Annotated in this window: 43 protein-coding genes and 4 tRNA genes (2 of these 47 only partly in view); 18 read left to right on the top strand and 29 right to left on the bottom strand. The window is 35.1% G+C overall.

Annotated elements, in window-relative coordinates:
• From PI23P_RS07720 to PI23P_RS07690, 7 genes are all read left to right on the top strand, one after another.
• On the top strand, window positions 1-528 hold the final stretch of the coding sequence (locus PI23P_RS07720; protein WP_004570219.1) for a polyamine aminopropyltransferase. 1029 nt of this gene lie to the left of the window's left edge; 528 of the gene's 1557 nt are visible here — the last part of the coding sequence; the start codon falls outside the window, past its left edge; the stop codon is at window positions 526-528.
• Window positions 529-530: 2 nt separating this feature from the next.
• Window positions 531-848 carry an S-adenosylmethionine decarboxylase gene (locus PI23P_RS07715; protein WP_238299996.1) on the top strand — a complete coding sequence of 106 codons (318 nt, stop codon included), beginning with the start codon at window positions 531-533 and terminating at the stop codon, window positions 846-848.
• 10 nt (window positions 849-858) lie between these two features.
• On the top strand, window positions 859-1638 hold the full coding sequence (locus PI23P_RS07710) for an ion transporter (RefSeq protein WP_004570217.1): 780 nt from the start codon (window positions 859-861) through the stop codon (window positions 1636-1638).
• Window positions 1639-1641: 3 nt separating this feature from the next.
• Window positions 1642-2187: a rhomboid family intramembrane serine protease gene (locus PI23P_RS07705; RefSeq protein WP_004570216.1), complete on the top strand. Its 546-nt coding sequence runs from the start codon at window positions 1642-1644 to the stop codon at window positions 2185-2187.
• A gap of 332 nt (window positions 2188-2519) precedes the next feature.
• Entirely contained in the window at window positions 2520-2825 is a 306-nt protein-coding gene (locus PI23P_RS12900) for a DUF6660 family protein (protein ID WP_004570215.1), read from the top strand.
• 122 nt (window positions 2826-2947) lie between these two features.
• Window positions 2948-7363, top strand: a complete 4416-nt coding sequence (locus tag PI23P_RS07695) for a CusA/CzcA family heavy metal efflux RND transporter (RefSeq protein ID WP_004570214.1) — start codon at window positions 2948-2950, stop codon at window positions 7361-7363.
• Between the two features lie 17 nt (window positions 7364-7380).
• The gene (locus PI23P_RS07690) at window positions 7381-8601 is read left to right on the top strand and encodes an efflux RND transporter periplasmic adaptor subunit (protein ID WP_004570213.1); all 1221 of its coding nucleotides are present in this window, start codon (window positions 7381-7383) and stop codon (window positions 8599-8601) included.
• A 736-nt stretch (window positions 8602-9337) separates the two neighbouring features.
• On the opposite strand, the gene fbp is transcribed toward PI23P_RS07690, so the two are convergent.
• The 5 genes from fbp to PI23P_RS07665 all read right to left on the bottom strand — a co-directional run bounded on the left by fbp (window position 9338) and on the right by PI23P_RS07665 (window position 15243).
• Entirely contained in the window at window positions 9338-10324 is a 987-nt protein-coding gene (gene fbp / locus PI23P_RS07685; RefSeq protein ID WP_004570212.1) for a class 1 fructose-bisphosphatase, read from the bottom strand.
• Between the two features lie 274 nt (window positions 10325-10598).
• Window positions 10599-11363 carry a hypothetical protein gene (locus PI23P_RS07680; RefSeq protein WP_004570211.1) on the bottom strand — a complete coding sequence of 255 codons (765 nt, stop codon included), beginning with the start codon at window positions 11361-11363 and terminating at the stop codon, window positions 10599-10601.
• 28 nt (window positions 11364-11391) lie between these two features.
• Window positions 11392-12126 (bottom strand): MIP/aquaporin family protein, encoded by a 735-nt coding sequence (locus PI23P_RS07675; protein WP_004570210.1) that lies wholly within the window; start codon window positions 12124-12126, stop codon window positions 11392-11394.
• Between the two features lie 29 nt (window positions 12127-12155).
• Window positions 12156-13652: a glycerol kinase GlpK gene (gene glpK / locus PI23P_RS07670; RefSeq protein ID WP_004570209.1), complete on the bottom strand. Its 1497-nt coding sequence runs from the start codon at window positions 13650-13652 to the stop codon at window positions 12156-12158.
• A 31-nt stretch (window positions 13653-13683) separates the two neighbouring features.
• Window positions 13684-15243: a glycerol-3-phosphate dehydrogenase/oxidase gene (locus PI23P_RS07665; protein WP_004570208.1), complete on the bottom strand. Its 1560-nt coding sequence runs from the start codon at window positions 15241-15243 to the stop codon at window positions 13684-13686.
• Between the two features lie 308 nt (window positions 15244-15551).
• On the opposite strand from PI23P_RS07665, the gene PI23P_RS07660 reads away from it, so the two are divergent.
• Complete coding sequence (locus PI23P_RS07660) at window positions 15552-16319, top strand: DeoR/GlpR family DNA-binding transcription regulator (RefSeq protein ID WP_004570207.1); 768 nt, start codon at window positions 15552-15554, stop codon at window positions 16317-16319.
• A 184-nt stretch (window positions 16320-16503) separates the two neighbouring features.
• Here the strand turns inward: PI23P_RS07660 and PI23P_RS07655 are convergent, their stop codons facing one another.
• From PI23P_RS07655 to PI23P_RS07630, 6 genes are all read right to left on the bottom strand, one after another.
• Entirely contained in the window at window positions 16504-16830 is a 327-nt protein-coding gene (locus PI23P_RS07655) for a phage integrase SAM-like domain-containing protein (RefSeq protein ID WP_302846532.1), read from the bottom strand.
• Window positions 16831-17521: 691 nt separating this feature from the next.
• Complete coding sequence (locus PI23P_RS07650) at window positions 17522-17719, bottom strand: hypothetical protein (RefSeq protein ID WP_238299994.1); 198 nt, start codon at window positions 17717-17719, stop codon at window positions 17522-17524.
• Window positions 17720-17906: 187 nt separating this feature from the next.
• Window positions 17907-17980 (bottom strand) — tRNA-Arg (locus tag PI23P_RS07645).
• A gap of 30 nt (window positions 17981-18010) precedes the next feature.
• A tRNA-Pro gene (locus PI23P_RS07640) sits at window positions 18011-18085 on the bottom strand.
• A gap of 65 nt (window positions 18086-18150) precedes the next feature.
• A tRNA-Ser gene (locus PI23P_RS07635) sits at window positions 18151-18234 on the bottom strand.
• A gap of 91 nt (window positions 18235-18325) precedes the next feature.
• Window positions 18326-20389 carry an HD family phosphohydrolase gene (locus PI23P_RS07630; protein WP_004570202.1) on the bottom strand — a complete coding sequence of 688 codons (2064 nt, stop codon included), beginning with the start codon at window positions 20387-20389 and terminating at the stop codon, window positions 18326-18328.
• Between the two features lie 135 nt (window positions 20390-20524).
• Between PI23P_RS07630 and PI23P_RS07625 the strand changes: the two genes are divergently transcribed.
• Both PI23P_RS07625 and PI23P_RS07620 read left to right on the top strand, forming a co-directional pair.
• The gene (locus tag PI23P_RS07625) at window positions 20525-21700 is read left to right on the top strand and encodes an acetyl-CoA C-acyltransferase (RefSeq protein WP_004570201.1); all 1176 of its coding nucleotides are present in this window, start codon (window positions 20525-20527) and stop codon (window positions 21698-21700) included.
• A 23-nt stretch (window positions 21701-21723) separates the two neighbouring features.
• A complete protein-coding gene (locus tag PI23P_RS07620) occupies window positions 21724-22494 on the top strand; it encodes a C40 family peptidase (protein WP_004570200.1) in 771 nt (256 codons plus the stop codon).
• A gap of 56 nt (window positions 22495-22550) precedes the next feature.
• On the opposite strand, the gene PI23P_RS07615 is transcribed toward PI23P_RS07620, so the two are convergent.
• Together PI23P_RS07615 and gyrA are read right to left on the bottom strand one after the other, a co-directional pair.
• On the bottom strand, window positions 22551-23795 hold the full coding sequence (locus tag PI23P_RS07615; protein WP_004570199.1) for a tetratricopeptide repeat protein: 1245 nt from the start codon (window positions 23793-23795) through the stop codon (window positions 22551-22553).
• A 23-nt stretch (window positions 23796-23818) separates the two neighbouring features.
• Window positions 23819-26365 carry a DNA gyrase subunit A gene (gene gyrA, locus PI23P_RS07610; RefSeq protein WP_004570198.1) on the bottom strand — a complete coding sequence of 849 codons (2547 nt, stop codon included), beginning with the start codon at window positions 26363-26365 and terminating at the stop codon, window positions 23819-23821.
• 266 nt (window positions 26366-26631) lie between these two features.
• Here gyrA and PI23P_RS07605 point away from each other — a divergent pair, with 266 nt between their 5' ends.
• Together PI23P_RS07605 and PI23P_RS07600 are read left to right on the top strand one after the other, a co-directional pair.
• On the top strand, window positions 26632-29187 hold the full coding sequence (locus PI23P_RS07605) for an ATP-dependent Clp protease ATP-binding subunit (RefSeq protein ID WP_026288359.1): 2556 nt from the start codon (window positions 26632-26634) through the stop codon (window positions 29185-29187).
• 115 nt (window positions 29188-29302) lie between these two features.
• Entirely contained in the window at window positions 29303-30331 is a 1029-nt protein-coding gene (locus PI23P_RS07600) for a TlpA family protein disulfide reductase (protein WP_004570196.1), read from the top strand.
• Window positions 30332-30520: 189 nt separating this feature from the next.
• Here PI23P_RS07600 and PI23P_RS07595 read toward each other — a convergent pair whose 3' ends face one another.
• From PI23P_RS07595 to PI23P_RS07555, 9 genes are all read right to left on the bottom strand, one after another.
• A complete protein-coding gene (locus tag PI23P_RS07595) occupies window positions 30521-31474 on the bottom strand; it encodes an acetyl-CoA carboxylase carboxyltransferase subunit alpha (RefSeq protein ID WP_004570195.1) in 954 nt (317 codons plus the stop codon).
• A gap of 51 nt (window positions 31475-31525) precedes the next feature.
• On the bottom strand, window positions 31526-32440 hold the full coding sequence (locus PI23P_RS07590; protein ID WP_004570194.1) for a DMT family transporter: 915 nt from the start codon (window positions 32438-32440) through the stop codon (window positions 31526-31528).
• Window positions 32427-33518 (bottom strand): LptF/LptG family permease, encoded by a 1092-nt coding sequence (locus tag PI23P_RS07585; protein ID WP_026288358.1) that lies wholly within the window; start codon window positions 33516-33518, stop codon window positions 32427-32429. The genes PI23P_RS07590 and PI23P_RS07585 overlap by 14 nt, the downstream gene beginning before the upstream one ends.
• A 55-nt stretch (window positions 33519-33573) precedes the next feature.
• Window positions 33574-34704, bottom strand: coding sequence for a tRNA guanosine(34) transglycosylase Tgt (gene tgt, locus PI23P_RS07580; RefSeq protein ID WP_004570192.1), 1131 nt, complete (start codon window positions 34702-34704; stop codon window positions 33574-33576).
• Between the two features lie 164 nt (window positions 34705-34868).
• Window positions 34869-35759, bottom strand: coding sequence for a 23S rRNA pseudouridine(2604) synthase RluF (rluF, locus tag PI23P_RS07575; protein ID WP_004570191.1), 891 nt, complete (start codon window positions 35757-35759; stop codon window positions 34869-34871).
• Between the two features lie 33 nt (window positions 35760-35792).
• Window positions 35793-36395, bottom strand: coding sequence for an alpha-ketoglutarate-dependent dioxygenase AlkB family protein (locus PI23P_RS07570; protein ID WP_004570190.1), 603 nt, complete (start codon window positions 36393-36395; stop codon window positions 35793-35795).
• A gap of 116 nt (window positions 36396-36511) precedes the next feature.
• Window positions 36512-36925, bottom strand: a complete 414-nt coding sequence (locus PI23P_RS07565) for a DUF6691 family protein (RefSeq protein WP_004570189.1) — start codon at window positions 36923-36925, stop codon at window positions 36512-36514.
• Entirely contained in the window at window positions 36922-37485 is a 564-nt protein-coding gene (locus PI23P_RS07560) for a YeeE/YedE family protein (protein ID WP_004570188.1), read from the bottom strand. The genes PI23P_RS07565 and PI23P_RS07560 overlap by 4 nt, the downstream gene beginning before the upstream one ends.
• A gap of 116 nt (window positions 37486-37601) precedes the next feature.
• Window positions 37602-39011 carry an MBL fold metallo-hydrolase gene (locus tag PI23P_RS07555; protein WP_004570187.1) on the bottom strand — a complete coding sequence of 470 codons (1410 nt, stop codon included), beginning with the start codon at window positions 39009-39011 and terminating at the stop codon, window positions 37602-37604.
• A gap of 919 nt (window positions 39012-39930) precedes the next feature.
• On the opposite strand from PI23P_RS07555, the gene PI23P_RS07550 reads away from it, so the two are divergent.
• From PI23P_RS07550 to xseB, 4 genes are all read left to right on the top strand, one after another.
• Window positions 39931-40365, top strand: coding sequence for a hypothetical protein (locus PI23P_RS07550; protein WP_004570186.1), 435 nt, complete (start codon window positions 39931-39933; stop codon window positions 40363-40365).
• A gap of 120 nt (window positions 40366-40485) precedes the next feature.
• Complete coding sequence (locus PI23P_RS07545) at window positions 40486-41010, top strand: hypothetical protein (RefSeq protein WP_004570185.1); 525 nt, start codon at window positions 40486-40488, stop codon at window positions 41008-41010.
• Between the two features lie 140 nt (window positions 41011-41150).
• On the top strand, window positions 41151-42524 hold the full coding sequence (gene xseA, locus PI23P_RS07540; RefSeq protein WP_004570184.1) for an exodeoxyribonuclease VII large subunit: 1374 nt from the start codon (window positions 41151-41153) through the stop codon (window positions 42522-42524).
• Window positions 42524-42733 carry an exodeoxyribonuclease VII small subunit gene (gene xseB, locus PI23P_RS07535; protein ID WP_004570183.1) on the top strand — a complete coding sequence of 70 codons (210 nt, stop codon included), beginning with the start codon at window positions 42524-42526 and terminating at the stop codon, window positions 42731-42733. Before xseA ends, xseB begins: the two co-directional genes overlap by 1 nt.
• A 1237-nt stretch (window positions 42734-43970) precedes the next feature.
• On the opposite strand, the gene PI23P_RS07530 is transcribed toward xseB, so the two are convergent.
• The 4 genes from PI23P_RS07530 to PI23P_RS07510 form a co-directional block, all read right to left on the bottom strand.
• Window positions 43971-44354 (bottom strand): acyl-CoA thioesterase, encoded by a 384-nt coding sequence (locus PI23P_RS07530; protein WP_004570181.1) that lies wholly within the window; start codon window positions 44352-44354, stop codon window positions 43971-43973.
• A gap of 816 nt (window positions 44355-45170) precedes the next feature.
• Window positions 45171-48824 (bottom strand): AAA family ATPase, encoded by a 3654-nt coding sequence (locus PI23P_RS07520; RefSeq protein ID WP_004570179.1) that lies wholly within the window; start codon window positions 48822-48824, stop codon window positions 45171-45173.
• Window positions 48825-48836: 12 nt separating this feature from the next.
• Window positions 48837-50039 (bottom strand): exonuclease SbcCD subunit D C-terminal domain-containing protein, encoded by a 1203-nt coding sequence (locus PI23P_RS07515; RefSeq protein WP_004570178.1) that lies wholly within the window; start codon window positions 50037-50039, stop codon window positions 48837-48839.
• Between the two features lie 625 nt (window positions 50040-50664).
• Window positions 50665-50749, bottom strand: a tRNA-Ser gene (locus tag PI23P_RS07510).
• A gap of 244 nt (window positions 50750-50993) precedes the next feature.
• Between PI23P_RS07510 and aroC the strand changes: the two genes are divergently transcribed.
• Window positions 50994-52058 carry a chorismate synthase gene (gene aroC / locus PI23P_RS07505; protein WP_004570177.1) on the top strand — a complete coding sequence of 355 codons (1065 nt, stop codon included), beginning with the start codon at window positions 50994-50996 and terminating at the stop codon, window positions 52056-52058.
• Between the two features lie 46 nt (window positions 52059-52104).
• On the opposite strand, the gene PI23P_RS07500 is transcribed toward aroC, so the two are convergent.
• Together PI23P_RS07500 and PI23P_RS07495 are read right to left on the bottom strand one after the other, a co-directional pair.
• The gene (locus PI23P_RS07500; protein ID WP_004570176.1) at window positions 52105-53139 is read right to left on the bottom strand and encodes a phytase; all 1035 of its coding nucleotides are present in this window, start codon (window positions 53137-53139) and stop codon (window positions 52105-52107) included.
• A 6-nt stretch (window positions 53140-53145) separates the two neighbouring features.
• The gene (locus tag PI23P_RS07495) at window positions 53146-55932 is read right to left on the bottom strand and encodes a TonB-dependent receptor (protein ID WP_004570175.1); all 2787 of its coding nucleotides are present in this window, start codon (window positions 55930-55932) and stop codon (window positions 53146-53148) included.
• A 477-nt stretch (window positions 55933-56409) separates the two neighbouring features.
• On the opposite strand from PI23P_RS07495, the gene PI23P_RS07490 reads away from it, so the two are divergent.
• Window positions 56410-57501 carry a heparan-alpha-glucosaminide N-acetyltransferase domain-containing protein gene (locus tag PI23P_RS07490; RefSeq protein ID WP_081439188.1) on the top strand — a complete coding sequence of 364 codons (1092 nt, stop codon included), beginning with the start codon at window positions 56410-56412 and terminating at the stop codon, window positions 57499-57501.
• Window positions 57502-57541: 40 nt separating this feature from the next.
• Here PI23P_RS07490 and PI23P_RS07485 read toward each other — a convergent pair whose 3' ends face one another.
• Window positions 57542-57671, bottom strand: the end of a protein-coding gene (locus PI23P_RS07485; protein WP_004570173.1) for a DUF3467 domain-containing protein. Its footprint extends 182 nt past the window's final position; the window shows 130 of its 312 coding nt (coding positions 183-312); the start codon falls outside the window, past its right edge — the gene reads right to left on this strand; the stop codon is at window positions 57542-57544.

The following is a 57671-nucleotide window of genomic DNA, read 5'->3' as shown; positions in this document are numbered from 1 at the left end:
CTAGAAATTTTTAATAAAGACGCATACATTCACCTCGAACAAAATAACAGTGAATTTTATGATATTATAATTGCCGATTTACCAGACCCCAGAAGCATTGAGTTGGGGAGACTTTATTCCCACGAATTCTATTCTCTCTGCAAGCGTAAATTAAGACCTAATGGACTAATAATTACGCAAGCAGGAAGCCCGTACTTTGCAACTAAAGCCTATAATTGTATCAATAAAACCATGCAATCTGCCGGTTTCAAAACAGTAAAGCTTCACAACCAAGTATTATCTATGGGCGAGTGGGGATGGATTATTGGCACTAAAAGCCAGGGTGTAAATGCACAGAAATTAAAATACAAATTACAAAAGATCGACTTTAAAAATATTGAAACCAAATGGATCAATACAGAGGCCATGCAATTGATGACCTCCTTTGGAAAAGAGTTCTATAAACCAGCCGATAGCCTTGAAATAAACAAAATTCACAACCCTGTTCTTTACCAGTATTATTTAGACGGCAATTGGGATTTATATTAATTATGAGCACTATTTATAAACATACAGAAGCACACATATACAGCCATAAATTTTGGACTGACTGCACGGAGCCACAAGAACTACGGGAGACTTTTGAACGTTTTTTAACAGAAGTTGACTTTACCATTGTACTTTTTAATGAGCACCATTTTACGGAACAAGGATATACCTGTTTTTGGCTTTTAGGCGAAAGTCATTTAGCAATTCACACCTTTCCTGAAAGTAGTAAAAGCTATGTAGAGCTTAGTAGCTGTAATAAAGCAAAACGAGACTTGTTTGTGCTTAAAGTAAACGCACAAAAGAATATAAGTATCGCATAAAACATACAGCATGAAAAAAAAAGTAAGGGTTTTTATCAATGATAACAAATATTTTATAAAATTTATTTACGCCCTTATTGTTTTAAATGTACTGACTTTAATTCTTGAATCATATAAAGAATTAAACGACAATTATGGTCTCTTCTTTTATTCCTTCGAAATCTTTTCAGTAGCCATCTTTACGATAGAATATCTCCTTCGAATTTGGGTTTCAGACAAAACGAAAGAAGACAAAAAAGAACGGCTAAATTTTGCCTTTTCTACTTTAGGAATTATTGATTTAATTGCAATTATTCCATTTTATCTGCCTTTTATTTTTCCTTTCGATTTGAGAATTGTCCGAATTCTTCGTTTATTTAGGCTACTTCGAATTTTCAAACTTAGTCGGTATTCCAAATCATTAAAAACAATACAATACATTTTTAGAGAAACAAAAGCGGAACTGTCTATCACCGTATTTGTAACTTTTGTATTGATGATCTTATCCTCTACCCTTATGTATTATATAGAACATGATGCACAACCAGAAAAATTTGCAAGTATCGGAGATGCGGTCTGGTGGGCGGTTGCAACTTTAACTACAGTAGGGTACGGAGATGTATATCCTGTGACCGCTTTGGGTAAAATTTTAAGTGGTATTATTGCTTTGATAGGAATTGGCTTTGTTGCACTTCCAACGGGAATCATTAGTTCCGCTTTCATTGAAAAAATTCAGGCTGAAAAGAAATCAAAAAAAGGTAAAAAAGTGAAAAACAAAGAATGTTGTCCAACCTGTGGAAAAAATCTTTAAAATATGATTCAACATAAATACATCCTTCAACTAGTAGTGCTACTCTATGCTGTTTATTTTATTGGCCTTTTTATTCCCATTGCAAAATTTGGAATTGTTCCTCGGACCACACATGGACTTATCGGCATTTTTACTGCACCTTTTTTACATAGTGGAATTCGCCACTTACTATCCAACACAGTTCCTTTAATTACACTGCTAATAATACTAAATACCGTTTACCCCACAAAAACAGTCGCTGTCTTTTTATTCATTACCATCACAGGCGGACTACTTGTTTGGATTTTTGGGAGAAATGCAAATCATATTGGTGCTAGCGGACTTATATATGGGCTTGTCGCTTTTCTCGTTGTGAATGGAATACTAGAGAAAAAATACATTCCAATTTTTATATCAATAGCTGTGGGCGCAGTCTATGGTGGCTTACTTTGGGGAATATTCCCATCTGTAAGAAGTTATATCTCCTGGGAAGGACATCTTTTTGGTGCAGTTGCCGGGGTTCTTATTGCTTTTTTATTAAAAAATGGCAAGACCAATATTCCGTTATAAGCGCAACCCTTCTGCGATACAACCAAGCATATCAAAACAACATTTGCAGTCTAAAATAGGACACGCTCTTTTTTAACACAACAGCTTATAAATTTTTCGTCTTAATTGTACTGCAGCATTTTACAGCTGCAAAGAACAACTACTTTACCACAGCAACAAATACGGTCCCAAAACCTTCGCTGCACGTTAAACATAGATCCCAACTTTAAATAAAGACCATCAAAAAGCCAACCACATAAAAGCACTTTCATTTTTTCCAATCGCACAAACCCTCAAAACCAAGAACTGTTTTTACAACAACATTGCACAAATAAATTCTTACCTTTGCAACAATGAAATCGTTCGCATTTATATTATCAATCTACATTTTTGCACTTAATTTAGCACCTTGTGTGGATTATGATGCGCATGATATTAATGTTAAAACTGAATTTTCACAAGATATCGGAGGCCAACATCAATGGTTAGATTTGTGTTCACCTTTTTGTATTTGCCAATGTTGCCATATTAGTGCTACCTATTTCCAATTCGAGGACACACAGCTTGCTATGTCCTATATTTCTACTGAAGATTTTTTCTATTTAATCGTTTCAGAAAAAAGCTTTTCTACTTCTATTTTACAACCTCCCAGAATATAACTCAATTTAAATTTTAGGATAATGCTATCCTATTGTGACCATTCACGGGTCCCTTATATCTGCGATTAGTCCCAAAAATTTGAGATATTTTCGCGACGTTTAATTGAATTAATACATTTTATATGATTGATAAAATCATTTCATTTTCCATAAAAAATAAATTTATTATTGGCCTATTTATTGTGGCGCTTATCGGCACAGGTGTCTACGCTATGGCCACTATAAAATTGGGTTCTGTGCCCGATATAACCAATAATCAAGTACAAGTAATTACGGTTGCCCCTAATTTAGGAACAGAAGATATTGAACAATTTGTAACCTATCCAGTGGAGCTAGCAATGGCAAATTTACCAGACGTTGTCGAGCTGCGTTCCGTTTCCCGTTTTGGGCTATCCGTAGTAACAATCGTTTTTAAAGATGCATCTGGAACCTATCTTCCGCGCCAGCTGGTACAAGAAAAACTTAGAGAAGTCAGCGAAGAAATTCCCCAAGGATTTGGCAAACCATTTATGGCCCCTATTACTACAGGATTGGGTGAAATTTATCAATACACGCTAAAAGTAAAGGAGGGCTATGGAGATAAATACGATGCAATGGAACTTCGTACAATACAAGATTGGTTGGTAAAACGCCAAATGGCTTTAGTACCTGGCGTTGTTGAAGTCAACGCATTTGGCGGATATGTGAAACAATACGAAGTAGCAATAAACCCTGACAAACTCAAAAGTTTTGGCATTACTATCAATCAGGTTTTTGAGGCTCTAAAAGTAAATAATGCGAATACTGGCGGTGCTTATATCGAAAAAAACCATCAAGCTAATTTTATAAGAGGCGAAGGACTGGCGCGCAGTTTAGAAGATTTGGAAAATATATGGGTAACATCGCAAAACGGAAGTCCCATATTAATTAGAGATGTGGCAGAAAAAGTAGGATATGCCAGTCAAGTACGGTATGGTGCTTTCACTCAAGATGGGCACGAATCCGTTGGGGGGCAAATATTAATGCTGAAAGGAGAAAGCCCAAGCGAAGTAATTAAGAATGTAGAAATACGCATCAAAGAAATTCAAAAGTCATTGCCGAAAGGCGTTTATATAGCACCCTTTTTAAGCCGAAGCGATCTCATTGACAGAACCACAAGTACCGTCGAGAAAAACCTTATTGAAGGGTCACTCATCGTAATTTTTGTGTTGGTACTTCTTTTAGGAAGTTTCCGTGGTGGCTTGATCACGGCCTCCGTAATCCCATTATCATTGCTATTTGCTTTTATTTTAATGAAACAATTTGGCGTTTGGGCAAACCTCATGTCCTTGGGTGCAATTGACTTTGGAATCATTGTAGATGGTGCGGTAATCATCGTGGAAGGAATGGTATTCCAGATTCATCAGCGGATGCGTAAAACCACATCAATAATTGACCAAGCGGAAATGGATGCAATCGCGTATGATGCCGCAAGTAAAATGATGAATTCTGCCTTTTTCGGACAATTGATCATTCTAATCGTTTTCACACCCATTCTTTTCTTGACAGGGATTGAAGGAAAAATGTTCCGCCCCATGGCGTTTACATTTGGTTTTGCCGTTTTAGGTGCTATTATCCTTTGCCTTACCTATGTCCCAATGATTTCGGCACTTTTTTTAAAACCCGCTAAAAACCAAAATAACTGGTTTGCCAAATTTGAAAATAAGATTGACAGATTCAGCGATAAAATTATGAGCGGCCTAAATCGTGCATATGTGCCGCTGTTAAATTTTGCACTTCGTTTTAAAGCAGCTGCCATTAGCAGTGCGGTAGCTTTATTACTGATTGCAAGTTTCATTTTTACCACAATGGGAGGCGAATTTATTCCAAAATTTGATGAAGGTGATATCGCAATGCAAGCTTTGATTAAACCAGGTAGTAGTCTTACCGAATCGATTGAGGCTTCCAAAAAACTACAGAACATCGTAAATCAATTTCCCGAGGTAAAAACAATGGTGTCAAGAATTGGTGTCGCTGAAATTCCAACAGACCCCATGCCGATGGATATTGCCGACAGCTATATAATTCTAGAAAAAGATAAAAGTAAATGGACTTCAGCAGATAGTAAGGAGGAACTCATCGAAAAAATTCAAGAGAAAATTTCTGTAATTTCAGGTGTCAATTTTGTGTTTACGCAACCCGTAGAACTTCGATTCAATGAATTATTAACCGGTGTTCGAGAAGATGTTGCCATAAAACTATATGGCGAGGATTTAGAAGTTCTGGCAAAAAAGATTCAAGAGATCGCTGATGTTATTAGAACTGTTCCAGGAGCTGCAGACCTCAATGTGGAAGCGACTCGTGGTTTGCCACAAATGACCGTGGTGTACAACCGTGCAAAAATGGCACAGTATGGCGTAACTGTTGACGAATTGAACCATTATGTAAGTGCAGCATTTGCAGGCGAAACGGCCAGTGTAATTTTTGAAGGTGAAAAACGGTTTGATGTAGTTATCCGTTTGGCCAAGGAATTTAGAACGGACATTAACAGCCTTAAAAACCTCTATATTGACCTGCCTAGTGGCAATCAAGTGCCTTTAAAAGAGGTGGCAGACATCAGCTATAAACCTGGCCCAATGCAAATTTCAAGGGACAATACGTACCGTCGTGTTTCTATAGGTGTCAATGTTCGTGGTCGGGATGTAAAAACGATGGTGGAAGAAATTCAACAAAAACTAGAAACCGAAGTTCAATTACCATCTGGCTATTACTTAACCTACGGCGGATCTTTTGAAAATTTACAACGAGCTACAGACCGTTTAATGATTGTAGTACCGATCGCGTTATTTTTAATCTTTATACTACTCTACTTTGCGTTGAGATCAATTTCACAATCCATCATGATTTATATGGCGGTACCATTGGCAGCTATTGGCGGCGTATTTGCACTCTGGATTCGCGGTATGCCTTTCAGTATTTCTGCTGGCGTTGGTTTTATCGTTTTATTTGGCGTTGCGGTATTGAACGGGCTAGTACTGATAAACAAATTCAACGAACTAAAAGAAAGTGGAATGACAAATTTAAAAAAACGCATCTACGAAGGTACGCACGAGCGTTTGCGTCCAATTTTGCTAACCGCCACTGCAGCCGTCATGGGCTTTATTCCAATGGCAATTTCTACCTCGGGAGGCGCTGAAGTACAACGACCATTGGCAACTGTGATCATTGGTGGCTTGCTTACAGCAACCTTTCTAACCTTGGTTGTTCTTCCGGTTCTTTATTATTGGCTCGAAGCACGAAAAAATAACAAAGGGAATGGTGGCGACGAAAACTACCTCAATAAAAATAATATAGTAATTACCATACTCTTGTTGTTCGGTGTTGCGTTTACCTCTACAAGTAGTTTTGCACAAGAAATAAATAAAGACAGGGCAATTCCAAATACCATTACGTTGGCAGATGCCATTGCAATGGCAAAGCAAAATTACCCGTCCCTTAAAGAAAGCCAAGCTTTTATAGCACGTGAAAGAGCTATGGAAGGCACAAGTTTCGACATGGGAAACACAAAGGTTTTTACAGGAAAAGATGAATATAGCAATAACATTCCTGGAGTGCAGACCACTGTTGGGGTGCAGCAAGGGAATATCGATTTGCTTTCAGGTTTTTCAAAATCTAAATTCTACAAACAACGAGTGGCTTTGGGTGAAAAATTCTATGCGGTGAATGCGCAGCAATTAGTGAGGAACGTGATGCTGGCCTATGAGCAAATAAATTACAACAAGGCGCAATTGCTTTTTGCAGAGCAACTAGATAATGTGTATGCAAATTTTAAAACAGCGGCACAGCTGCGATATAACACTGGAGAAACAGGCAAGTTAGAATTCATTTCCGCTTCTTCGGAATACCAAAAAGTTCAGGTGTTTCGACAACAAGCTTCTGATGATATTGAAATTGCCAAACGCGCCTTAACGCAATATTTAGGAACAGATGAACCCATTGAAACTGTTTCCGTTTTATACAAGCCGATGAATTTAAACAGATTGATGGATGCTACTTCTGTGGCAAATAATCCAATTCTACAATATTCCCTTCAAAGCGTAGCAGTCAGCAAAGCCAATGTGAGTGTCGAAAAATCGAAGTTTTTACCAAAATTCAGTCTCTCGTACGGACGGCAAGTGGTCGCTAATGTTTCAGGATTTAATAGCTATCAAGCAGGAATTCAAATTCCGTTATGGTTTTTCCCACAAAAATCAAGGGTAAAAGCCGCCAAAGCAAGTGTAATGATCGCAGAAAACCAATATTTAGAGCAAGAAGCAATTACAGAAAGTACTATTTCTCAACTACTCAAATCCCTTGAGAAAACGAAGAAGACATTAAAGTATTACGAAGAAGGGGCATTGCTTTTAGCGGAGGAACAAATAACCACCGCACAATTGGCATCTAAGGAAGGTGAAATAGATTATGTAAACTACATAACGATTCTCAACAGTGCCATCAGGATAAAGCAGACGCATTTACAATATATCAATCAATACAACCAACAGACCATTGAACTACAATATCAATTGGGCACTCTATAATCTTAAATAAAAAAGAAATGAAACACATCACTATAATAAGTCTGGTATCAATACCCTTTTTGCTTTTTGGCTGCAATCATAAAGTAGATTCCAATTCAGGCAATAATGAAAAAATTGAAACTTCTAAGAAAATGGAAGAAGGGGAACAAAGACAAGATGCAGGAAAAGTAGGCGTTGTTGAACTTACGAGAGAACAAGCTGAAACAATTGGTCTTGAAATAAATTCTTTGGAAAAAAAGAGTTTAGGCAATTCCATAAAAGTTACTGGTCAGTTGGAACTATTTCCGCAAGACAGAGCAAATATTAGCCCTTTTGTGGGTGGTAATGTGCGTTCTATTCACGTTATCGAAGGTGATAAGGTAAACAAAGACCAAATATTGGCGTATTTGGAACATCCAAATATCATAACCATGCAACAGGAATATCAGGAAAAAAACAACGCACTCATCTTTTTAAAACAAGACTTTGAGCGTAAAAAAACGCTGTATGATAAAGGCGTTTCTTCTGGAAAGGATTTTCAAATGGCACAATCTAAGTTTCGCGCTACCAGCGCTACTGTAAACGGTTTAAGGTCGAAATTAAAATTGTTAGGATTAAATATCAAAGCGGTTTTACAAGGACAAATTTTTTCAGCAATCCCAATTACAACGCCGATAAGCGGCTATGTAGACGAAGTTATGGTGAGCCTTGGCGATTACGTAGCTCCCCAGAACAAAATGTTCACGATAAGCGATAATTCGGAAATTCACGCAGATTTTAAAGTGTACGAAAAAGACATCCGAAAGGTGAAGGAAGGGCAAGAAATTTATTTTACGGTTGCAGCCAAACCAAACAAACTCTTAAAGGCAAAGATCCACGCGATTGGTAAAACCTTTGAAAATGCTCCAAAAGCGTTACATGTCCACGCTGATGTTCATAACGAGGATAAAGAATTGCTTCCCGGAATGTATGTGGAGGGAAGAATTGTTCAGGACCAAAAAATGGTATTTGCAGTTCCTGAGGATGCGATCATTAAAGACGGCGAACAATCTTTTATTTTCATATTAGACGAGGAGGGTAAAGAAGACAAAAATAAAATGAAGTTTAAAATGATACCCATAAATATCGGTATTACTGATTTAGGATTTATAGAAATCAGTCTTCCATTTAACATTACAAAGGATGTAAAAGTGGTGACAAAAGGCGCATATACCCTTTCATCAGAAATGTTAAAAGGCACAACAGAACACAGTCATTAATTTACAATAACGGTTTTAAAGCCGGGTTTGGCAACATCTTTAAGTTTATTAAATTTACAATCCGAGCTTGGTTTAAAAACTAAAATAAACAACAACAATCTAAAGAGTATATTAAGTGAGAAATAAAAGCATTCATAAAACCAAATAGCAAAAATAGAGTCATTGATTCTTTACCTAGGGTAGCTTTAAAAGAATGTCCCTTTCAAAATCAAAGGATGCGACTGCATTTAAAACAAAAGTGTCAAGCCTATTTTCGGATGTTCACGTAACAGAGAGCTCCTTAATTAAGTTGGAATTTGTCTATTAAAATAACGAGGTTCAAGTGGCTATTGCGCCAACAATTGCCAATAAAAAAAAGAAGAACCAAGACAGTATCCTTTATGGATCCTATAGAGAGAATGCGCTTAAAATAAAAACGAGTTCTTCGTTACAACAGCGGATCGTATCTTATCGGGATAGCATAGAAAAAATATTAGAGCGTAGTTCATTAAAAAAGAGTGACTTGTGGACGTTGCGCAATACATAAACAAACGCTGAATATTTAGCGGATAGTAGACCGCGAATTCAATACAATGGACCCCTTCTTTTTTATCGAATACCACTTGATACACGTTTCTATATCTCTTTGGATGTCTTAGATTCCCGCAGGTTCTCATAGAGCAACAAGTTGTTCTGTACACTGAAAAACGGTATTTACACTAAAAATTTAACAGATCCCTTTTATTATGCCCTACTTTTATAAAAACGATTCCAATTTTTCAACCATTTTTATACTTCCACAGTAAAAAGGACTGCGTTCATGAATCTCTAAAGGTTGCATATCCAAAACTCTTTGAAGTCCACTAATTGCTTTTCCACCAGCTTGTTCTGTAATAAAAGCAATTGGATTGCACTCGTATAACAACCGCAATTTTCCTTGATAGTTCGCATTGCAATTTGGATACATATAAATGCCACCTTTAATCATATTCCTATGAAAATCTGCAACCATGGACCCAATGTATCGAGCGGTATAAGCAACACCCGCTTTCACTTCCTGACAATATTTTAGATACTCTTTTATCCCTTGAGGAAAATGGTAATAATTGCCTTCATTCACTGAATATATATTTCCATTTGATGGAATTTTAATATCGGAATGTGAAAGGTAAAAGGAGCCGATCGCAGGATTTAAAGTAAACCCGTTTACACCATTTCCAGTCGTAAACACAAGCATTGTTGAAGTTCCATAAATAATATATCCCGCAGCTACCTGTTTGTTTCCTTTTTGTAAAAAGTCTTCTTTTTTAACAGGTGTTCCTATTGGGGTAACTCTTTTGTAGATTGAGAAAATTGTGCCAACCGGTACGTTTACATCAATATTAGAAGAGCCATCAAGAGGATCTATTAAAACAACATACTTATTGTGCAAAGCATTGTCATTTAAAATAATAAAATCGTCATTTTCTTCAGATACCACTCCGCAAACAACCTCTCTATTCGTAATGGCATTTATAAATACATCATTGGTATAAATGTCTAGTTTTTGCTGATCTTCCCCTTGAATATTCGTGCTTCCTGAATACCCAACGATATCGATTAAGCCCGCTTTATTAATTTTATGACTTACTATTTTTGCTGCTAATTTTATTGCACTTAACAATCGAGAAAACTCTCCAGATGTCGCTTGGTAGTGTTTCTGATTTTCAATTATAAATTCGCCTAAAGTTCTATTTTTATTCATTTAAATTTGTTTACTAGGGCAAACTTCCCAAAAAGTAATTGCACTTTACAAGATGATCTCTTTCTTTTTTTTTACTACTGAAACTTTAAAGTTGCACCCCTTGATCGCCTATACAGGTACTCATAAAAATTTGGAAGCTTTCAATTTGAATTATAATTTATTTATTTTTCTTCCGTAAAATCTCAAACTTCTGTTCTAAAAGAAGTGCACGCTTCGCATCACTTTGATAGATTTTACGTACTGATCTCAAACTAAATAACTGTTCACAGTTTCCTTAAAAAAGATGCGCAATTAATTGAACTCTTGCATATTTTACAGAAGGATTCCATAATGTATTTACAGAAAAAGGCAGGTTGTGATCCCCAAACTTAACGGTTTTAGAAAAAGTAAAACCAACGTTTACGAGATCAAAATTTTGGGTTCCGTCTCCATAAATATGAGTATCTCCGTTCAATGAGAGTCCTGCACCTACAAAACCACTTACAGTTACCTTTGACGCTGTTATCAACGGGTATGCTACTTGAACATAAGTGGAATACCGTTGTTCAAAATTCAAATGGGTGTATTGCCCATCAACACTTCCACGCAAGAACACATTTGCTTGCAGAGATAGCGGAAAACTATCTCCAAAATTATAGGAAGTTCTTAGATCTAATATATGCCCTGTAGTTTCTTTGTTATAATTCCAAACATCAGGGTTTTCATTGCCTCTGGTATTAAATAAATTCCAGAAGCCGATAGAAAAACCGTTATCTGCATACTGCAAATAATAATTTATTTCTTTGTATGATGTGCCATCACTCTCATTTGAAAAAGCCATCCCCCCCCAAAAACCAGTAGAAATACTGCCTGATTTATTTAATTTCAATTTTATAAAAACAGCGGCCATTGGTTTGTCTGAAATAATTAAACCTCTCCACAAATGACTTGTTTTTATCGCTACTGAAAAGTCAACGAAACCCTCTTTTAATTGCTTTTTTTGGGCAGAAGAAACCTGCGCCGCAAATGCAGCTAAAAGTATAAATAATACTTTTTTCATTTAATTTATTTTTAAATTTTATTGAAAATTATACAGACAAATACGTATATAAGAAGGCTGCTGCCAAGCATCCTATAATAGGTCCCGCGATAGGGATCCAGGCGTATCCCCAATTACTTTTTCCTTTTATTGGTAAAATAGCGTGCATAATTCTTGGTCCTAAATCTCTCACTGGATTTATGGCATACCCCGTTGTACCACCCAATGACAAACCGATTACCCAAACTAACAACGCTACCGGTACCGCACCGAGTGAGCCTAAACCTATTTTAGTCCCAGTAGAAATGCCTAAATCAATATTTGGTCCAGCCAAATGAAATATCGTAAATACCAGTACAAATGTTCCAATAATTTCACTGATCAAATTTGAAGCTGTATTCCTAATGGCTGGTAAAGTGCAAAAGCAGGCTAGTTTTCCTACTTCATCCTCGGTTGCTTTAAAATGATCTTTGTAAAACAACCAGACTAAAAAGGCCCCTAACATGGCACCAATCAGCTCTCCAACAAGATACTCTGGTACTAAAGTCCAAGACAATTTTCCTGCTGTTGCAAGCGCGATGGTAACCGCTGGGTTTAAATGCGCTCCACTTGAAGGACCAGCAATTACAACTCCTACAAATACTGCTAAAGCCCAACCTGTTGTTATTACAATCCATCCAGAATTGTTTCCTTTTGTACCTTGTAAAACTACATTTGCAACCACTCCATTGCCCAATAGAATAAGCATCATTGTACCTAAGATTTCTGCGACTAAAATTGACATAATTATTTGTATTATTTAGTTAAACAAATTTAATCCTCATACCAGTTTTGTGAACATTTTACTGCTTTATGCCAATAATGCAACATCTCTTTAATTTTTGCTTCATCACCAGCAGGCTCGAAAACCTTGTCTACAGTCCATTGCGATTGAATATCATCGACACTGTCCCAAAATCCAACGGCCAAACCAGCCAAATAAGCAGCTCCTAAGACTGTTGTTTCTAACGTTTTTGGACGCAATATTTTAAAACCAAATAAATCTGATTGTATTTGCATTAGTAAATTACTTGCGGCGGCTCCCCCATCAACTCGTAATTCAATACTTTTTTCACCAGCATCGGCTTCCATTGCTTTTACAATGTCAAATACCTGAAATGCAATGCCTTCTAATGTCGCTCGAGCGATGTGCGCATCTGAAGTTCCCCTTGTAATACCAAGAATCGCACCACGAGCATAGGGATCCCAATAGGGCGCGCCTAAACCTGTTAATGCTGGCACGAAATACACACCACCATTATCACTTACTGTCTCTGCTAAATAACTTATGCCTGGCGCTGTTTTTACCATTTTTGCACCATCTCGCATCCATTGCACGGCAGAGCCTCCAACAAATACACTTCCCTCTAAAGCATAAGTCGTTTTCCCATTAATTTTCCAAGCAACCGTAGTCAATAAATTATTTTTAGAATACACCGCTTTTTCACCCGTATTCATCAACAAAAAACAACCTGTACCGTAAGTGTTTTTCACCATACCAGGTTTTGTACACATTTGCCCAAACAATGCTGCTTGCTGATCTCCAGCGATACCTGCAATAGGAATTTTTGTTGAAAATAAAGTTGTAGATGTGGTTCCATAAACCTCACTACTTTCTTTTACTTCAGGTAAAATAGCTCTAGGGATGTTGAATAATTGCAATAATTCTTCATCCCATTCTAACGTGTGTATGTTTAGAAGCATTGTACGGCTTGCGTTCGAAACATCGGTGATAAACATTCTACCTCGAGTTAACTTCCACACTAAAAATGTATCAACAGTGCCAAAGCATAATTTGCCTGCTTCAGCTTTTTCTCTTGCTCCCTCAACATTATCTAAAATCCACTTCAATTTAGTGGCTGAAAAATAAGCATCTAAAATAAGACCTGTCTTTCTTTTAATCATATCTCCATGACCTGCAGCTTTTAACGAATCACACAACTTTGCTGTTCTTCGATCTTGCCATACAATTGCATTGTACACCGCTTCACCAGTTTCACGATCCCAAACAATAGTGGTTTCTCTTTGGTTGGTGATACCAATTGCTGCAATATCTTCTCCTGTAATTCCCGCTTTCGCAATAACTTCAGCAGCTACAGATATTTGAGAAGACCATATTTCACTTGGATCGTGCTCTACCCACCCCGAAACCGGAAAAATTTGTTCAAAAGGCTTTTGAGAAACGCGTACAATTTCTCCACTGTGATTAAATAAAATTGCTCTTGAAGAGGTTGTGCCTTGATCTAAAGCTAAGATTAACTTGTCTTTCATTTTTTAGATAATTTTAGTTTTTAATTAGTTTTTATAAAATATACTTTAAAGTAACCTCCATATAATCTGCTACCTGTTTTTCTTGCCAATCTTGGTCTTTTCCCAATTCATTTGCCATTATTTTTGCTACCTGCGGTGCCATCTTTATGCTCTCCTGTGCATCCAGCAACTGACAACGCGTTCTTCGCGCTAAAAAATCTTCTATCGTGCGTGCCATCTCATATTTAACCGCCCAAACAACTTGCGCATTTATTACTTGAAGTGCTTCACTTATGTGTGTATCCATTCCCTCCTCTTTGGCTAAATTTAACAAACCCTCCTCGTCAGATCCATAAAAATATAACGGGTTTTCATAGACCACATGCTCTTTATAACCGTGAATTTTTAAATTTCTTGTTTTTGTTGAAATATGAGACCAACCTAGTTTTTTTTCTGCTTTATCAACCAAATCCTCACCCATTTTTCTATAAGTTGTCCATTTACCACCAATCATAGTAAGCAATCCCGAATCAGATTCGAATATTTTATGACTTCTAGAAATCTCTTTTGTCTTACTTCCGTTTCCTTTCGAAGCGGCTAAAGGTCTTAATCCTGCAAAAACACTTAACACGTCGGCTCTTAAAGGAGCTTTTGTTAAATACCTAGCGGCCGTCTTCAAAATAAATTCTATTTCTTCTTCTAAGGCAATCGGCTCTAAAGACTCTTTTGCAATAGGAGTATCTGTAGTTCCAACAACCACTCTGTTGTGCCAAGGCACCAAAAACAAAACTCTGCCATCATCTGTCTTTGGAATCATAATACCGTGACTCCCTGGTAAAAAGGATTTGTCTAAAACCAAATGAACGCCTTGACTTGGAGCAATTGTTTTTTCAGCACGAGGCGAATCCATTTTTAAAATATCATCTGCAAAAACTCCGGTTGCGTTTACAACTTGCTTTCCTTTTATTTCGTATTCTTTCGCTGTTTCTTGATCTATAAACTTGACACCAGTCACCTTTCCTGCACTATTTTTAACCAACCCTTTAACATCACAATAATTGAGAACAGTTGCTCCTAAGCCTACAGCGGTCTGCAGTGTATTTATTGCCAGTCTCGTATCATCAAATTGACCATCGTGATACTCAACTCCTGCTGATATTTTTTCTGGATTAATGGTAGAAATACGTTGTATCGTTTTTGATTTAGATAGCCATTTAGATTTACCTAAACTTAATTTACCTGCTAATAAATCATATAAAGTCAAACCAACAGTATACAAAACCTCATCATAAAAACCATGTGTAGGTATTATAAAAGATAAGTTTTTAACTAAATGAGGAGCGTTTTTAACCAGCAAACCTCTTTCTGTTAAAGCCTCTCTTACCAAACTAATGTTACCCTGTTCTAAATAGCGAACTCCCCCGTGTACCAACTTCGTACTCTTACTTGATGTAGATTTTGTAAAATCTGACTTTTCTAGCAACAACACAGAGTATCCTCTTGCAGACGCCTCTAGTGCAATGCCAATGCCTGTAGCCCCACCACCTATTACTACAAAATCATACTCTTTAGAATTATTATCGATTTCACCAATCATTTCATTTCTAATCATCCTCTTCTTATATTATATTTTGGTTAGTACTCTGATTGTAAATATATAATCAATATGAAACATAATGAAACTTTTTGAAAGTATTTTGAAATTATTTTTAATTTATTAGGTTTCATAAGGCTTCGAGAGAGGTGTTGAGGGGTCAATATAGCATAGAAAAGTGTTAAATTAGCGTAGTTTCCGTGTTTATTCGACCTTCACGAATGCGCAAACAGTCGTATAATCACCAAAAAAACATTTCATGTACACGAAAGCTGTGATCGCAAAAAAATTATAAGGTATATTTGCTTTGATAAAAATCCAAAAGAATGATTGTGAATATCGCTGAACGCCATGAACTTATTCTCAACAAATTAGAGGAAGAAGGTTTTGTAACCGTTTCAGAATTAAGTAAAGTGTTTAAAGTTTCTTCAGTAACAATCCGAAAAGACTTGACACTACTTGAAGAATTAAATTTATTATTTCGATCAAACGGAAAAGCAATACGGAAAAACCCATACATCCGTGAAAAAACTGTAAATGAAAAAGAGAAAATTCATCACGATGAGAAAAATAAAATAGCCATCAAAGCGGCTCAATTAATAAAACCTTTTGACAGTGTTATTCTTGCATCCGGAACAACCATTATTCAATTGGCACATCAAATAAAACCTGTAAAAGGAATGACTATTTTAACAGCATCCTTAAACGCTGCATTGATCGTTTCTAATTTGAATGATGTGAATGTTATCCAACTTGGCGGCATTGTTAGAAAAAGTTCTTCTTCAGTTATTGGTCCTTTGGGCGAACAGATGCTTTCGGAATTCAATTGCTCAAAATTATTTTTAGGTGTTGACGGCATTGACCTCAATTCTGGTCTAACCACAACCAGCTTAATGGAAGCCTCGATAAATAAATTAATGATAAAATCTGCGCAAAAAATAATCATTCTAGCAGACTCCTCGAAATTTGGAAGAAAAGGCTTCGGAAGAATCTGTGGTCTGGAAGATGTTGACCAAATAATTACAGATGACGGAATAGAAGACAGCTACAGGGACAAACTGATAGAATTGGGAATAGACGTTTTAGTCGTTTAATTTTTGTTTCGTTATTTATTACGAACAATACTTGTTTTACACAAAATAAGTCTACCACCACCAAAAAAAAGGGGCCAAACGCAGCAATAATCCATAAAAGCAACTGTATATGCAAATTTGATGTGACCCCACGAAAATAATATTTTTTAATACGTACAAACACAACAAACATTTATGCGTTGTTTTAACACTGTAACCCTTCATCCATTAAATAAACAATTACAGCCTTATACTTCTTGTTCTTATACAAATGGAAAGGATCTTTCTGTAGATAGTTTTCAGCAATGGCAAACTGAATTATTTTCTTTATTCTCTGGATGCTTCTATATACTGTTGCTTGCCTCAGTTTCAATTCAGTTTTAAAAAAGTAAGCCAAGTCTTTGATAAATTTTAAATCCAAATCTTTCAACCTCACATCTTTTCTTTTGTAAGACTTCGTAATAACCGAAGTCGCTTTCCTCCAGCGCTCCCCAAACCTACTCCAAAAAAGTTGATTACATTTAACTCCTATTCGCTTTTTAGTCTTTTAATTGTGCAACTCATACCCACCAAAGATGCTAATTTCCTTTTTAGAATCCTCTCCTTTATACTTTAGATACATATCGTCTACATCAAACTCATTAGGTAAGATTTGAAGCATTTAAAAAGCGGTATCTATTGTTGCTAGTTAAGACTTAATTTGATGTTTAAAAGTGCGTTTTCCTTACTTAGACCTCAAATTTTTTGTTTAAGACTGCTCCAATAATTTGAATTGGTGAAGATACCCTTTGAGAGCTCCTCTCTAATTTTGCTAATCTTATTTGACATTGTGCTTTTTTATTTATCCTAATTCTTTTAAAAAAAATGAGTATTATTAAATTATATATTTTGTTTTTTATAAAAAGAATACACCTCAAGAAAATTTGGTACACCTGACTGTGCAACTAAAAAGGTGTAATTTCATTTATAAATTACATTTGAAAATACTGCGAACCACTATATATCCTAGAAAGTTTAGAACAACAAAAAAGCCTCGCATTTCTGCGAAGCTTTATTCATAGTTTTCAAAATCCTAATACTATTTGAAGGCGCGCTTTAACGAATGTGACTTTAACTTACAAATAGTCACTACACCTATTTTGAACTGACACTTTTTACCTACTTATATGTCACAATACGGGGCTTGCTTTCTCTACAAACCTTTTCACTATAAATTCGTTTAACTACTGCTTACGAACAGCAGAGCGATGCACCTCTTGTTCCTTTTGTTTTGATTCTAAAGTGCTGTTTGCATTCGAATATTTGATATAAAATAATGTGATTAAAAATAGCACGCCAAAAAATAGTGCGGCAACTGCAAAAGCATACTCCTTTTGATCCTTATTTTTTTTTACACTTGAATTGGTATTACTTGTAAACATAACTTTTTTTTTAAATAAATTTATTAAATACAACGCGCACTATAAAATCAATAGAGAAGCCATAAAAACAACATTATCAATACTTACACCTTATTTTTAAGTGCGTATAACCTGCCTGAATCCAAGCAATATTCATGGAGACATCAAGTAAAAACAAAAAAGCCTCACATTTCTGTGAAGCTTTAAGTGAGCCCTGGAGGATTCGAACCTCCGACCGCCTCCTTAGAAGGGAGGTGCTCTATCCAGCTGAGCTAAGAGCCCGTAGTTTTAAAGTTGCTACGTACAACTGTGTCGGGGTGGCAGGATTCGAACCTGCGACCTCCTCGTCCCAAACGAGGCGCGATGACCGGGCTACGCTACACCCCGAAGACATTCCGCTACATATTGCTTTTAAAAATAGTAAAAACAATACTGGAGTTTCTTAAAATTTGCGGAGAGACAGGGACTCGAACCCTGGCGACAGTTACCCGTCGACAGATTAGCAATCTGCTCCATTACCGCTCTGGCACCTCTCCTTTTTATGAACTTGTTTGCAACTCTTTTAAATTGCGAGTGCAAATGTAATATTACATTTACAATTTAACAAGATGTTTTTTACTTTATTTTCTACTCGGGATATTCAACTCTCAAATGATACATATTTAAAAGTTTTTTCTTGATTACCTTTTTAATCGTTTCAATCTCTTTAAACGTGATATCTGAATTTAAAAACTGATTGTCTGCCATTTGCTTTTCAATGATTTTATCTATTAAAGCACTGATAGATTGCGCACTAGGTGTTTTCAAACTCTTAGAAGCAGCTTCTGCAGCATCACACATCATTAAAATTGCTGTTTCTTTTGAAAATGGATTTGGTCCATGATACTGAAATTTTTTAATGTCAACTTCTATACCTGGATTCATTTCTCTTTCTTTTATCAGAAAATAGTAAGTGGTACTAGTCCCGTGATGTGTTCTTATAAAATCGATAATTCGATCTGGTAACTTGTATTTTTTTGCAATCTCCACCCCCTTTATCACATGGTCCACGATTATTTTAGCACTGTCTCTTGGAGAAAGATCGTGGTGCGGATTTACACCGGTTGTTTGATTTTCAGTAAAATACATGGGATTCATCATTTTTCCAATATCGTGATACAAAGCTCCTGTTCTTACCAGCATGGAATTTGCACCGATTTCATTGGCTGCAGCTTCTGCCAAGTTTGCTACCTGCATGGAGTGCTGAAAAGTACCTGGTGCTTTCTCATTTAACTCTCGTAACAGTTTGGTGTTGGTATTTGACAACTCTAATAAAGTAACGTCAGAAACCAATCCAAATACTTTTTCATAGATATAAATCAAAATAATAGACAAAAAAGACAGCAGACCATTTAAGGCAAATAATATAAAGTATTGCAAGTTGATTTGCCCTGCGTTGCCCTCTTTAATAATAGAAAAAGCCAAATAGGTAAGCATATAAATTCCTGTGATCTGAGCGACAGAAATAAATAAGTTCGCTCTTTTGTAAAGCTCTGAAACTGTAAGAATCGTTACCATCCCTGCAATAATATGTAAGTATATAAACTCGAAACTATCGGGAACAATATAACCCAAGAGCAATACTGTTAACACATGTGTAAACAACCCTAAACGGGCATCAAAAAAGGCTTTTAAAACGATGGGAAGTACACTTAAAGGAACCACATAGAGGTAGTCTGAATTGTAATTAATAACCAATGTCTGTATGAAAATCATAGAAAAAACATTGAAGAATATAAAAGTAACCTTGTTGTTATTTTCATAAATCTCTACCCGATACTTTTTTAAAAATAACAAAAGCATCAGTAAAGCCAAAGAAACTAAAATACTATACCCTAAAATAATCCAATTGTAACTAGATTCTGTCCACACCTTAGATTCCGATTCACTTTTTAGAGAATTTAAAATTGCTAATTTTTTCCCTTCCACAATGTCTCCTTTGAGAATAATAAGCCCTCCAGATGAAACTTTGCCTTTTGTGTAGGAAATATTCTTATACTCGTTTGCAAGCACTTTGTTTGTAAACACCGCGTCATAACTTACATTGGGCTTGATCAACTCCGAAAGGACATTAAAAACTTGTGCGCTGGTATAATTGGCAAAATGACCTTCTAAATCCGCTGTAATCACTTTTAAAACTGTACTTGACATGTAAAAGTTTTTAAAAGGAATGTCTTGCACTACATTTTTTTTTCTAATGGCCACCAACACCTCTTTATCTTCTAGCTTTTCCTGAATACTCGCTTCCAAAAATCCAAACTCATATACTTTATCGATAGTGGTTAACCCAATTTCCTGAAAAACATTCTTCTCATCTAACGATAAAGAAGCATTCAAAAACAAAGCTGCCATTCTTTTTTTGAAAGTATTTTTAACGTTGACAACCATGGTATTGTCAGCAATAAAATACAGTTTCGAATTGGCCACTATTTGTGCTTTTTCATTCTTAATTTCTGCTTCAGATTTCTGAATAGCGAAATCAAAAGGAGCATATAAATTGTCGTATTTCCATAATTGACTGTTGCTAAAGTCGTACTTAAATTGCCCTCCTTTGGGAAATAAATAAACAATCGCCAGCGTAGTGATCAAAAATAAAATCACTTTGTAGATAATGGTATTCTTTTGATAGAGTTTATTTACGAAATTGCTCATGGATAGTGTCTTGTGATGACAAACTTACTGCAAAAAAGTGACGCTTAGAAATTCAGCAGAAACAAACGGATAAAATTGATTAAAAAATAGTAATTTAGCCTGCAATCTTATCTTAAAATAAACTCAAAATAGCATATGAAAGAAGTCGTAATTGTAGCTGTTGCAAGAACACCAATCGGAAGTTTTATGGGAAGTTTAGCTACAATCCCCGCAACCAAATTAGGAGCTATCGCCATCAAAGGAGCGCTGGAAAAAATCAATTTAGCACCGTCCATGGTTGAAGAAGTTTTTATGGGAAATGTCGTTTCCGCAGGCTTAGGTCAAGCGCCAGCAAGACAAGCGGCAATTTATGCCGGAATCCCGGATACTGTGCCGTGTACTACCGTAAATAAAGTGTGTGCTTCGGGCATGAAAGCCATCATGTTGGCTGCTCAAACTATTGCACTTGGAGATGCTGAAATTGTGGTTGCTGGTGGCATGGAAAACATGAGTTCGATTCCACATTATCAACATGCAAGAAATGGCATTAAGTTTGGAGGCATCACACTAGAAGATGGAATGCAAAGAGATGGCTTGGTAGATGCATATGATCAAGTGCCTATGGGAGTTTGTGCAGATGCTTGTGCTTCAAAATATAACTTCTCTAGGGAAGATCAAGATGCTTTTGCAATACAGTCTTATCAGCGTTCTGCACAAGCTTGGAGTGCAGGGAAATATGCAGATGAAATTGTACCTGTAACAATTCCACAGAGACGTGGAGATCCCATTATTTTTTCTGAAGATGAAGAGTATAAAAACGTAAAAATAGAAAAAATTCCAGCATTGCGCGCTGCTTTTACAAAAGACGGAACCGTTACTGCTGCAAATGCTTCTACAATCAACGATGGTGGCGCTGCCCTTGTTTTAATGTCTTTAGAAAAGGCTACTGAATTAAAGTTAAAACCACTTGCTAAAATCAAAAGCTATGCAGATGCAGCGCAGGCGCCTGAATGGTTTACAACCGCACCAGCAAAGGCATTACCAAAAGCACTCGCAAAAGCAAATATTGACATCGCTGATGTAGATTATTTTGAACTAAACGAAGCTTTTTCTGTGGTTGGTTTAGCAAATATGAAACTATTACAAATTACCGATGAAAAAGTAAACATCAATGGTGGAGCGGTCTCCCTAGGGCATCCTTTGGGTGTTTCTGGTGCTCGAATAGTCATTGCCTTAACAACGGTATTAAAACAAAATAATGCCAAAATTGGGGCCGCAGCCATCTGTAATGGTGGTGGTGGCGCAAGTGCAATGGTATTGGAAAGAATTTAATTTTATAATAACGGTTTGTAACTATGCTTTTTGGCATTTGTAATCTAAGTATTGTTCCTTTAAGGGCGCTAGAAAGTGATTCTTCTGAAATGAGGAGTCAGCTCCTATTTGGTGAACATTTTGAGATCATCGAAAAACAGAAAAATTGGAGTAAAATTCGCTTGGCTTTTGACCATTTTGAGGGCTATATTGACAACAAACAGTACTTGGAAATTTCTGCTGTTTTTTACAAGGCACTTTGCAAAGAAATACCCACTTACTCTGGTGAAATTTTAGATTTTGTAACCAATCAAAAGAACGAACTGACCACCATAGCCATGGGTGCACAACTGCCTTTCTTTATGAAAGGAAAGCTGCAATTAGAAAATTACGAATATGGGTATGAAAGTGCTATTTTTCACGGCATATTTCCTAAAAATGAGATTTTAAAAACAGCGTTTACCTATTTAAATACTCCATTTCTTTGGGGAGGAAAATCACCCTTTGGAATCGATGCTGCAGGCTTTACACAAATCGTGTACAAATTGTGTGGATATGCCTTACTAAGAAACGTAAAAGAGCAATCGAAACAAGGGGAAGTGCTTAGTTTCATCGAAGAGAGTGAGCCGGGAGATTTGGCTTTTTTTGATGATGAGTTTGGCGAAATAGTGCACGTTGGTATTATTCTTAATGATTATAACATCATTCATGCCCATGGTAAAGTACGAATTGACACCTTAGATCACAGCGGTATTTTCAATACAGATCTCCAAAAACACACCCATCAATTAAGAGTGATAAAAAAAATCATATAAAAAAATCCAAAACTTAAAAGTTTTGGATTTTTTTATAAACGAATTCTAATGTCTTTTTATCCTCTCAATTCTTTATAAATTGGTCTTAAAATAGCTGCTTCTTTTTCCATGCGCAACGTATCATAAATATTCAACAACGTTTTTACAGTCTGTAAAGATCTTTTGATGCTGTCTGCTTTCATTAAAAATGGCAAAGCGCTTTTGTACAATTCTTTTTGCTCTGCTTGCAGCGCATCGTACTTTTTAAAGTTAGACAAGTTTTTATTCATTTCCTCTACCAACGCTTTTTCTTTTCCTAGCATAGCAATTGCTAAATTCATATAGGCATCTCCATATTCTGGATCTAATTCAATTGCTTTCTTGTAATACCCAACAGCATCTTCTATCTTACCTTCATTTGAATTCACAACTCCTAGGTTGAAAAATAAAGTTGGATTTGTAGGATCTAATTTTACCGCTTCTTTCATAAGCTCAGCAAATTTATCCATCTTTTCTAACTTGATGTATAATTGTGCTTCATTTAAAATTAAATTCACGTCTTTTGGATTGGCCTTTCTCGCTTCCTGTAAGGCAATAACGGCTTCTTCTGTCTTTCCTTGATTCACTAAAATATACCCAATATTTTTTACGATTTCAGCCTGTTTAGATTCAGATACTTTATCTAGAGGAACAGTATAACCTCCCGACTTAATCATGATATCTCTCTGCCCTTTAGATCCAAATTCTTCTTCAATACCCGTTTCTTTATCGGTTGCAAAATACTGTGTGTTCACCCCTGTATATCCGATAGTTTTTAACTCTTTATAGAATTTTAAAGAAACATCATATTCTTTAGACAAAGAAGCGCTGATTGCAGCATTGTACAAGAAACTCGTATCTTTTGGGCTCAACTTATACGTTAAGTAAAAATTAACCTGAGCGCCCGCATAATCTTTTGCATTGTACTGCTCTATTGACTTCCCAGAAACTTTTTGTATCAAATCATTCAGCATTGGTTTTGCATCCTCGCTGTATTTATCTTCATCTATTTCTTTCTCGTACTCAAAAAGCTCCGTAAAAGCATTGGATGCCTCCTGGTATTTATTTTGACCCAAAAACACCTGAGCCTTTAAAAAGTAATATTTAGACTTGTATTTAGAATCCATACTCTCCAGCATGCCTTCTACCGAATTTACAGCTGCTAATGCCGAAGAAAACTCACTTTTTCTCAATGCCTTCTCTGCAACTTTTAATTCTTTCTTTTGACCAAAAGTGATCGCAGTTAACAAACCCAAAGAAAGTGCTAATACTTGATTTTTCATTTTAATACTTATTTAATTTATTATTATTCGTTATTTTCATTCCCGTCCTGCTCATCGGATTCATTTTCACTAGCGTCATTTTCAATTTCTGTGCCATCTTCAACTTGAGCATCTAAATCTTCTGGAACTTCCTCTTCATGGGCAACTTTTGCCACGGCAGCAATGCTGTCATTATCCTTGATGTTTATCAAACGAACTCCCTGAGTTGCTCGACCCATCACTCTTAAATCTTCTACCGCCATTCTAATGGTCAATCCAGATCTATTGATTATCATCAGATCGTTAGAGTCATCTACGTTTTTAATAGCGACTAAATTTCCTGTTTTTTCTGAGATATTTAGAGTTTTCACTCCTTTACCTCCTCTATTTGTAATACGATAATCTTCTAATTTCGAGCGCTTACCAAATCCTTTTTCCGAAACAACTAAAATATTACTTTCCATGTCATTGACAGCCACCATCCCGATAACTTCATCTTTGTCATGCTGCAATGTAATTCCTCTTACTCCCGAAGCAGTTCTTCCCATAGGACGGGTTTTCGCTTCTTCAAAACGAATGGATTTACCCGACTTTAAGGCCAACATTACTTGACTGTCTCCTGTGGTCAACTTCGCCTCTAACAACTCGTCGCCCTCTTTGATGGTAATGGCGTTAATACCGTTGGTTCTCGGTCTCGAATATTGTTCTAATGACGTCTTTTTAACCTGCCCTTTCTTCGTCGCCATGATTACATAATGGCTATTAATGTATGCTTCGTCTTTTAAATCTTGTGTTACTAAAAATGCTTTCACTTTATCATCTTGCTCTATGTTGATTAAGTTCTGCATTGCTCTTCCTTTTGTGTTTTTACCACCTTCGGGAATTTCATACACTCGCATCCAAAATACTTTTCCTTTTTGTGTAAAGAACATCATGTATTGATGGTTTGTTCCCACAAATAAATGTTCCAAGAAGTCTTCATTTCTTGTCGTTGCACCTTTCTGTCCTCGTCCTCCTCTATTTTGAACTTTGTACTCTTCAAGATTGGTTCGCTTTAAATACCCAGCATTAGAAATCGTTACCACCACTTTCGTGTCAGGAATCATATCTTCAATACTCATATCTCCTCCCGCATATTCGATCACAGATCTACGGTCGTCACCATATTTATCTTTGATGTGGGCAAGTTCACCTTTTATGATTTCATATCTTCGAGGCTCATTTGCTAAAATATCTTTTAGATCGACGATCGTTGTCATAATTGCATCAAATTCTGCACGCAACTTGTCTTGCTCCAAACCGGTCAACTGACGCAAACGCATCTCTACAATAGCTTTTGCTTGAATTTCTGTCAATTCGAAACGTGCTATTAATTTCTCCCGTGCCTCATCGGCATTTTGAGAAGCACGAATCGTTGCAATTACCTCATCTATATTGTCTGACGCAATGATTAATCCCTCTAAAATGTGTGCCCTCGCTTCTGCTTTTAAAAGATCAAATTTTGTTCTTCGGACCACAACTTCGTGCCGATGCTCTACAAAGTAATGAATCAGTTGTTTCAAGTTCAACTGCTCTGGTCTTCCTTTTACCAAAGCGATGTTGTTCACACTAAAAGAAGTTTGTAATTGCGTGTACTTGAATAATTTATTTAAGACAATATTCGGAATCGCATCTCTTTTTAAAACGTAGACAATTCGCATACCGTTTCTGTCAGACTCATCTCGAATATTAGAAATGCCTTCTATTTTCTTTTCGTTTACAAGTTCTGCAGTTTTCTTAATCATTTCTGCCTTGTTCACTTGGTACGGGATTTCTGAGACAATGATGCACTCGCGACCCTTTACCTCTTCAATTACAGATTTCGCACGCATTACAATACGTCCACGGCCTGTATGAAAAGCATCTTTAACACCATCATAACCATAAATGATTCCTCCTGTAGGAAAATCAGGTGCAGTAATGTATTGCATTAACTCATCAATGTCAATTTCTCGATTGTCAATATACGCAAGCGTTCCGTTAATTACCTCAGTTAAGTTGTGAGGCGCCATGTTTGTTGCCATTCCCACAGCAATACCTGAAGCTCCGTTTACTAATAAATTCGGAATGCGCGTTGGTAACACAACTGGTTCATGTAAAGTATCATCAAAGTTTAAACGCTGATCTACGGTATCTTTTTCAATATCAGCCAACATATCCTCTGATATTTTTTGCATTCTAACCTCTGTATAACGCATTGCTGCTGGACTATCTCCATCCACAGAACCAAAATTACCCTGGCCATCTACCATCATGTACCGCACACTCCAGCTTTGCGCCATTCTCACCATAGAATCATAAACAGAAGTATCCCCATGTGGGTGAAATTTTCCTAATACTTCTCCAACAATTCTTGCTGATTTTTTATAAGAACCGGTCGCCTTGATTCCCAACTCGTGCATACCAAACAACACCCTTCTGTGTACTGGCTTCAAACCATCTCTTACATCTGGCAATGCTCTTGAAACGATCACAGACATCGAGTAATCGATGTACGCTGATTTCATCTGCTCTTCTATGTTAATCGGAATCAACTTCTCTCCCTCAGTCATATATATATTGTATTATTATGTATCCTTTTTTTAAAACAGGGCAAGATAATATTTCTACATCTATATTCAAAGCGTATTTTCCTCCGAATTAAGACGAGTTATCAACATTATTTTATAGTTTTTACTCCTTTTTTATTTGGTTCCTTTTCGATAGTTTTCTAATTTTAACTGCTGGTCAACCTGTCAGTTTTACAGAATTGGCATATTTTTTGTATTTATTAAAAAAAAAAAGAATTAAATTTACACAAATAGATATAACTATATATATGGACGATAATTTTTCACCAAAAGTAAGAGATGTAATCGCATTTAGTAAAGAGGAAGCACTAAGGTTAGGGCACGAATTTATTGGAACAGAGCATTTGTTATTAGGTTTAATAAGAGAAGGAGAAGGAAAAGCAATGGATATTTTGTCTGCTCTTGACGTAGATACAAATCTGTTGCGCACAAAATTAGAACAATTAAATCCTGTAGACCTAACGTTTACAGAAACTTCGGATAAGAGAAGCTTACATTTGACAAGGCAAGCCGAAAAGGCACTTAAAACCACGTTTCTAGAAGCCAAGCTCTATCAAAGTGAATCTATTGACACCGCACATTTACTCTTGTGCATTCTGAGAAACGAGAATGACCCTACAACAAAGCTGATTCAGAAATACCGTGTGAATTATGACGAAGCGAAAGAATTGTACAAACAACTGCATGCAGACGATGCTGCAGGTTTGCCACAAAACCCAATAGCAGAGACGCCCTCAGACGATGAATTTGCCAGTGAAAAGTCAAACCCTTTCGAACAAACTCAAAAAGGTAAAAATGTAAAGAAAACAAAAACGCCTGTTTTAGATAATTTTGGAAGAGACTTGACAGATTTAGCCGAAAGAGGAAAGCTAGATCCTGTTGTTGGTCGACAGAAAGAAATCGAACGTGTGTCCCAGATTTTAAGTAGAAGAAAGAAAAACAACCCCATGTTAATTGGAGAACCTGGTGTTGGTAAATCTGCCATAGCAGAGGGTTTAGCACTTCGAATTATAGAGCGCAAAGTATCCCGAATATTATTTGACAAACGTGTTGTATCTCTAGATTTGGCAAGCTTAGTTGCCGGCACAAAATACAGAGGTCAATTTGAAGAGCGCATGAAAGCGCTTATGAATGAGCTTGAGAAAAATGAAGACATCATTCTTTTTATAGATGAAATTCACACGATTGTGGGTGCTGGAGGTGCCACGGGATCTCTAGACGCTTCCAACATGTTAAAGCCTGCGCTAGCGAGAGGAGAAATCCAATGTATTGGTGCTACAACTTTAAATGAATACAGAACCAATATTGAAAAAGACGGTGCTTTAGAACGTCGTTTTCAAAAAGTCATTGTAGAGCCAACTTCTGTTGAGGAAACCATACAAATTTTACAAAATATCAAAGGTAAATACGAAGAGCATCACCATGTAAATTACACAGATGCTGCTATTGATGCCTGCGTTAAATTAACCAATAGATATATGACGGATCGCTACCTGCCAGATAAAGCGATTGATGCTTTAGATGAAGCAGGTTCGAGAATTCACATCACAAATATTGTTGTTCCCAAACAAGTTTTAGAATTAGAAAATAAGCTAGAGCTTATTCGTGAAAATAAAACGAAAGCTGTAAACGGGCAGAAATATGAAGAAGCTGCGAAGCTGCGAGATGACGAAAAAAATATAGAATCGGCACTAGATTCTGCGCAACAGCAATGGGAAAACGACTCGAAACTGAATCGTGAAATGGTTACCGAAGACAATGTTGCAGAAGTGGTTTCAATGATGACCGGAATTCCTGTAAGCAGAGTTGCAGAAGCGGAAACAGAAAAACTATTCGAACTGCCAAACTTAATCAAAGGAAGAGTTGTCGGACAGGACATTGCCGTAGCGAAAGTTGTGAAAGCAATACAGAGAAATAGAGTGGGATTAAAAGATCCTAACAAACCAATTGGTTCTTTTATTTTCCTGGGACAAACAGGTGTTGGAAAAACACAATTAGCGAAAGTCTTAGCGAGTGAATTATTTGATTCTGCAGATTCTTTGATTCGGATTGACATGAGTGAATACATGGAGAAATTTGCTATTTCCCGTTTAATTGGAGCACCTCCTGGGTATGTAGGTTACGAAGAAGGCGGTCAATTGACGGAAAAAGTACGAAGAAAACCCTATGCTGTAGTCTTACTTGATGAAATAGAAAAAGCGCATCCCGATGTCTTTAATATTTTATTACAAATTCTTGATGATGGCTATATTACAGATAGTTTAGGAAGAAAAATTGACTTTAGAAATACCATTATTATCATGACTTCTAATATTGGTGCACGCCAAATAAAAGACTTTGGTGGCGGTGTAGGTTTTGGAACTTCTTCAAAAACAGCGCAAGCAGATGAATATGAGAAATCGGTAATCGAAGGGGCTTTAAAGAAATCATTTGCTCCTGAATTTTTGAATAGAATTGACGATGTTATCATTTTCAATGCATTGGAAAAAGAAGATTTACATGCGATTATAGACATAGAATTAGACAAGCTCTTAAAAAGAATTTCAGAGTTAGGATATACCTTAAAGCTAAGTGATAAAGCCAAAGATTATATTGCTGACAAAGGATTTGATAAAAAATATGGAGCAAGACCGTTGAATCGAGCGATACAGAAATACATTGAAGATGCCTTGGCAGAAGAAATTGTAAATTCTAAGCTCTCTGAAGGCGACACTATTTCCATGGATCTAGATGAGAAAGAAAACAAACTGACCATTAACATCAAAAAAGGTAAAAAAAAACCCGAAATTAACGCAGCTTCTTAAATAATTAAAATCCCAAACAAACGTTTGGGATTTTTTATTTCCTTTAAATCGCTTTTACTTTCATGTTAAAAATCTGATTAAATATTTATATTTGCGCCAAATAATTTATAAAAAAATGAAAAAAATAAGTTTTTTACTTTTGCTTGCCTTGACTATAAGCTCTTGCAAAACTGAACATTCTAAAGAATACTTTTCAATCCTAATAAAATTAGAGAATAACAAAGATTCTGTGCTCACCATAGCATCACAGAAAGGAATTATTAAAACGATAAAAATTCAAGAGAATGGCACTTTTAAAGACACATTAAGAGTCCCTACTGCTGGCGTATATACCCTAGAAACAAATCCAAAAAAAAGAGCACCCATCTTTTTAAAAAATGGTTTTGATCTTACCATTACCGGAGATTCAGAAAAATTCATGACCAGCTTTGAATTTGCCGGCACAGGTGCTGAAAACAATGCTTTCATACTTGCACAAATTTCAGAAAGTCAGCGTATTGGGAACCCTGCATTAATTTTAGCGCTGGAAAAAAACGAATTCAGAAATAAACTCATTAACTTAGAAAAAAGACAAGATAGTATTCTTGGTTCATATAAGAATATTGACAGTGTTTTAGTGGAAATGGCAAACCAGCAAATGGTTCAAATGATCAATTACTTTAACCAAGCGTATTCAAAAAATAAAACCATGGCGAAAGGTACCCCCTCACCTGAGTTCAAGATGTACACAAACTTTAAAGGTCCAAAAAAATCTTTGTCTTCTTTTGCAGGAAAATATGTGTACATCGATATTTGGGCTACTTGGTGTGGACCTTGTATACAGCAAATTCCATTTATAGCAAGCTTAGAAAAAGAATACCACAGTAAAAATATTGAATTCGTGAGTATTTCTACAGATGAATCTCGAAGAAACGGTGGTTCTTGGGAGGCTGCAGAGAATAAATGGAGAAGCTTTGTAAAGTCAGAAGAGTTGACAGGTACGCAATTATGGGCCGGAGAAGACATCTCTTTTCAGCAGGCCTATCAAATCAATTCAATTCCCAGGTTTATTTTAGTTGATCCAAAGGGAAACATTGTTGATGCAAATGCACCGAGACCCTCTGACCCTAAATTAAAAGAGCTATTCACCTCTTTGGGCATTTAATGAAGCTGTTGTAATCCGATAATTATTTTGTATTATTGACCTCATATAGAAAATGAAACCTTCTTTATAAAATTGGTATAATCACATTTAAATGTATTGTTTTCTCTTAAAGAAACACTTATCGCAACTAAATAAAAAAGCGCAATCATCACAAGAATTGCGCTTTTTTCATTTTATGATGTACAAAGATTACTCCTTATAGACGCCCATATTTGCGTATTTATTCATTCTCTTTGCTACTAAATCTTCCTCAGAAAGACCCTTCAATTCTTCAAAAGCAGCAACAATTTGATTCTGAACAGCTTTAAAAGCACCTGCCCTGTCTGTATGCGCTCCACCCACGGGCTCTTTGATAATACCATCAATTAACTTCATTTTCTTCATATCGGTACCCGTTAATTTTAGAGCGGCAGCTGCCTGCTCTTTGTACTCCCAGCTTCTCCATAATATTGAAGAACAAGATTCTGGAGAAATTACGGTATACCACGTATTTTCCATCATATAAACACGATCTCCAACACCAATTCCCAAAGCGCCACCAGAAGCTCCTTCACCAATGACTACAGTAATAATTGGAGTTTTCAAAATGGTCATTTCAAAAATATTTCTAGCAATTGCTTCCCCCTGCCCACGCTCCTCTGCTTCTAAACCAGGATATGCACCCGGTGTATCTAACAAGGTAACTACGGGGATTCCAAACTTCTCAGCCATTCTCATCAAACGCAGTGCCTTTCGATACCCTTCAGGATTTGCCATCCCAAAATTCCGGTACTGACGCGTTTTTGTATTGTATCCTTTTTGTTGGCCAATAAACATATAGGACTGATCTCCTATTTTACCTAAGCCTCCAATCATCGCTTTGTCATCACCAACACTGCGATCTCCGTGAAGTTCCATAAAGGTGTCTCCACAAATTGCTTTAATATAGTCTAAAGTATACGGTCTGTTTGGGTGTCTTGACAATTGAACACGCTGCCAAGGTGTCAAGTTTTTGTATATATTTTTTCTTGCTTCCGCTAATTTCTTATTAATTTTATTGCAAGTAGCACTCACGTCTACTTCGCTTTCTTTACCAATAATCTGACATTTTTGTAGTTGATCTTGAAGCTCTTTAATAGGCATTTCAAACTCTAAATACTCCATATTATAATGATTTGACTCTAATTATTTTGATTAGCAAACATACTATAAAATTTACTTTTTTCTACTTAATCTTTGAAGAAAATTCTCTTTTAAAGGCCCTTTATTCTTTATAATTCCATTCAACAAAACGACGAGCAACACCACAAAAGCACCAATATAAAAAGTGCTCCCCATCTGTTCTTCTTCGCCAAAAATTAGCAAAGCTAAAATGATCGCATAAATAGGTTCTAAATTAATGGTTAGCATTACGGTATACGGAGACAGGTATTTCATTATTTGCACAGAAGCAATAAAGGCATAGGCGGTACAAATACTGCTCAATACTACAAGATATATCCAATCCTGAAAGGACACTTGAAAGAACGCAAAAGAGAAGCTATCTGTAAGCAATAAATACATAGAAATAAAAACCATCCCAAAAAATAATTGATAAAATGAAATTGTATTTGCCGTATATTTTTTTATGAATACTCCATTTAAAACTGAAAATAATGCACCCAAGAAAGAGGCAATTAGTGCATACACAATTCCGAGCGTATACGTACTTTCGAAATTGAAAATAATGTATAAACCCCCAATAACCAGAAGCCCTAAAAAGATTTCTAAAGCATTGATCTTTCTGTTAAAAAAAACAGGCTCGATTAAAGACGTAAAAAAGGCTCCTGTACTCATCATAACTAAGGCTACAGAAACATTAGAAACCTTTATGGCTGTAAAAAAGAATACCCAATGCAATGCGATTATAATCCCTGTCAAAAAAAACTTTAATAATCCCATGCGGTCTACTTTAAAAGTTTTCTTTTTCCACAGAAAATAAATCGCAATAAAAACAACGGCCAACAGCATGCGATACCAAACTAAAGGAATCGCATCCATTGAAATTAAAGCACCTATAATTGCTGTAAAACCCCAAATAAAAACAATAAAATGAAGTAATAGGTAGTGTTTTATTTTATTTTCTCCCATTGAGGTAAAGATAAATAGCAACAACACCAAAAATTATATTTGGTATCCAAACATACGCTAAAGAATCAACACCGGCAACAGAGCCAAGAACCTCCCCAACTTTCATAAAGAAGACATAGAGAAACATAATTCCAACTCCGATTGCTAGGTTTACACCTGTTCCCCCTCTCTTCTTCCGAAAAGACAAACCAACTGCAATAATAGTAAGAATATAAGAAGCTATTGGCAAGCTCGTTCTTTTATAAAATTCAACCAAATAAGCGTTTAAGTTTTTTACCCCCCGCTTCTTAGAAATATTGATATATTTTAGGAGTTCTCCAGAAGGCATTTCTTGTGCAAATGCAGACTTATAAACAAGATCTTTAGTTGAAAAATTAAACACCGTATCTAATTTATTTCCGGAAAAAATGCGGTCTCTTTTTTCGTAAATCAAACGCTTTCTCCATCCCGTTAAAGTAAAAGTCGAGTCTTTTGGGTTGTACATAATATTATCAGAGGAAAGTTTAGAAATCAATTTTATACCGTCATAGGTTTCTGAATTAAAATCGTATCCCATGTTGTTCGCTGTATTAAAACTCCTTATAAAAATATACGTACTGTCTGTTAGTTGTAAGCTAAAATTTGAAACATACTTTAATGCGTTGGACTGTTTTGAACTGTTGATGTATTTTTTTTCAAACCCCTTGCGAATCTTACTACTTTTAGGCACCACGTAATGGTTCATTGCCAGCGAGAGTAAGGTGACCAAAGAAGCGCCAATAAAATAAGGATATAGAAAGCGTGTAAAGGAAACTTTTGCATTGGTTATGGCTATAATTTCAGTGTTACTAGAAAGTTTTGAGGTAAATAAAATAACCGCAATAAATAATGCCAAAGGCATAAAGGTATTGGAGTAATAGATAATGAAGTTTATATAATAGTCATTTAAAACTTCGCTAATACCCAAGTTTGGATGTTCTAAAAAATTATCTATTTTTTCAGAAACATCAATTGCAATGGCAATTGGAATCAAGATAAGTAAGGTAAACAAAAAGGTTACCAAAAATCTTTTTAATATGTACCAGTCAATTATTTTCAAAAGAATATCACGCTAATTATTACAACTACTAACCTACGCAGGCCTGCTAAAAAATTTACAATCTTTTGTCCATTTGCACTACCATTTTATCTTTCCACGCCCTAAAATCTCCTGCCAAAATATGTCTTCTTGCTTCCCGTGTTAACCAAACATAAAAACCAAGATTGTGAATAGAGGCAATTTGTTTTCCTAACATTTCTTTGGCCGCAAATAGATGGCGCAAATATGCTTTTGAATACATGGTATCTACTCCGGTAATTCCCATATCATCAATTGGAGAAAAATCATCTTCCCACTTTTTATTTTTTATATTGATGGTTCCATGCGCCGTAAATAACATTCCATTTCTGGCGTTTCTTGTGGGCATTACACAATCAAACATGTCTATTCCTAAAGCAATATTTTCTAGAATATTAATCGGTGTTCCAACGCCCATTAAATACCTCGGCTTATCTTCTGGTAAAATCTCTGTAACTACTTCTGTCATTGCATACATCTCATCTGCTGGCTCTCCTACTGAAAGACCTCCAATCGCATTTGCTTGTGCACCTGCATTTGCAATATACTCTGCAGACTGCCTTCTTAAATCTTTGTATGTACTTCCTTGAACTATGGGCATAAATGTTTGTTCAAATCCGTATTTGTAGGGCAGTTTTTCTAGATGATTGATGCATCGATCCAACCAGCGATGTGTCATGTGCATGGATCGCTTTGCATAATTATAATCACAGGGATATGGTGTACACTCATCAAAGGCCATAATGATGTCTGCTCCAATAGTTCGCTGAGTTTCCATGACATTTTCTGGTGTGAAAAAATGCATTGATCCATCGATATGACTTTTAAACTTTACGCCCTCCTCGTTAATTTTTCTTCTCCCTGAAAGAGAATATACTTGATAGCCTCCAGAATCTGTTAAAATAGGACGGTCCCAATTCATAAATTGATGCAAGCCTCCTGCTCTCTCTAAAATATCCATCCCTGGACGCAAAAATAAATGATACGTATTTGCTAAAATAATATCTGGATTTACCTGCTCTTTTAATTCTGTTTGGTGAACGCCTTTTACGGTACCTAGCGTTCCTACTGGCATAAATATAGGTGTCTCTATGGTTCCGTGATCTGTTGTGATTATTCCAGCTCTCGCTTTACTCTTAGGGTCTGTTAATTTTAAGTCAAATTTCATGGTGGGCAAATATACTATTATTTAAGAACTGAGCACAATGATAATACGTTATGCAGCGGGCACTTTTTTTATCACAAAAACTAGAAAAGCAAGCATTCAAAAGAGCGTTTAAAGATCTTGAAACTTGCAATCAAACATTAGGGGAAACAGCGTTATATAGATGCTTACCAGCGTTTTTTCTTCGCTGAAAAACTTGTATTACTTCTTTTGCTTTTTGGAGACGATTTTCTAAAAGAAGCACTTTTCTTATTGAAATCGTTTTTTGTAGGTGCCTTATTACGTTTCGGCCTTGCTTGCTTTGGCTTTTCCTCAATAGAAGAAGCCTCTTCTGTTTTTGAGGAGGTAGCGATCATTTTATTGATGTCTTTCATTTCTTCCTCTGTTAATTCCCGCCAATCTCCCGACTGCAAATAACCAAGGTCTACATTCATAATTCGTGTGCGCTTTAGCTTTGTCACTTCATAGTCCAAATATTCGCACATCCTGCGAATTTGACGATTCAAGCCTTGCGTGAGCACAATTTTAAATATTTTATCACTTACCTTTTCTACCTTACACCTTTTAGTCATGGTTCCTAAAATCGGAATTCCATTTCCCATACTCGTTATAAAATCGTTGGTAATAGACTTGTCTACAGAAACAAAGTATTCTTTTTCATGATTGTTTCCTGCGCGTAAAATTTTATTGACAATGTCACCGTCATTCGTTAAAAAAATTAAGCCCTCAGAGGGTTTATCTAAACGTCCAATAGGAAACAAGCGCTCTGGATAATTTACGTGTTTTACAATGTTATGTGGTTCTCTTTCATCTGTTGTAGAAACGATCCCTACAGGCTTATTTAATGCGATGTATAAAGTAACATTCTTTGGCTCTACCAGGCGTCCATCAAACTTAACCACGTCTTTTTTGCCAACCCTATTTCCCAATTGTGTTGCTTTACCATTGATGGTAATTCTTCCTTCTTTTATAAACTTCTCTGCCTCTCTTCTAGAGCAAACTCCTGAAGAACTGATATATTTATTAAGATTTATAGACTGTTGATTGTTGATTTCCAAAACGTAATATTTTCAGCAAAAGTAAGTATAAGATTATAATTCTACAGTTCTAAAAGTTAAATTAATTCTGGGAGTACTTACTTTTGTTGTCGGCGGCAATCGGTGTACCCAATTGGTTTGCGTTCCTTCTTTCATCACCAACAAGCTCCCATTTTCTAAAACCAGATCTATTCTTTGTTTGCTTTCTTTGTGTTTAAAAGAAAATTTTCGGGCCACTCCAAAAGACAGCGATGCTATTGCACCATTTTTCTTCAACATTTTTTCTCCATCGGAATGATATCCCATACCCTCTGCCCCTGAATGGTATAAATTCAACAAGCAGGAGTTATACGTCTCTCCGCTTTCTTTTTCAACAATTGCTTTTAATGCCAATAATTCTTTCGTGAAAATGATGGCGGTCTTTGTTATTTTAGAATATGTGTAAGCAAACTCAGCAGCACCGTACCAGGCAACCTTTCTTTTGGTGAGTATCTTTTTACCAAAAATAATAGCTTCATCATTTTTAAATTCAATGGTATCTATGAGTCGTTGGTAATAAAAATCACATTGTTTTGCATCGATCACAATGCCGTGATAATTTGTAACACCATCAAAAGGTAGTATGTTTGAAATGCTGTTCTGTTCAAATAAATCCATGTGCAAAAATAAAAAAAACAACGCTACAAATGCGCTAATTATGGGCTAATTTAAAAACAACTCTTCAAATGATAGCAACCTGAGAACACTGTGGAAATAAAAACGCCTCTTCTTTCTTAATGCGGTACTTTATCTTTTAATACTCCGTATAAATAAGTGCCAAAAACAGCTGCGATCAGCACGATTAAAATGGAGGCAAACCCCACCCCTATTAAAGTAAACATCGGACCGGGACATGCACCTACCAATGCCCAACCCAATCCAAAAATAATACCACCAAATAGATAGCGTCTGATGCCTTTTTCTTTTGGATGAAAGTTTATTTTTTCTCCGTAAAAAGACTTTATATTGAAGTGTTTTATTGCTTGTATTAAAAGCATGCCAATTGCCAATGCAGAACCGATAATTCCGTACATGTGAAATGCTTCAAATTTGAACATTTCGTAGATGCGAAACCAAGAAGCTGCTTCCGATTTAAACATGGTAATTCCAAAGAGGATGCCAATACATAAGTAGATCACTGTTCTCATAATTCAAAAATAAAAGGGAATAAAAAGTGCACCATGGTGAGACCACCAATAAAAAATCCAATAACCGCAACTAAGGAAGGTAGTTGTAAATTACTTAAACCCGAAATTGCATGCCCAGAAGTACATCCACCAGCATATCTCGCTCCAAAACCAACGAGTATACCACCAATAACAAGTATGAAAATATTCTGAATACTAAGCAGTGCACTGTTGTTGAAAAGTTCTGTTGGCAAATAGCTCGTTCCTGCACTTTTAAATCCCATTGCCTGTAAATTGGCAATCGTAGCTGGATTTATAGCCACTGCCATGTCTGTTGTTAGTAGATTTGCACCGATAAAACCGCCAATAATGGCTCCAAATACGACTACTAAATTCCATTTTTGAGATTTCCAGTCGAACTTAAAGAAAGTGACTTTATCTCCAGCACCGCACAAGGTGCAAATCGTTCTTAAATTTGCAGACATTCCAAAACTTTTATCCACCATCAACAGCAAAAACAGTACGAAAGCAATCATCGGGCCAGCGAAATACCATGGCCAAGGTTCATATATCCAATCCATCTTTTTATTTGTTCGGTTGTATTAAATTTTATTTTCTGTTTTAAATATGCCCAACAGCCCTGTCAATACTATAAAAAACTATTTTTCAAACCAAAGTCAACACGATACAAAAGCATTTATAAGGTTGACGGACAGACATACTGAGAAATTTCAATGTCTTCTTTTTTTAAAGCATCAAAACCACCCTGAATGTCTACAAAATTGTGTATTCCCCTACTTTTCAAGATCGATGCTGCAATCATAGATCTATAACCAGCAGCACAGTGCACATAAAAAGTTTCGTGCTCTGGAAATGTTGACAAATGGGCATTTAAATAATCCAAAGGAGTATTCTTTGCTTCGAGCACATGCTCCGATAAAAACTCTCTCCCTTTGCGCACGTCAAAAATAGGCACATCTTCTTTTTCTTTAATTTCTCTAAGTGCATTCGCTGTCATTGAGGCAACCGTGTCATATTCCTTCGCTGCTTTCTTCCATGCATTAAAGCCTCCTTTCAAATATCCTAAGGTTTGATCAAAGCCAACGCGAGACAAGCGCATAATTGTTTCTTCTTCCATGCCTATTTCCGTCACTAATAAGATAGGTTGTTGCACATCTGCTATTAAAGCACCCACCCAAGGCGCAAAACTACCCGCCAAACCGATAAAGATGGATCTTGGAATATGCCCCTTAGCAAATGCGTCTTGATGCCTTACATCTAAAATAATTGCTTCTGTCTCATTTGCAGTCGCTTCAAAAGCGTCTGGAAACAGCGCTTGTGCACTTCTTGCCAATACCTCTTGAAAATCGTCATAACCTTCTTTATTCATTTGAACGTTTAGTGGAAAGTATTGAGGAGGTGGCAATAAACCGTCTGTAACCTCATGTATAAATTCCTCTTTTGTCATGTCTAATCGGAGCGCATAATTTGTAGCTTTCTGGTTTCCTAAAGTATCTATCGTCTCCTTACTTAAATTCTTTCCACAAGAAGAACCTGCACCGTGGGCGGGATACACGATAACATCATCTGCTAACGGCATTACTTTAGTTCGTAAACTATCATATAAAAAACCTGCCAAATCCTTTTCTGTCAATTCCCCAATTTTTTGTGCTAAATCTGGACGTCCTACATCCCCCAAAAACAGGGTATCTCCACTAAAAATAGCATGGTCTTTTCCATTCTTATCTTTCAAGAGATACACTGAGCTTTCCATAGTATGTCCTGGAGTATGTAACACCGTAATAGTGACATCCCCTAACTTAAAAATCTGATTATCTCTTGCAACAATCGCATCAAAACGAGTAACTGCATTGGGACCAAAAATAATGGGAGCCCCTGTTTGTTTTGCCAAAGTTACGTGACCACTGACAAAATCCGCATGGAAATGCGTTTCAAAAATATATTTGATGCTAGCACCAGCCGCTGTTGCCCGATCAATATAAGGCTGTACTTCTCGCAAAGGATCTATAATAGCCACCTCTCCATTACTTTCAATATAATAAGCACCTTGCGCTAAACACCCGGTATATATTTGTTCGATTTTCATTTGTGTTATTTTGAAATATTACAAATTTATAAATTGTTTGGGAACATCGGAAACAAATAAAGCATCTCTTTTTAACAAAAAATAATTGCGCTGCACTTCTAGATTCCCAAAATCTGTAATACATTTTTACAAACGAGAAATAATTGCGCGATGAAAGCTGCAATCGTTGGAAATAAATTCGCAAACATATTGTTGAATAACCTCACCGATCTTCTAAATTACTACCGTAAAAAAATTCACAATCCTTCAAACAACTTTTAAAAGAAAGAAAGAAATAGCAAAGATTGAAAGGATCCTATTTAATCACGAACAAGAAATATCTAATAGCGCTTTCCTCAAACTCTTGCACTTCTCTAAACATTCTTTTAGCTTGTTATCAGTTTGCGAACAAACCCTTTATAACTCAAAATTTGAAAAGGTATTCACATCACACGTGTCGCAACACCTAAAATATTAAAACTTAAGATCACTTTACGCACAGCCAAGTACTTTGAAAGAGCTCACAAAATAGTTTTTCTTTGAAAGAAGAATGCCTTTTTTAAGGGAAGCATCGAAAAATATTTTTTTACTTCATTGACTACATTAAAATCAAAACCCATAGAAACACAGGTGCTATTTTTTAAAGCAACCTTATTTTTTTAGAATAAAGATGTATTGTGTGTTTCGTTTTCATCCTTGTATCAATATCTTTGCAAAGAAGCTTAAAATGAGGGGTACATGAAACCTGAGATGGCATCTTTGAAATGAAAATATTTTTTTTAGCAAGATAAAAATGTATTCTGCTTTTCTTGAATTCATACCTATAAAGCTCAAAAGTGTAAAAATAAATATTTCTGAATTTAGCAGTAGATGCAAATAAAATGCAGATAATTGTTGCTTCTATAGGGTTTAAAAAGATAATTTTATAAAAATAATAACATTGGATTACGCACAACTCCTTTTACAGATTTCCCTTTTAATAGATGTTGGTTTGGTCGTACTTATTTGGCTGGTGCAGCTTATCATATATCCTAGTTTTACCTATTACCAACCAGAAGCTCTTTTCGCCTGGCATCAAAAATATACTACGCGTCTCGCATTTGTTGTCATGCCCTTAATGCTCGGCCAGTTATTGTTAGCAATTGTTGCTGTATTCCATCATTTAAACTTTGTGAATGCCAGCTCCTTAACAATCGTTCTTTTTTTGTGGGTTTTCACATTCGTTTCTTTCGCGCCCATCCACTTTAAGATTTCTGAAGGAAATGCAAATCAAAGTTTACTAAAACTGTTAATTAAAAGAAATTGGTATCGAACTTTCCTCTGGTCTTTTTTATTTATTTTTCGCTTGATAGACTTTATTTACTTATCAGTATAACGGATGCTCATTAGGTGTATCGCCTTCAATTGCTTTTATTAATTTCTGTAAATTTTGGACTGGAAAGTTATTAAAAACAACATTACCTTCTAAAAATCGATTAAAGTTGAATCACCAATTATGCCCAAAAACATCAAACCCCCTAAAAAGAGAATAGAGCATCACGGCAAGAATGTTCGTATTTCTAGAACGGGAGGTATTTCTGCAACGAAAACAATTTCCAAAGGTGGGTATAGCACTACTATAAACACCAACCACGGTGTTCGACTTCATAAAAGATTGTTTAAAGGTGCTAGAATGGGATTTCAACGCGGTAACTTTCAATTTATAGGTAGGTTTAACAGTGGACCTTTTCAGTTCAATATTTCAAAAGGTGGTGTGAGTACCTCAATAAAAAATAACAGAGGTTCTTATAATTTATTCAAACCTCGTTCTTCAAGTTTCAAATTGGGTGGTATTCAAATACGAGGTAAAAACGCAGCGATACTTCAATTAACTTTTTTAGCATTCAGCCTTGTTCTAAATATTTTAAATTTTCTTTGGCATTTTTCAGTTACCATCTTATGGTTGTTTTTTTTATCTGTAAAATGGTTTGTAGATTTTTTAATTGGTTTTTATAAAGGATATAAGACCAAAGAACGTTAACCTGGTGCAACGCCTCACAAACATTTTTTTCTTTCATTTTTTTTGAATCCTTCAAAATATATTATTGTTGGTCATTGCATTTCTTTAAGGTGTAATTCTGTTTTATATTTGCAACTTCATTTAAATCAGTTTAAAGCAAATTGTCAAACCTACCCTCTTATTATTCCTTATCAAAAATACTAAATCGTGTAAAGACGATTATCGATGATAACATAGATGGCAAATATTTTTGGCTTAAAGTAGAAATTATAAATATTAATTTTCACAGGTCTGGCCATACGTATATTGAACTGGCAGAAAACATAAATGGCAAAACTGTTGCAAAATGTAAAGCAATAATTTGGAGTCAAAATATTTCTCAAATTCGTGAAGTACTAGGACAAGATTTTAGCAATATCCTTAAAAAAGGTAACGAAATCTTATGCTACACAAATATTCAATTCGATACCGCTCATGGTTTGAGCCTTTTAATTACAGCTATAAATTTAGAGTTTGCGGTTGGTCAAATCGAAAAGAAACGACAAGAAACTTTAGATAGACTTAAAAAAGAAGGCGTTATTGATTTAAATAAGCAAATTAAAGTACCCTTAGTAATCTCAAGTATAGCCGTTATAGCTTCAGAAAACACTTCTGGATACGAAGATTTTATTAAAAACATTCAAAACAACCATTACAATTACAAATATAATTTAGAAATATTTTCTTCTGCTGTTCAGGGTAATGGAGCTGAATTAGAAATTCTTAGAAAACTTAAAACAATCAATAAGCAAAAATACGATTGTATTGTAATTATTAGGGGCGGTGGTTCTAAGATGGATTTAGATGTTTTTAATTCTTATGAAATATCTAAACAAATCAGCAAAATGCAAAGTGCCGTGTTTTCCGGGATTGGTCACGAAACAGACATCACAGTAATAGATTTTGCCGCCAATCAAGCTTTTAAAACACCTACAGAAGTATCCAATTACATTGTAAACAAATCATACGACTTTGAGCAAAAGATACTGAGCACGTATGCTCTGATTTATGAAAAACAACAAAATTTACTAGAGAGAAAATTCGGGGAATTGGTATTACATACAGAAGGCATTACGCATGCCTCAAATGTTTTTACGCGTCTCAAAAGAGGAACTTTGCATACCCTTATGAATCGTTTAACTGCCAGAATTAGCAATCTCATTAATGAAGAAAACAACACCCTGTTATTAAGCAATCAAGAACAATTACAGCAAAGTAAAAGAATCATTGACAATAAAGAAAGGATCGTAAAAAAACAACTTGAAATGCTGGGATTGCTCGTAGACCATGTAATCAATACTAAAAAAACAGCACTCTCCAATTCTTTAATCCAAATAGCATCCAGTAGTCCGAAAACAATTCTTAAAAAGGGCTTTGCCATACCCCGTGTAAATGGAAATCTTTATAAAGGCGAACCCTTAGAAAAAGACAGCATAATTAAACTAGAATTTCAAGATGCAATAATCATCACAAAATACATAAAACAAGAGAATTAATGGAAAATAAACCGATTTCAAAATTAACGTATGAAGAAGCCTCCAAAGAACTTGAATTAATTTTGGAAAATTTAAGAAATGACGAAGTAAGTATTGATCAACTAGAAAAAGTAGTTACTAGAGCCGCTGCTTTATCTAAATTTTGCCAAGACAAATTAAGAAACACAGAACAGAAAGTACAGGGAATAATTGAAAAACTTGGTTTGTAATGTTCCTCAAAAATTTGGTCTGTTTTAACTAATTTTTTGCACTCCCCGCATAATTTTTTAAGACATCCTATTTACAGCTAAAACCATGAAGATACATTGCTTATTTTATTCCGCTACCATAATTTAAATAAATTGGTAGCATAAAAGAGGGATTACTCCTATTGTGTTTAAAAAGAGAATAGCCTTTTATTGCTTCATATTGGTGCTATTTATAGTGTTTACTTTTTATTTCTGTTTTAACGTTTTCTATTAGAAAGAGATAAACCCGGTAAGATGAAAAATAAAGAAGGAGGACAAAGGAAAGTCCGAATCCAATTTTTACGAATTAATCGCTGTAAGATATTTTGACTTGTATTTTTTTCAGAGATTTTAAAATGGAATGGTGCAAAACAAACAAAGGTAAGAGACCATAAAAATAGCACAAGAAGCAAGGAGCAGGTATGCAACATATTGAATGCACAAAAAATAGCAACAACTGCCAGAATTAATTGACTGCGCATTCAAAGGATTACTACAAATGCAAGACGGCTAGTATATTTCTGATGCCATTTAAATAAGTTCTCAGGTTGGTAATACGTAAAACTTGGATATATGATAAGTTGCACCAACCAAATAAGGACCACTAAACCGGCATCGATTAAAAATAAAATTTGTAATATGAGTGCCGTATAATCGAAAGCTCCTCTATTTTAGTGAAGTTTAATTTTTAAAACTACCTTTTAGTAACTCAATGTTGGTAAAAGTAATATTCATAATATATCAAGGATTTTTGAAAGTTTCAAAATAGATTTTATGCTACAAAAAACACCCCGAATTCTAAATACCTTCTTTTTACCTCAAGAAAGCCTCGCACCAATCGACTCCGAAAACGCGTCGATACAAGTATGAAAATTAAACACCCAAAGGCTGTTTATTTCGATCCTAAATTAGAGTTAATACACCGAAAAATGTACATACCAATTTTTAAAGGATGGTTTTTTTTTGTTGTTAGGAAAACGAGATAAATACAACGTAAAGATTTTATGTGTGCAATTTTAAAGCAAAATTCATCAGCAAAATGCAACGCACGATAGAAGTTTATAATAGTTGATTAGAATCTATACGTGTGGCTTTTAAAATAAAAGTATATTCCCACGCTGCAATTCCATCTTAAAAGAAGCATTGTAAGCAATGTCAGTGTATCGATTTTAAAACAGCGCTACCCTTCACGGATAGCGCTGTTCTTAGGAAATATTTGTTAAAGTATTTTTATTGGTATTTTATTTTCGTCGATAGCCACGAAAGTAAATTCTCCCGAAACTGCCTTTTCTCTAAATTCGGAGTACATTTCTTCTACAAAAATATCTACTCTAACTTTTAAACTTGTATTTCCAACGTAAGTAACATATCCCACTAGTTCGATGATGGTTCCTGCTGGAATCGGTTTCTTAAAATCAATTTTATCGCTACTTACGGTAACCATGCGTTGCCGACTAAATCTTGTTGCAGTTACAAATGCAGTTTCGTCCATTAAAAGCATCGCCGTTCCACCAAATAAGGTGTCATAGTGATTTGTAGTGTTTGGAAATACTGCTTTAAAGATCGTCGTTTTTGATATTTCAATTCTTTTCTCTCGATTCATATTTTTTTTCTATTGCTAAAAAGTAAATTTTATTTTGCTATTCATTCCTATTAATTTCATTTAATAAGCTCAACTTGATTTATTTTTCTTGTGATTCATCCTAATTTTTACATTTAGTTTTTAATCATTTCGCTTATTGTTCAGCATCCTTTTTATTTTTTCAAAATACTGATTTCCGTACAAAAGAATAAGTTTTTATAAACTGCACCTGCTACAGATTATCTTATTTTTTCTGTAAAATAGTCATGAATTCAAACAATTTTTCGTGACGCAGCGAGTCCTCTTAAAAAGGTCTGAACGATTTCTTAAAAGTACGACCTATTTCTCTTTTTTAGACAATGTTTGATCATTTTAAAAATACGTGCTATTATTTTAATTTTTAAGAATTTTTAGATCCTATTATTGAAAATTATTTCCAAAAATGCGCAGCCTAAATTTTGCTTTTTGCACTTTAATAAAAAGCTTTTTCTACGGTAATCTTGATAACGAAAAAAATACGTTTAAATAAAGAACCTCCTCCTTTTAGAAAGAATAATTTTGAGCGCACGCTATTTTTTAAACGTAAAAAGCACCGCACTTTGGGCCCTTTTAAAATATTCTGTGCGTTGGTCTCTGCGATTCGAATTTCTTTGAATAGCAGCAAGAATTTTACCCTTTTGAAACAGGTACTTGTAAAAAGAGTGTTTCAATCTATGACTTTATATGTACTGTTTTTTTGAGTGAAGGGAGTATGTTAAATATTGCTTTTCGTTATTAAGGAGTTTTTATATAGTATTTAGTGGAGTTTAGAAATAATAGTTCAATGCCCTTATTTTTCTATTGGATTTCAACAACACTAATTCCGTTGCTTTTTTTTGTAATTTGTATTTGCGTAGGAATGCGTTCTTTCAAATTTTCTACGTGGGATATTATTCCAATCATTTTTCCTTGTGACTGTAAAGTTTCTAGCGTAGAAATTACAGTTTCTAAGGTGTTGCTATCTAAAGTTCCAAAACCTTCATCAATAAAAAGAGAATCAATTTTTACGTTTTTACTCGCTAAATCAGAGAGTCCTAAAGCCAAAGCTAAACTGATGATAAATTTTTCACCACCACTTGAAGTGTCAACCAATCTCGCTTGGTCCGTTTGATAATGGTCAATTAAATTAAAATTAAGTTCTTCTTTAGGTTTATAAGTAGCCTCTATTTTTAATGAGTATCGCTTATTTAATTTGAATAAATGCACATTCGCAAGATCTAGTAAATGTTTTAAAGTTAAACGTTGCACATACACATTAAAAGCATCTTTAGAGTTTCCTATAATTTTAAATAATTCTTTCCAAACATTATATATTACTGCTTGCGCATCGATTTTTTTATAAATTTCTTGATTTCGATCTTTTATTTCTTGATCTTTTCTAAAGGCCTCCGCTATTTCACCTCTTTGGGTCAAAAAGTCTTTATTTGTGAGTTTCAGTTCCTCTAAAATTAGCTTGCTTTCCACTTCTAATATTTCAAAGTTTTTAGATTTATTTAATGCCTCTATTGCGTTTGAATTTGCTTCTTTTAGCGTTTTTAGTTTAAGTAGACTTTCTTTTATTCGCTCTTTATTTTGAGTATAAGTTTGCTTAATATCTTTTGGTAATAAGGCGTTTTCAATATCTTTTCGGTAATTAAAATCACTGTTTTTAAGAGCCACATTGAGAGATAATTGTAACGTATTCCATCCATCTTTTAAATCTTTTAGCTCTTTGCTATTTTCAACTTTTAAAGCTTCTTTTTCCCTTTTAGCGTCTAATAATTTTTGCTGATCTTTTTTGCTTACTTCCACTTTCTCAAGTAATTGTTTGCTTACTAATTGTAAGCTTGCTCTTTTCATTGCTACAGTAAGATCAAGAGGTAAAATGGCCACACGTTCAGTGCTCAATTGATGAATTTTAGTTTCACATGTAAGAATCTCTGCTCCACAAGTAGTTCGATCCTTCGCATTTGTGGCTAGTAAATTCTCAATATTTTGAAGTGTATTATTGTAAACCTTAACTTCTGATAAAAGCACATTTACATTATGTTGCATCTTATTGAATTTAAGTATCGCCGCCTCTATGGTTTCAATAAATCGAGTTGTGTTCTCAATTAAAGGTACTTTATAATTAAATTTAGATAATTTTATTTTTAATTCATTTTCTAAAACAACGCAGATGTTGGTTAAATTATCTACCGATTTTTGTTTGCCCGTAATTTCAGCTGTTGCATTTTTAATCGTTTCTTTAAGAGTAGCATCTTTGGTTTGCAAATTGCTCAGAAGCTGATTTTGTCCCTTATAATTCTCCGATAATTGATCTTTGTCAGTTTGTAATTTTTGTGCAGATGCTATGCCAACTTCGAGTGCCTTTAATTTCTCAGAAGACGCTTTTATCTCAATATCAATCTTGGCTGAATTGGTTAATTCACATTCAATATTTAATTGTTTTACTTTTGATAGCACTTCCTTTAAATCTTCGGCTAGCGCATTTATTTGCTGAGTTAGGCTCTCAATATTTGTAGAAAATTGAGTCTCTTTCTTATACAATTCTGTTTTTAAATCGTTCAAACTTTTTAACTGAACTCTTCGGCTGTTTAATTCTTGCTGCGCTTTTGATACCCCAATTGATAGTAGGTTTTTTGTAAATGGATGCTCGGTAGAACCGCACAAACCACAGGGTTTTCCTTTCATTAAGTTTTGACGATCCTCTTCATATTTAGAAATACTTTTTTCCAAATCTAAAATTTTTTCAGCATCAGTAACAGCAACTTCTTGCGTAATGATTTGTTTTTTGACCTCTTCAATTTGTTTCTCTAACTCGGTTAAATCAGCTGCAAATACTTTCTTTAGGTTCGATTTTCTTTCAATTTCTTTTTCCTCTTTCGTTATTTCTTCTGAAAAGTTTTTAAATTGTTTCCAGTTCGTTTCAGCGAAAATTAATGTCTTTTCTTTTGCTAATAAATCGGCAAGATTATTTTTAGATAATTGCTCATTAATAGCAAAGAGCTCTTTCTCAATTTTATCGATTGATACTGTTTTTTTTATGAGCAGCTCGTTGTTCTTCGTTAGTTCTGCGGAAGTGTTTTCTGTTTTCTTGTTTTTCTGAATAATAAATAAAGCATATTCATTCAACGTTTCTTTATTTCCTTTTAGGGTTGTTAAACCTGTTGTCCAATTTGAAATTTCTGAATCAACCTCTTTTAAAAATTTATTTTGATTTATAAATGTTTCATCAACCTCAATATTTGTCTTTGCACTGGTTAAATCCCTAGATACCTTTTCTTCTTCTTGCTGCAATGCTTTGCCTTGCAACATTAATTCTTCTAACCTCTCTTTTAATTTTTGTTTTTGCTCAGCTTCATTCCTTAAAACACCGTCTAGCCTTGTAATTAAATCAAATTTAGGCAACCAAGCTTCAAAGTTTTTTCCTGCGTTGTCTAGTTCAATTGCGTGTCTGTTAGAAAGTGTCGTCACGTGTTCAATCTTAGGTTTAAAAACAGTTAACACATCCTCTAGCGCTTTTAATTGATGCGTCTTTTCAGTACTATTTTTTTCATTTCTATTAAAATCCTGAATAAGCTCTTGGAAGGGTTCTGCTTTTTCGTTTAAATCTAATAATTGAAATTCAGTCTTATGGTTTTCAATTTGTATATTTATTTCTTTTGAATTTTGTGTAAACTTTTCAGATGCGCTCGTGAGTTCCTGTGACTTGAGATACCAATTCACAATAAGTTGGATAGATTCTATTTCTTTTTCTGCTTTTTCAACTTGAATATCGAGCTCTTTATCTTTTTGAATTAATTCAATTTTTCTCTCTGCTATTAAAATATCATCAGAATTAATTTTGGATCGCATCTCTTCCAATTTGCTACTTTCAGCTGCCTTTCTATCTAAAATACCTTGACCAATTTTCTTGTAAATCTCTTCTCCAGTAATTTGCTCTAACAACCTTCCTTTGTCGGGTCCTTTAGCCGTTAAAAAAGAAGCAAAATCCCCTTGAGCCAACATTACAGATCGTAAAAACTGATTGTAATCTAATTGAGTCACTTTTTCAACTTCTTCAATATATTTTCTTTTTTGATCCGCTAGCGTTTTCCCTGAAGATACATTTTTCAAACTTACTTTTTCGATCGGATTCTTTAAGGATACACCTGTTTTATTTGCCAAACGCATACCCCAAAATCCCTCATAAATAACTTCATTATTCTCAAAGGTAACGCAACAAAACGCCTCATCAGCACCAAAACTAATAACATCTAATAGTGTTCCTTTTGAACTCTTAAAGCGCGGCACACTGTGGTATAATGCAATTGTTATCGCATCTAAAATAGTCGTTTTTCCAGCACCTGTAGCCCCCGTAATAGCAAACAACCCAACATCTTTAAAATGGTTATTTTCAAAATCAATAACAATAGGAGTATCAGATTTTAATGAATTTATATTTTGCAATTCTATTTTTAAAATTTTCATTTTTCGCTACTTTTATTGACTTTTAACGGATTGTAAAATTTCATTGAAAGCATCCCAAATTTTTGGTTGTTCTTCTAAATCAAAGCCCATTTCTTTACATTTTAATCTAAAGACTTCTGTGGGTACCAATTCTTTGATAGATTTCGCATTTTCCAAAAGCTCTTCAATCCCTTTCGTTTTCCGTTGATTTTTAAAGGAAGTTTTTAATATTTCAAATGAGTGATTTTTGGCCATTTCTTTTAAAGAATCTGTATTTACGGAGCGGTCCTCATTCAATACAATTTCTACCCAGGGTGTTAATTGATACAAATTAGAAATAATATTAGGGAATTGATCTGTACATTCAACTACCGTTCCTGTTAGCCTGTAAAACTCTCTGAAACAAGGAATAACACCCTCTTTAATCGTAGTAATTGTGTTATTTTCTATCGTTAAAATAATGACCTTCTTATCATAATCAATTTCACTAAAACTTAATATATTTGGCGATCCAGAATATCTAACTTTAGCATTTCCTCCAATTATTTGGGGTCTGTGCAGATGACCTAAAGCGATATAATCAAAATAAGTTGGAAAATCCTCAGCGCCAATATGACCCAAAGTACCAACATAAATATTTTGTTCACTATCAGAAACAGAGCCACCAGTGGCAAATAAATGACCCATCGCAATAACAGGTGCTTTGCTTGTATTTATTTTTTCACATTGCTTTGCGGATGCATGATAATGATTGATTAATGCCGTTTTATACTTATCTGTTAATTCGTCAAAGGATTCTCCAGCTACTGCGCGCCTAATGTCGCCGTCACGTAAGTAAGGAACGGCGCCAACAATCACCTTCTCTCCAAGTACTTCAATTTCAAAAACTTCATCTTCAATTTTCTCAGTAGCTTTACCAACTACCTTTATAGACAACGCATCTAATAGCTGCTTGGGTGCATTTAAAGTTCCTGGAGAATCATGGTTACCACCGGTAATAACAACAGATTTACAAGTTGTTGCTTTTAACTGTACCAAAAAGTTGTAATACATTCCTAAACTTTGATGAGAAGGTGTGCCAGTATCAAATATATCTCCCGAAATTAAGAGCACATCAATATTATTTTCGATAATGTAACTTTCGATCCAACTTAAAAACAAAGTTTGTTCCTCTAACTGAGAATGTTCCAGCAATCGATGTCCTAAATGCCAATCGGCAGTATGAAGTATTTTCATTTCGTTTATTTTAAAAGTAATCTTTACGTGCAAAATTTTTTGAAATCAGTACAAATATAAAGATGACTATTTTTTTACTATAAACTGAATTAAGTGCAGGTTTTATACGGTACTATTTTATGGTATTTTAATCGACTATTAAGGTCCCTGAGTACAAGTAAAACTACAATCTGCTTTTGATTATAATTAGTTTAATTTTTAATTTTGACGTCAGGTGTTTTCTGTTTTTTTTTTCAAATGTACACACTTATATGGCTAGAATACCTTCTTGTGAGTTGAAATAAATAGTTGCTTTTGCAAAAGTTCGTTCCACAATACCGCTACAAATACCCCAATACCTCGCTTTCTATTCTTTGAATAGGTGCAGCAATAGAATAGTATTTTAGGATATTTTTTGGAAAACTATTATAATTATTTTACAACTATGAAAGAGCTGAAAAAGGGATAAAAAAGGGATAAAAAACAATTTAGAATTAATTTACTGTTGAGGTTACTCGGTTGTGAAAATATTTAAAGCGGCAACTTCGTTGATAGTTTTAAAACTTTTCATTCTATGATTTAAAAACACAAACGAGTTTGTTTTTTTAAAATAAGAAACCCACAACAATGTTGTGGGTTTCTGTTGCGGAGAAAGAGGGATTCGAACCCCCGGACCTGTTACAGTCAACAGTTTTCAAGACTGCCGCATTCGACCGCTCTGCCATTTCTCCAGAAGTCGTATCAGGTATGTCCTGATTGCGGGTGCAAATATAGAAAGGTTTTCTATTCTAAAAAACAAAAAAGTGATTATTTTTTTTTGTTTTTTGAATATAATTTAGAATCACAAGTATATTTCTATAAATCAAGATTTTACCAAGCGTAAAAAAATATGGAAATCAGTATATAAAAGAGATAATTAGAAATTACTTTTATTGACTTTAGTATCTTTGTATCTTATTTAAAAGCAAAAAAATCATGTCCTTTAATTCTTTTGGAAATTTATTAAAAGTAACCACCTATGGTGAATCTCACGGAACTGCTATTGGCGGTGTTATCGACGGTTTTCCTGCAGGTCTAAAAGTAGATTTTGAAGCAATTCAAGAAGAATTAAACAGACGCAAACCCGGACAGTCAAAGATTGTCACACAGCGCAAAGAACCCGATACAGTTGAATTCCTTTCGGGGCTTTTTGAAGGAAAAACTACTGGAACCTCTATTGGCTTTGTCATTAGAAATACCAATCAGAAATCAAAAGATTACAACAACAATACCAACGTATACAGACCATCCCATGCCGATTTTACCTACGACCAAAAATATGGTTTTAGAGATTTTCGAGGCGGCGGTAGAAGTTCTGCACGTGAGACTGCCAATTGGGTTGTTGCAGGTGCTTTGGCAAAACAATTGATCTCGTCGATTCAAATAAATGCATTCACCTCTTCTGTTGGCGAAATTTCTCTTGATATCCCCTACCAAGAGTTAGATTTTACGAAAACTGAAAGTAATATTGTAAGATGCCCAGACGATGCGTCTGCAGAAAGAATGATTACTAAAATAAAAGAAATCAGAAAAGCTGGAGATACGATTGGAGGTATCATCACTTGTGTTGCCCAAAATGTTCCTGTTGGCCTAGGAGAGCCTATTTTTCATAAATTGCATGCCGAATTAGGGAAGGCAATGCTGTCGATTAATGCAGTAAAAGGATTTGAATTTGGCAGTGGATTTAGTGGTTCAAAAATGAAAGGATCTGAACACAATGACGTTTTTAACGCTGATGGCTCAACACAATCAAATCTCTCTGGAGGAATCCAAGGGGGTATTAGCAACGGCATGGATATTTACTTTAAAGTTGCCTTCAAACCAGTTGCTACCATTATGAGCTCGCAGCAAACAATAAACTCTGAAAATGAACTGACAGAGATCACCGGAAAAGGAAGGCATGATCCTTGTGTTGTTCCTAGAGCGGTGCCAATTATAGAAGCAATGACTGCGCTGGTTTTAGCTGATTATTGGCTCTTGAATAAAACAAGGAAAATTTAAAATTAAAAAAGCGAAACCAACAAGTTTCGCTTTTTTTAAATACAAGTTATTTCAATACTTTATCTAAATCATAGAAGTAAAAATTTTTCTCTTCATTCATCGCTACAAACAAACCGCTTTTAAATTTTTCGTTCAAAGGAATTGTTACCACTTCGCACCCATCAGTTCCTAAAGTTGATAAATTCACTGCATTTATAAATTTATTTGTTGTCCTATCAAACACATTAAATTGACCTCTTTGCTGATCTGATACAATAAGATAACCAGCATTATCGTCAAATTTAGCAATCGCAATACCTTCAATATCGTTCTTAAAATATTCCGCTCCAAAACAACTAATTTCTTTATTTCCTTTTGAAGGTTCTGCATAGTATTTTCGAATACCGTGCCCCTCATCCGCATAATAGATAAAACCCATCTCCGCATCCACAGCAATCGCTTCTATTTCCTTTTTACCGCTAAAATCACCAAACTTTCGCACCAATTTAGCTTGAATACCGTTGGCTTCTCTCACCAATTTATATTGATACAAATAGCCTTGTTTTGGTCCAGATTTTCTACTAATAATTGCATAAAAACTAGTATCTATCGGTGATTTATAGATAGCAATTCCCATAGGAAGTTTATTTTCTGAGTTTTCTTCATCCTCAAAAACTTTAAAGCCACCAGCATCGATAGGTTTCATCTCTGGAACAGAAAATATGCGCAGCTGCATTTTTTCTCTTTCTGTAAACACAAGTATATCTGTAGTTGTGGTATCATTCATTTGAAAACCATAGGCTACATCTACATTGTTAGGTCTTTTAATATTTCTAATCGTCTTATCTTCGAGAACCTTACCTTCCAAATTAAAAGCGTAGATAGCGCCATTTGTTTCCTTGTCTGTTCCAAAAACAATACTTTGTGAGCGGTCTGTTGGATGCACCCAAATTGCAGGATCATCAGTATCATTCAATGTGCTTTCTGTAATTATATCTGGTTTAATGAGCGCAATTGTGTTTCTCACCTCACAATAAAATAATGTAAAAACAGCAAGGATATACATACTTTTCTGTGCTTTGTTTTTAAATTTAAAAATCATAATTAGTTATCTTTTAAATAAATCATATTTTAAACCGAAAGTGATTCTTCTTCCATAATATTCCAATTGCGCTGTTCTATTGCGAACCCCTTGGAAATAACGCAAAGGTTGATTTGTAATATTATTAATATCTGCGTACACTCTCAAATTCTTGTTGATGGTATACCCCGCATTAAAATCTAGGAAAAATTGTTTGTCATAATAACTGTCTTCAAATGAGTTTCCTCCAATTTCATCCACATAAGAATCTGAAAAATTAGCAGAAAGTCTTGCATTTAAACGCTTATCTGCATATCCTAAAGAAGCATTGAACATATTTGGTGTTGTATTTGGCAAATCTAAGTCTGTTCTTTCTTCTCCATCTTCATTCCGAATTCCGCTCGCATCCGAAGTTAAATACGTGTAGTTTGCATACAAACTAAAGTTCTTTAAAACCCCAGGTAAAAAATCTAACTTTTTTTGCAATGCTACTTCTACACCAAAAATTGACGCTTTGTCACCGTTTAAAGGTTGAAATACTTCAAATCCTGTAGTCTCAGGACCAAATGTATCTGCCGTCGTTTCCGATTGAAAAGTGTACACAAAATCATTGATATTCTTATAGAACAGACCTCCAGAAAGGATTCCTACATTACTAAAGTAAGTTTCTGCCATTACATCGAAATTCATTGAAGTTGTTGGTGCTAAATCAGGATTTCCTGTAAAGACTTCTTCATCACTAGCAACTATATCTAGCGTAGGTGTGATGTCCGCATAGTTTGGCCTAGCCAAAGTATTTGTCCAAGCAAATCGCAATACAGTGTTCTTAGAGGCATCATATTTAAAATGAACACCAGGCATTATGTTAGCATAGGAGCTTTTTTTTGTTAATGTGCCCGCTAGTGTGTCTTCATCTAAGATATTATTTCCAGTTGATGTTAAGTTTGTCTGCTCAAACCTCAACCCTACTAGCACACTTAACTGCTCTGAAAGTTTTTGATTCGTCATAAGATACGCAGCCCAAACATTTTCTTCCACATTATAATTTGCTCTTAGAAATTCGTCATCTACGGTATCTCCGTCAGTTAAACTTAAACTTCCTAACCAGGCTTCACTTGCAAAAACCCCGGACTCGTATTGACTTCCTGCTAAATAATCAGAATCACTATAATCTTTATTTGGAGCAGAAGCTAGCGTTGGGAATGCACTTTCTAAATCAAATTCAAAAAAATTATTATCTCTTAACTTTGTTTTGAAGCGACCTCGTGCACCGAACTTTACAAAACCTTCACCATATCCAAAGAAATCTGAAGGGAGCTCGAAATTGATAAATGCATTTACATCTTCCTCTTTTGTATATTTATTTTCCTCCGTTATCTCTCCAAATTCGAAATTTGATAGATTTGAAAAATCAGCAGAATTTACGGGCGTAAATAATGGGAGTCTAGCGTCTGAAATATCGTTGTTAATCTGATATTCCGATTTAAATTCTGCATAGCGCTCATTTAACCTTTCTTCAGAGGCTTTGGCAAATGAAGACATCCAATCAATTTTTAAGTTCCCTAAAATATGATTCCCTCCAAAACTATAATTTTGCATTTTTTGATCCTCCAAACGCGTATTCCTATTTCTGTTATTATCCAAACCTCCTTTAGTTTGTCTTTTTATTTCAACAGGAAATCTTGTTGGCGTATTGTCTGTGATTGTAAAGTCGCCAATGCCAATGTCTTCAGCGTCTAAAATTTCTTGCTCAAATCGATATCTATTCTCACGATCGTCTCTCCAATTGTACATCGTTTTTAAATAGATATTGTTATTTTCGTTCACTTGAAAATCAAAATTTGCAGAAAAACTTCTTCGAACTCTTTGCACTAAATACGTTCTTTGCTCAAAGACATTGGTATACGGATTCACAGCTACACCCACTTCATCTCTGCCGTCATTATAAGAAAATTCATCTGACCATTCTGCTTCTATATTGTCAGAGCCAAAATCATTGTCATTTGCAGATGCAGCAAGCATCCAACCGAATTTTCCGTTGTTAGACCGATTTCCCAATAAAAAAGAACCATTTAAAATCCTTTTATTTGTTATTGTGTTGACACCAGAACCTAGGGTAGATGACAATCTAAAACCTTGTGGTGCTGTTCTTGTAATTAAATTTACAGATCCTCCTAAAGCATCTGCGTCCATATCAGGCGTTACCGCCTTGTTTACTTGTATCGACTGAATCATATCTGCAGGAATTAAATCCATCTGTATATTTCTGTTATCGCCTTCAGCAGAAGGAATTCTACTTCCGTTTAAAGTTACCGAATTCAATTGAGGAGACAATCCTCTGATAATAATATTTCTTGCCTCACCTTGATCTATCTGCATCGTGATTCCTGGGATTCTCTTTACAGCATCCCCAATATTTGCGTCAGGAAATTTACCAATTTGATCTGTAGACACTACATTGGTAATATTTAAATTGTTTTTTTGAATATTTAATGCTTTGGACTGGCCACTTAAACTATAAGCCGTTATTTCAATACCTTCCAATGCAATACCTCCAGATTTTAATTCAAATTTCGTGGTTGTAGTTTCGTTTTCTTGCACCAAAACGTCTTTTTTAAGATCATCATATCCTAAATAAGAAATTCTTACGGTATGCTTTCCTACTGGCACTGATAAAATAATAAACGAACCGTCAAATTTAGAGATATCTCCTTTTCGCAAACCATCAATAGAAACACTTGCTCCAGGAACAGAAATACCATTACCATCAGCTATTAACCCACTTATATTTCCTGTTTGCGCAGATGTGTTCATACTTGTGAACGACATGCATATCGTTACACACAAAAACTGTAAAAAATTAAATTGTTTCATTTTAAATACTCAGTTTGGTTAATACAACCCCAAAAGTATTTATAACAGGAGGTTGTAATCGTTAACTAAATAAAAACAAAAAGCTAATTTTCACATCAATCGGAGCTGATATTAACGTTTAGTTAAAATTATATTTACACTAATAAAAACTGCGCTTCAACTAAAATTAATTGCAGTCTAAAAAAGAGTGAATACTTCAATATATTAAAATCAAAAAAAGCCAAAAACACCCATTAAGAACAAGAAGTAAATTGTTTAGAATTATTGTGGTTAAGCTTCTTTTTAATACCACTACCATCTCTGAAACAAATGAAATATCCATATTAACCTACCAATAGCAACAATACTTTAGAAAAACACATAAAATATAAACTTAAAATTAAATATAATATTATATTTAACGCAGAAAAAATACATGTGAATAAAGAAAGGTTATATTTTATAGATATTGTGCGTGCTTTCGCAATATTGATGATGCTACAAGGTCACTTTGTCGATACGCTGTTAGCAAGCACCTTCCGAAACCTAGATTCTCAAACCTACAGCCTTTGGTCTTTTTTTCGAGGAGTTACAGCGCCTACTTTTTTTACAATCTCGGGATTAATCTTTACCTTCCTGTTATTAAAAGCCAAAGAAAAAGGAATTGAGAACTCTCGAATGAAAAAAGGCATTCGCAGAGGATTGTACCTTATTGGTGTTGGTTATTTTTTAAGACTAAACCTCCTAAACCTATTCTCGTCAAGGTCAAACGCTTCCTTTTTAGCCGTTGATGTTTTGCACTGCATTGGCTTGAGCTTAATCATTACTGTACTTCTATATTTTCTATGCCGTAAAAACGTGTTGACTTTCTCATTTTTAACCTTATCCATAGGAATTCTAATCTTCGTTTTAGAACCGTTATACAGGGCCCTAAGTATCGAAGGCATTCCTGTTTTTATTCACAATTATATTTCTAGAAATAATGGAACTGTTTTTAGAATAATTCCCTGGTACGGCTATTCTTCAATAGGCGCATTTATAGCCACCTTATTTTATTGGAATGTCCATAAAAAATATTTCAAAATAAGCGCCGTCTCTTTATTTGTGTTTTTTGGATTGCTACTCATTCTAGGCTCCTCCGAAATACTACTGCAACTGTCAAACATTACGGACGTAAACGTGTTTAAAGACGCTGCGAATTACAATTATTTATTCTCTAAACTGGGATACGTATTGCTGTGTTTCGCGCTCTTTTACGGACTAGAGAAGTTTTTAAAATACCCACTACTTTTAACGATTGGAAAAAGTACACTCGCTATTTATATAATCCATTTTATCCTGTTGTACGGGAGCTTTATTGGTATCGGATTCAAAAATATAGGAAAGGTATTGTCTCCCATACAAGTAGGGATCGGAGCAGTACTGTTCCTACTTCTAATTGTATTTCTAAGCCTTCATTATACTCGGGCAACAGCACCTTTAAAACAGTATGCACAACAGGCATACGCGCTTTTAAAAAATAAGAGATGATCGCAAAAAAAAAGTGAAACTTTCGTTTCACTTTTTAAAATTAAGCCTTTCCTGTAGGCCCAAAACTCATGGGCATGGTAGGTTGCTCATAATCTTTAATCTCTCCATTTGCTTCCTCAAATTTTCGCACATTGTCTGCCAATGCTTTTGTCAAACGCTTTGCATGTTGT

Origin of the sequence: Polaribacter irgensii 23-P, assembly GCF_000153225.1 — a bacterium.
GTDB classification, from domain to species: Bacteria; Bacteroidota; Bacteroidia; order Flavobacteriales; family Flavobacteriaceae; genus Polaribacter; species Polaribacter irgensii.
Note: the sequence above shows the minus strand (reverse complement) of the source record. Positions and strands in the feature narration are given on the sequence as shown.

Coding starts and splice junctions, on each gene's coding strand:
- aroC (WP_004570177.1), top strand. CDS start 50,994: ATGTCCTTTAATTCTTTTGGAAATTTATTAAAAGTAACCACCTATGGT.
- PI23P_RS07650 (WP_238299994.1), bottom strand. CDS start 17,719: ATGTTTACAAGTAATACCAATTCAAGTGTAAAAAAAAATAAGGATCAA.
- PI23P_RS07495 (WP_004570175.1), bottom strand. CDS start 55,932: ATGAACACATCTGCGCAAACAGGAAATATAAGTGGGTTAATAGCTGAT.
- PI23P_RS07705 (WP_004570216.1), top strand. CDS start 1,642: ATGATTCAACATAAATACATCCTTCAACTAGTAGTGCTACTCTATGCT.
- PI23P_RS07500 (WP_004570176.1), bottom strand. CDS start 53,139: ATGATTTTTAAATTTAAAAACAAAGCACAGAAAAGTATGTATATCCTT.
- PI23P_RS07530 (WP_004570181.1), bottom strand. CDS start 44,354: ATGAATCGAGAGAAAAGAATTGAAATATCAAAAACGACGATCTTTAAA.
- PI23P_RS07555 (WP_004570187.1), bottom strand. CDS start 39,011: ATGAAAATCGAACAAATATATACCGGGTGTTTAGCGCAAGGTGCTTAT.
- PI23P_RS07570 (WP_004570190.1), bottom strand. CDS start 36,395: ATGGATTTATTTGAACAGAACAGCATTTCAAACATACTACCTTTTGAT.
- PI23P_RS07660 (WP_004570207.1), top strand. CDS start 15,552: ATGATTGTGAATATCGCTGAACGCCATGAACTTATTCTCAACAAATTA.
- PI23P_RS07680 (WP_004570211.1), bottom strand. CDS start 11,363: ATGAAAAAAGTATTATTTATACTTTTAGCTGCATTTGCGGCGCAGGTT.
- PI23P_RS07625 (WP_004570201.1), top strand. CDS start 20,525: ATGAAAGAAGTCGTAATTGTAGCTGTTGCAAGAACACCAATCGGAAGT.
- glpK (WP_004570209.1), bottom strand. CDS start 13,652: ATGAAAGACAAGTTAATCTTAGCTTTAGATCAAGGCACAACCTCTTCA.
- PI23P_RS07605 (WP_026288359.1), top strand. CDS start 26,632: ATGGACGATAATTTTTCACCAAAAGTAAGAGATGTAATCGCATTTAGT.
- PI23P_RS07595 (WP_004570195.1), bottom strand. CDS start 31,474: ATGGAGTATTTAGAGTTTGAAATGCCTATTAAAGAGCTTCAAGATCAA.
- PI23P_RS07545 (WP_004570185.1), top strand. CDS start 40,486: ATGCCCAAAAACATCAAACCCCCTAAAAAGAGAATAGAGCATCACGGC.
- PI23P_RS07715 (WP_238299996.1), top strand. CDS start 531: ATGAGCACTATTTATAAACATACAGAAGCACACATATACAGCCATAAA.
- fbp (WP_004570212.1), bottom strand. CDS start 10,324: ATGAATAAAAATAGAACTTTAGGCGAATTTATAATTGAAAATCAGAAA.
- PI23P_RS07600 (WP_004570196.1), top strand. CDS start 29,303: ATGAAAAAAATAAGTTTTTTACTTTTGCTTGCCTTGACTATAAGCTCT.
- PI23P_RS07520 (WP_004570179.1), bottom strand. CDS start 48,824: ATGAAAATTTTAAAAATAGAATTGCAAAATATAAATTCATTAAAATCT.
- PI23P_RS07710 (WP_004570217.1), top strand. CDS start 859: ATGAAAAAAAAAGTAAGGGTTTTTATCAATGATAACAAATATTTTATA.
- PI23P_RS07690 (WP_004570213.1), top strand. CDS start 7,381: ATGAAACACATCACTATAATAAGTCTGGTATCAATACCCTTTTTGCTT.
- PI23P_RS07665 (WP_004570208.1), bottom strand. CDS start 15,243: ATGATTAGAAATGAAATGATTGGTGAAATCGATAATAATTCTAAAGAG.
- xseB (WP_004570183.1), top strand. CDS start 42,524: ATGGAAAATAAACCGATTTCAAAATTAACGTATGAAGAAGCCTCCAAA.
- gyrA (WP_004570198.1), bottom strand. CDS start 26,365: ATGACTGAGGGAGAGAAGTTGATTCCGATTAACATAGAAGAGCAGATG.
- tgt (WP_004570192.1), bottom strand. CDS start 34,704: ATGAAATTTGACTTAAAATTAACAGACCCTAAGAGTAAAGCGAGAGCT.
- PI23P_RS07515 (WP_004570178.1), bottom strand. CDS start 50,039: ATGAAAATACTTCATACTGCCGATTGGCATTTAGGACATCGATTGCTG.
- PI23P_RS07565 (WP_004570189.1), bottom strand. CDS start 36,925: ATGAGAACAGTGATCTACTTATGTATTGGCATCCTCTTTGGAATTACC.
- PI23P_RS07590 (WP_004570194.1), bottom strand. CDS start 32,440: ATGGGAGAAAATAAAATAAAACACTACCTATTACTTCATTTTATTGTT.
- PI23P_RS07560 (WP_004570188.1), bottom strand. CDS start 37,485: ATGGATTGGATATATGAACCTTGGCCATGGTATTTCGCTGGCCCGATG.
- PI23P_RS07620 (WP_004570200.1), top strand. CDS start 21,724: ATGCTTTTTGGCATTTGTAATCTAAGTATTGTTCCTTTAAGGGCGCTA.
- PI23P_RS12900 (WP_004570215.1), top strand. CDS start 2,520: ATGAAATCGTTCGCATTTATATTATCAATCTACATTTTTGCACTTAAT.
- PI23P_RS07695 (WP_004570214.1), top strand. CDS start 2,948: ATGATTGATAAAATCATTTCATTTTCCATAAAAAATAAATTTATTATT.
- PI23P_RS07675 (WP_004570210.1), bottom strand. CDS start 12,126: ATGTCAATTTTAGTCGCAGAAATCTTAGGTACAATGATGCTTATTCTA.
- PI23P_RS07615 (WP_004570199.1), bottom strand. CDS start 23,795: ATGAAAAATCAAGTATTAGCACTTTCTTTGGGTTTGTTAACTGCGATC.
- PI23P_RS07630 (WP_004570202.1), bottom strand. CDS start 20,389: ATGAGCAATTTCGTAAATAAACTCTATCAAAAGAATACCATTATCTAC.